General features: G+C 74.1%; 52 protein-coding genes (2 of these 52 running past the window's edge). 40 read left to right on the top strand and 12 right to left on the bottom strand.

The features are described from left to right. The 3 genes from AQJ30_RS10435 to AQJ30_RS10425 form a co-directional block, all read left to right on the top strand. On the top strand, positions 1–15 hold the final stretch of the coding sequence (locus AQJ30_RS10435; protein WP_067231652.1) for a DUF3043 domain-containing protein. It extends 585 nt beyond the left edge of the window; 15 of the gene's 600 nt are visible here — the last part of the coding sequence; its start codon lies off the left edge, out of view; its stop codon occupies positions 13–15. An 83-nt stretch (positions 16–98) separates the two neighbouring features. Next, positions 99–800 carry a class I SAM-dependent methyltransferase gene (locus AQJ30_RS10430; protein ID WP_067231649.1) on the top strand — a complete coding sequence of 234 codons (702 nt, stop codon included), beginning with the start codon at positions 99–101 and terminating at the stop codon, positions 798–800. A 110-nt stretch (positions 801–910) separates the two neighbouring features. Continuing rightward, the gene (locus AQJ30_RS10425; protein ID WP_067231648.1) at positions 911–2002 is read left to right on the top strand and encodes a S1C family serine protease; all 1092 of its coding nucleotides are present in this window, start codon (positions 911–913) and stop codon (positions 2000–2002) included. 72 nt (positions 2003–2074) lie between these two features. Here the strand turns inward: AQJ30_RS10425 and AQJ30_RS10420 are convergent, their stop codons facing one another. Next, entirely contained in the window at positions 2075–2287 is a 213-nt protein-coding gene (locus tag AQJ30_RS10420) for a hypothetical protein (RefSeq protein ID WP_067231645.1), read from the bottom strand. Between the two features lie 112 nt (positions 2288–2399). Between AQJ30_RS10420 and AQJ30_RS10415 the strand changes: the two genes are divergently transcribed. Beyond that, positions 2400–3617, top strand: coding sequence for a bifunctional adenosylcobinamide kinase/adenosylcobinamide-phosphate guanylyltransferase (locus AQJ30_RS10415; RefSeq protein WP_067231644.1), 1218 nt, complete (start codon positions 2400–2402; stop codon positions 3615–3617). A gap of 58 nt (positions 3618–3675) precedes the next feature. On the opposite strand, the gene AQJ30_RS10410 is transcribed toward AQJ30_RS10415, so the two are convergent. After that, positions 3676–4590: a class I SAM-dependent methyltransferase gene (locus AQJ30_RS10410; protein WP_067231641.1), complete on the bottom strand. Its 915-nt coding sequence runs from the start codon at positions 4588–4590 to the stop codon at positions 3676–3678. A 195-nt stretch (positions 4591–4785) separates the two neighbouring features. Between AQJ30_RS10410 and cobT the strand changes: the two genes are divergently transcribed. From cobT to AQJ30_RS38950, 3 genes are all read left to right on the top strand, one after another. Further along, positions 4786–5880 (top strand): nicotinate-nucleotide--dimethylbenzimidazole phosphoribosyltransferase, encoded by a 1095-nt coding sequence (cobT, locus tag AQJ30_RS10405; RefSeq protein WP_067231639.1) that lies wholly within the window; start codon positions 4786–4788, stop codon positions 5878–5880. A gap of 105 nt (positions 5881–5985) precedes the next feature. After that, on the top strand, positions 5986–7752 hold the full coding sequence (locus AQJ30_RS10400) for a phosphatidylglycerol lysyltransferase domain-containing protein (RefSeq protein ID WP_067231636.1): 1767 nt from the start codon (positions 5986–5988) through the stop codon (positions 7750–7752). Continuing rightward, positions 7749–8510 (top strand): hypothetical protein, encoded by a 762-nt coding sequence (locus AQJ30_RS38950; RefSeq protein WP_067231634.1) that lies wholly within the window; start codon positions 7749–7751, stop codon positions 8508–8510. The genes AQJ30_RS10400 and AQJ30_RS38950 overlap by 4 nt, the downstream gene beginning before the upstream one ends. On the opposite strand, the gene AQJ30_RS10390 is transcribed toward AQJ30_RS38950, so the two are convergent. Next, the gene (locus AQJ30_RS10390) at positions 8414–9172 is read right to left on the bottom strand and encodes a hypothetical protein (protein WP_067231630.1); all 759 of its coding nucleotides are present in this window, start codon (positions 9170–9172) and stop codon (positions 8414–8416) included. The genes AQJ30_RS38950 and AQJ30_RS10390 overlap by 97 nt on opposite strands. A gap of 60 nt (positions 9173–9232) precedes the next feature. Between AQJ30_RS10390 and AQJ30_RS10385 the strand changes: the two genes are divergently transcribed. The 8 genes from AQJ30_RS10385 (at position 9233) to AQJ30_RS10350 (ending at position 20968) form a co-directional block, all read left to right on the top strand. Next, complete coding sequence (locus AQJ30_RS10385) at positions 9233–10027, top strand: adenosylcobinamide-GDP ribazoletransferase (RefSeq protein ID WP_067231628.1); 795 nt, start codon at positions 9233–9235, stop codon at positions 10025–10027. A gap of 305 nt (positions 10028–10332) precedes the next feature. Continuing rightward, positions 10333–11856: a leucyl aminopeptidase gene (locus tag AQJ30_RS10380; RefSeq protein WP_067231626.1), complete on the top strand. Its 1524-nt coding sequence runs from the start codon at positions 10333–10335 to the stop codon at positions 11854–11856. Between the two features lie 288 nt (positions 11857–12144). Next, the gene (gene lpdA / locus AQJ30_RS10375) at positions 12145–13533 is read left to right on the top strand and encodes a dihydrolipoyl dehydrogenase (RefSeq protein WP_067231623.1); all 1389 of its coding nucleotides are present in this window, start codon (positions 12145–12147) and stop codon (positions 13531–13533) included. 67 nt (positions 13534–13600) lie between these two features. Beyond that, a complete protein-coding gene (gene sucB / locus AQJ30_RS10370) occupies positions 13601–15442 on the top strand; it encodes a 2-oxoglutarate dehydrogenase, E2 component, dihydrolipoamide succinyltransferase (protein WP_067231621.1) in 1842 nt (613 codons plus the stop codon). A 185-nt stretch (positions 15443–15627) separates the two neighbouring features. Next, positions 15628–16251, top strand: coding sequence for a GntR family transcriptional regulator (locus tag AQJ30_RS10365; RefSeq protein ID WP_067231619.1), 624 nt, complete (start codon positions 15628–15630; stop codon positions 16249–16251). Positions 16252–16590: 339 nt separating this feature from the next. Then, a complete protein-coding gene (aceE, locus tag AQJ30_RS10360) occupies positions 16591–19293 on the top strand; it encodes a pyruvate dehydrogenase (acetyl-transferring), homodimeric type (RefSeq protein WP_067231617.1) in 2703 nt (900 codons plus the stop codon). A gap of 102 nt (positions 19294–19395) precedes the next feature. After that, positions 19396–20370, top strand: a complete 975-nt coding sequence (locus AQJ30_RS10355) for a helix-turn-helix transcriptional regulator (protein WP_067231615.1) — start codon at positions 19396–19398, stop codon at positions 20368–20370. A 79-nt stretch (positions 20371–20449) separates the two neighbouring features. Further along, positions 20450–20968, top strand: a complete 519-nt coding sequence (locus tag AQJ30_RS10350; protein ID WP_067232632.1) for a DUF4240 domain-containing protein — start codon at positions 20450–20452, stop codon at positions 20966–20968. A gap of 7 nt (positions 20969–20975) precedes the next feature. Here the strand turns inward: AQJ30_RS10350 and AQJ30_RS10345 are convergent, their stop codons facing one another. Continuing rightward, positions 20976–21851: a peptidoglycan recognition protein family protein gene (locus AQJ30_RS10345; RefSeq protein ID WP_079083961.1), complete on the bottom strand. Its 876-nt coding sequence runs from the start codon at positions 21849–21851 to the stop codon at positions 20976–20978. 184 nt (positions 21852–22035) lie between these two features. On the opposite strand from AQJ30_RS10345, the gene AQJ30_RS10340 reads away from it, so the two are divergent. Beyond that, positions 22036–23220: a MarP family serine protease gene (locus tag AQJ30_RS10340; protein WP_067231609.1), complete on the top strand. Its 1185-nt coding sequence runs from the start codon at positions 22036–22038 to the stop codon at positions 23218–23220. 40 nt (positions 23221–23260) lie between these two features. Here AQJ30_RS10340 and AQJ30_RS10335 read toward each other — a convergent pair whose 3' ends face one another. After that, positions 23261–23758, bottom strand: coding sequence for a GNAT family N-acetyltransferase (locus AQJ30_RS10335; protein WP_067232629.1), 498 nt, complete (start codon positions 23756–23758; stop codon positions 23261–23263). A gap of 73 nt (positions 23759–23831) precedes the next feature. On the opposite strand from AQJ30_RS10335, the gene AQJ30_RS10330 reads away from it, so the two are divergent. Both AQJ30_RS10330 and AQJ30_RS10325 read left to right on the top strand, forming a co-directional pair. Continuing rightward, the gene (locus AQJ30_RS10330; RefSeq protein WP_425424136.1) at positions 23832–24725 is read left to right on the top strand and encodes a TIGR01777 family oxidoreductase; all 894 of its coding nucleotides are present in this window, start codon (positions 23832–23834) and stop codon (positions 24723–24725) included. Between the two features lie 180 nt (positions 24726–24905). After that, positions 24906–26354, top strand: coding sequence for an NAD(P)/FAD-dependent oxidoreductase (locus AQJ30_RS10325; protein WP_067231604.1), 1449 nt, complete (start codon positions 24906–24908; stop codon positions 26352–26354). A 32-nt stretch (positions 26355–26386) separates the two neighbouring features. Here AQJ30_RS10325 and AQJ30_RS10320 read toward each other — a convergent pair whose 3' ends face one another. Continuing rightward, on the bottom strand, positions 26387–27826 hold the full coding sequence (locus AQJ30_RS10320) for an NsdA family TPR-like regulatory protein (protein ID WP_067231601.1): 1440 nt from the start codon (positions 27824–27826) through the stop codon (positions 26387–26389). A 266-nt stretch (positions 27827–28092) separates the two neighbouring features. Here AQJ30_RS10320 and lipB point away from each other — a divergent pair, with 266 nt between their 5' ends. The 4 genes from lipB to AQJ30_RS10300 all read left to right on the top strand — a co-directional run bounded on the left by lipB (position 28093) and on the right by AQJ30_RS10300 (position 31300). Continuing rightward, positions 28093–28890 carry a lipoyl(octanoyl) transferase LipB gene (gene lipB / locus AQJ30_RS10315; RefSeq protein ID WP_067231598.1) on the top strand — a complete coding sequence of 266 codons (798 nt, stop codon included), beginning with the start codon at positions 28093–28095 and terminating at the stop codon, positions 28888–28890. Between the two features lie 135 nt (positions 28891–29025). Beyond that, positions 29026–29991: a lipoyl synthase gene (lipA, locus tag AQJ30_RS10310; protein ID WP_067231596.1), complete on the top strand. Its 966-nt coding sequence runs from the start codon at positions 29026–29028 to the stop codon at positions 29989–29991. Positions 29992–30261: 270 nt separating this feature from the next. Continuing rightward, positions 30262–30465, top strand: a complete 204-nt coding sequence (locus tag AQJ30_RS10305; protein WP_067231594.1) for an SCO2195 family GlnR-regulated protein — start codon at positions 30262–30264, stop codon at positions 30463–30465. A gap of 133 nt (positions 30466–30598) precedes the next feature. Continuing rightward, positions 30599–31300: a DUF4191 domain-containing protein gene (locus tag AQJ30_RS10300; RefSeq protein WP_067231591.1), complete on the top strand. Its 702-nt coding sequence runs from the start codon at positions 30599–30601 to the stop codon at positions 31298–31300. A gap of 256 nt (positions 31301–31556) precedes the next feature. On the opposite strand, the gene AQJ30_RS10295 is transcribed toward AQJ30_RS10300, so the two are convergent. After that, positions 31557–32024 (bottom strand): RDD family protein, encoded by a 468-nt coding sequence (locus AQJ30_RS10295; RefSeq protein ID WP_067231588.1) that lies wholly within the window; start codon positions 32022–32024, stop codon positions 31557–31559. Between the two features lie 207 nt (positions 32025–32231). On the opposite strand from AQJ30_RS10295, the gene glnA reads away from it, so the two are divergent. From glnA to pspAB, 5 genes are all read left to right on the top strand, one after another. After that, positions 32232–33641 (top strand): type I glutamate--ammonia ligase, encoded by a 1410-nt coding sequence (gene glnA, locus AQJ30_RS10290; protein ID WP_067231585.1) that lies wholly within the window; start codon positions 32232–32234, stop codon positions 33639–33641. A 132-nt stretch (positions 33642–33773) separates the two neighbouring features. Then, a complete protein-coding gene (locus AQJ30_RS10285; RefSeq protein WP_067231583.1) occupies positions 33774–34031 on the top strand; it encodes an SCO2583/SCO2584 N-terminal domain-containing protein in 258 nt (85 codons plus the stop codon). Positions 34032–34039: 8 nt separating this feature from the next. Then, complete coding sequence (locus tag AQJ30_RS10280; protein WP_107119545.1) at positions 34040–35365, top strand: hypothetical protein; 1326 nt, start codon at positions 34040–34042, stop codon at positions 35363–35365. 157 nt (positions 35366–35522) lie between these two features. Further along, on the top strand, positions 35523–36437 hold the full coding sequence (gene htpX, locus AQJ30_RS10275; RefSeq protein ID WP_067231581.1) for a zinc metalloprotease HtpX: 915 nt from the start codon (positions 35523–35525) through the stop codon (positions 36435–36437). A gap of 10 nt (positions 36438–36447) precedes the next feature. Beyond that, positions 36448–37041, top strand: a complete 594-nt coding sequence (gene pspAB, locus AQJ30_RS10270) for a PspA-associated protein PspAB (protein ID WP_067231579.1) — start codon at positions 36448–36450, stop codon at positions 37039–37041. A gap of 4 nt (positions 37042–37045) precedes the next feature. Here the strand turns inward: pspAB and AQJ30_RS10265 are convergent, their stop codons facing one another. Then, complete coding sequence (locus AQJ30_RS10265) at positions 37046–37327, bottom strand: hypothetical protein (protein WP_067231576.1); 282 nt, start codon at positions 37325–37327, stop codon at positions 37046–37048. Between the two features lie 237 nt (positions 37328–37564). Here AQJ30_RS10265 and AQJ30_RS10260 point away from each other — a divergent pair, with 237 nt between their 5' ends. Beyond that, positions 37565–38752, top strand: coding sequence for a winged helix DNA-binding domain-containing protein (locus AQJ30_RS10260; RefSeq protein ID WP_067231573.1), 1188 nt, complete (start codon positions 37565–37567; stop codon positions 38750–38752). Between the two features lie 181 nt (positions 38753–38933). Here the strand turns inward: AQJ30_RS10260 and AQJ30_RS10255 are convergent, their stop codons facing one another. Beyond that, positions 38934–39248 carry a hypothetical protein gene (locus AQJ30_RS10255; RefSeq protein WP_067231571.1) on the bottom strand — a complete coding sequence of 105 codons (315 nt, stop codon included), beginning with the start codon at positions 39246–39248 and terminating at the stop codon, positions 38934–38936. Between the two features lie 143 nt (positions 39249–39391). On the opposite strand from AQJ30_RS10255, the gene AQJ30_RS10250 reads away from it, so the two are divergent. The 9 genes from AQJ30_RS10250 (at position 39392) to AQJ30_RS10210 (ending at position 49652) form a co-directional block, all read left to right on the top strand. Further along, the gene (locus AQJ30_RS10250) at positions 39392–39751 is read left to right on the top strand and encodes an arsenate reductase family protein (RefSeq protein WP_067231568.1); all 360 of its coding nucleotides are present in this window, start codon (positions 39392–39394) and stop codon (positions 39749–39751) included. A 112-nt stretch (positions 39752–39863) separates the two neighbouring features. Beyond that, entirely contained in the window at positions 39864–40625 is a 762-nt protein-coding gene (locus tag AQJ30_RS10245; protein ID WP_067231566.1) for an RlpA-like double-psi beta-barrel domain-containing protein, read from the top strand. 299 nt (positions 40626–40924) lie between these two features. After that, positions 40925–41953, top strand: a complete 1029-nt coding sequence (glnII, locus tag AQJ30_RS10240; protein ID WP_067231564.1) for a glutamine synthetase — start codon at positions 40925–40927, stop codon at positions 41951–41953. A gap of 81 nt (positions 41954–42034) precedes the next feature. Next, positions 42035–43870: a HEAT repeat domain-containing protein gene (locus tag AQJ30_RS10235; protein WP_067231562.1), complete on the top strand. Its 1836-nt coding sequence runs from the start codon at positions 42035–42037 to the stop codon at positions 43868–43870. Positions 43871–44220: 350 nt separating this feature from the next. Next, complete coding sequence (locus AQJ30_RS10230) at positions 44221–44826, top strand: winged helix-turn-helix domain-containing protein (RefSeq protein WP_067231559.1); 606 nt, start codon at positions 44221–44223, stop codon at positions 44824–44826. Positions 44827–44886: 60 nt separating this feature from the next. After that, positions 44887–45945: an SDR family oxidoreductase gene (locus tag AQJ30_RS10225; RefSeq protein ID WP_067231557.1), complete on the top strand. Its 1059-nt coding sequence runs from the start codon at positions 44887–44889 to the stop codon at positions 45943–45945. Between the two features lie 31 nt (positions 45946–45976). Continuing rightward, positions 45977–47254, top strand: a complete 1278-nt coding sequence (locus tag AQJ30_RS10220) for a sensor histidine kinase (protein WP_067231554.1) — start codon at positions 45977–45979, stop codon at positions 47252–47254. Beyond that, positions 47239–47892: a LuxR C-terminal-related transcriptional regulator gene (locus tag AQJ30_RS10215; protein WP_067231551.1), complete on the top strand. Its 654-nt coding sequence runs from the start codon at positions 47239–47241 to the stop codon at positions 47890–47892. Before AQJ30_RS10220 ends, AQJ30_RS10215 begins: the two co-directional genes overlap by 16 nt. Before the next feature lie 170 nt (positions 47893–48062). Further along, complete coding sequence (locus AQJ30_RS10210) at positions 48063–49652, top strand: DUF1996 domain-containing protein (protein ID WP_067231550.1); 1590 nt, start codon at positions 48063–48065, stop codon at positions 49650–49652. Between the two features lie 103 nt (positions 49653–49755). On the opposite strand, the gene AQJ30_RS10205 is transcribed toward AQJ30_RS10210, so the two are convergent. Continuing rightward, positions 49756–50202, bottom strand: coding sequence for a hypothetical protein (locus AQJ30_RS10205; protein WP_211278957.1), 447 nt, complete (start codon positions 50200–50202; stop codon positions 49756–49758). 97 nt (positions 50203–50299) lie between these two features. Here AQJ30_RS10205 and AQJ30_RS10200 point away from each other — a divergent pair, with 97 nt between their 5' ends. The 3 genes from AQJ30_RS10200 (at position 50300) to AQJ30_RS10190 (ending at position 53589) form a co-directional block, all read left to right on the top strand. Then, a complete protein-coding gene (locus tag AQJ30_RS10200) occupies positions 50300–50833 on the top strand; it encodes a tetratricopeptide repeat protein (RefSeq protein ID WP_107119544.1) in 534 nt (177 codons plus the stop codon). Between the two features lie 49 nt (positions 50834–50882). Then, the gene (locus tag AQJ30_RS10195; protein ID WP_067231545.1) at positions 50883–52805 is read left to right on the top strand and encodes a hypothetical protein; all 1923 of its coding nucleotides are present in this window, start codon (positions 50883–50885) and stop codon (positions 52803–52805) included. A gap of 94 nt (positions 52806–52899) precedes the next feature. Next, positions 52900–53589 (top strand): TetR/AcrR family transcriptional regulator, encoded by a 690-nt coding sequence (locus tag AQJ30_RS10190; protein WP_107119543.1) that lies wholly within the window; start codon positions 52900–52902, stop codon positions 53587–53589. Positions 53590–53606: 17 nt separating this feature from the next. Here the strand turns inward: AQJ30_RS10190 and AQJ30_RS10185 are convergent, their stop codons facing one another. Both AQJ30_RS10185 and pulA read right to left on the bottom strand, forming a co-directional pair. Then, on the bottom strand, positions 53607–53966 hold the full coding sequence (locus AQJ30_RS10185; protein ID WP_067231540.1) for a 5-carboxymethyl-2-hydroxymuconate Delta-isomerase: 360 nt from the start codon (positions 53964–53966) through the stop codon (positions 53607–53609). A gap of 55 nt (positions 53967–54021) precedes the next feature. Then, positions 54022–56413, bottom strand: partial view of a pullulanase-type alpha-1,6-glucosidase gene (gene pulA, locus AQJ30_RS10180; protein ID WP_067231537.1) — the final stretch only. It continues 3002 nt past the right edge of the window; only the last 2392 of its 5394 coding nucleotides appear in the window; its start codon lies beyond the right edge, outside the window; the stop codon is at positions 54022–54024.

The following is a 56413-nucleotide window of genomic DNA, read 5'->3' as shown; positions in this document are numbered from 1 at the left end:
GGAGAGCGGCCCTGAGCACGACGTCGTTCACCGGGGGGGCCGCCGACGCCTGGCTGAACGGTCTCGGCGGGCTGCGCGAGGTCGTACGGCAGGAGCTGGTGGCCCGGCAGCTCGACGAGCAGATAGCCGGGCGGTTCCCCGTCGGGCAGCGGCTGCGCGTGCTGGACGTCGGCATGGGCCAGGGCACGCAGGCGCTGCGGCTGGCCCGGCTGGGGCACCAGGTGACCGGGCTGGAGCAGGACGCCACGATGATCGCGGCGGCCCGTGCGGCGCTGTCCGGGGAGCCGGAGGGCATCCGGGAGCGGATGCGGATCATCGAGGGCGACGGCCGCGAGACGGGCGCGCACTTCCTGCCGGGCAGCTTCGACGTGGTGCTCTGCCACGGGGTGCTGATGTACCTCCAGGACCCGGACGCCCTGCTCGCGGGGCTGGCCCGGGTGCTCGCGCCCGGCGGCCTGCTGTCGCTGCTGGTGCGCAACGGCGACGCGCTGGCGATGCGCGCGGGACTGTCCGGCGACTGGGCGGGCGCCCTGGGCGCCTTCGACGACGTCTCCTACCGGAACCGCCTGGGCGTGGACGCCCGGGCCGACCGGCGGGCCGCGCTGACCGACACCCTCGCGGGGATCGGCGCGCCGCTGCACACCTGGTACGGGGTGCGGGTGTTCACCGACACCGCGCCGGACGGCACCGAGCCGCCGGCCGACCTGGAGACGCTGCTGGCGGCGGAGGAACGGGCCGGCAAGACGGACCCCTACCGCGGGGTGGCGGCGCTGCTGCACTTGTGCGGGGTGCGGGGCTAGACACCCCCCTGGGGCCTGTCGTCCGGAGCATCCCCGCGTCGCGGGCCCCGGCCCCCTCGTCCGGGTGAACCCCGGGGGACGGGGCGGGTGGCCGCCAGGAGACTCGGGGCATGGACCTTCCCCGCCTCCGCCCCGCTCGCCCGCGAGGTCCGCGGCCGGTCGCCGTCGTCGCGCTGGTCTGCTCGCTGGCCCTGCTGTCCGCGTGCTCCGGGTCCGGGCCGTCGTCGGGGGCGCGGAAGGACACCACGCGGCAGGCGGCCGTACCCGTCGCGCGGTCCGGTGACGACCTCCAGGCCGACTACCAGCGCGTGATCAAGGACGTGCTGCCGTCGGTGGTGCAGATCCAGGCGGCCTCGGACCTGGGGTCCGGGGTCGTGTACGACACCGCGGGGCACATCGTCACCAACGCGCACGTCGTCGGCGACGCGAAGACCTTCACGGTGACCACCGCCAACAGCAAGGACCCGCTGAGCGCCACGCTGGTCTCCTCCTACCCCGCCCAGGACCTCGCCGTCGTCAAGCTCGACGAGGTGCCCGAGGGACTGCGGGCGGCGCGCTTCGGGGACTCGGCGAAGGTCGCCGTGGGACAGATCGTGCTGGCCATGGGTTCGCCGCTGGGGCTCGCGTCGAGCGTGACGCAGGGCATCGTGTCGGCGACCGGCCGGACGGTCAGTGAGGGCGGCTCGGACGGCGGCACGGGGGCCACCCTCCCGAACATGGTGCAGACGTCCGCGGCCATCAACCCCGGCAACAGCGGGGGCGCGCTGGTCGACCTGGACGGGCAGGTCATCGGCATCCCGACGCTCGCGGCGGTCGACCCGGGCCTGGGCAGCGGCGCGGCGCCGGGCATCGGGTTCGCGATCCCGGCGTCGATGGTGGAGCGGGTGGCCGGCCAGATCGTCAGGGACGGCAAGGTCACCGACTCGGGCCGGGCCGCGCTCGGCATCACCGGCCGCACGTTCGTCGACGGCTCGTTCCGGGCCGCCGGGGTGGCGGTGGTCGACGTGAAGGACGGTGGCGCGGCCGACGGGGCGGGCATCCGGCCCGGCGACGTCATCACCCGGCTGGGTGACACCGACATCACCGACATCACCTCGCTGTCGGAGGCGCTGGCGGCGGACCGGCCGGGGCAGCGGACGAAGGTGACGTTCGTCCGCGACGGCGCCGAGCGGACCGTCGACGTCACGCTGGGCGCGCAGTAGGCGGCGGGGCGGTGGACCGCCCCGGTCGACCGGGGGTGGCCGCGGCCGTCCCCGCCGCCGTCCGACGGGGGCTCAGGACCCTTCGGCGTGCAGGCTCATCGGGCCGTAGATCTCCGTGGCGTCCTCGAACAGCCGCACCTGGTCGGCACCGCCCGCCAGCAGGTCCTTCCAGTGCTCGCCGATCCAGGACTCGGCGTCCCCCTGCGTGGTGAACTCCTCGGGCTCCACCGCGGGCTGGACCTCCGTCCCGTCGGTCTTCTCGAACCGCCACGTCCATGCCGCCATGTACGCCTCCCTGGTGTGAACACGTGCAGAGCAGAAGCCGGATCTTGGTCCGGCTCCTGCTGGCAGCCTAGCCGGATGCGCAAGACCTGCGGCGACACGCGAAAATCGGGGCGTGGACGTGACTCTGCTCGGTACCGGTGCCCCGGCGGGACTGCCCCGCCCCGACTGTCCCTGCGCGGTGTGCGCGGCCTCGCCCGGGGAGCACGCGCGGGCGGCGGCCTCGGTGCTCGTGGACGGGGTGCTGCTGCTCGACCTCACCCCGGGCGCGGCGTTCGCGGCCGCGCGGGCCGGGCGCTCGCTGGGCGGCGTACGGCAGGTGCTGCTGTCGCACCCGCACGACGGTCCGGCGGTGGAGGTGCCGGCCGGGCTGCCGCAGCCGGGGCGGGTCCCGGACGGGCGGGAGTTGGCGGTGCTGACGGGCCACCGGGTGCGGGCGGTGGCGCTGGACGCGGGCGGCACGGGGTACGCGGTGAACGGCCCGGACGGGCAGCGGCTGCTGTACCTGCCGCCGGGCGGCTCGCCGGCCGGCCTGGAGGAGGGCTCCGGTGCGGCCGGGCGGTACGACCTGGTGCTGCTGGACGTGGTGGGGCGGCCGGACGCGCTGGCGAGGCTGCGGGCGGTGGGCGCGGTGGGCCCCGGTACCGACGTGGTCGCCGTGCACCTGGACCACGACGTGCCGCCGGGCGCGGAGCTGCGGCGCCGGCTCGCCGCCGCCGGGGCGCGGGCGGTGGCGGACGGGACGACGCTGACGGCCGGCGCGCACGGGAGCGCGACCGCCGTGCCCGACGTGCCGCGGCGGACGCTGGTGCTGGGCGGGGCCCGGTCGGGCAAGTCGGTGGAGGCCGAGCGGCGGCTGGAGTCGTTCCCCGGGGTGGTCTACGTCGCGACGGGCGGTTCGCGCGGCGGGGACACCGAGTGGACGGCGCGGGTGGCCGCGCACCGGGAGCGGCGGCCGGGGTCGTGGCGCACCCGTGAGACGTGCGACCTGGTGCCGCTGCTCGCCGAGGACGGGCCGCCGGTGCTGATCGACTGCCTGTCGCTGTGGCTGACGGACGCGATGGACGCCGTCGGGGCGTGGGACGACGCGCTGTGGGCGGACGGCGGCGAGCGGGAGCTGCGCGAGCGGGTGGCCGCGCTCGCGGCGGCCGTGCGGTCGGCCCGGCGCACGGTGGTCCTCGTCTCCAACGAGGTCGGCTCCGGGATCGTGCCGGCGACCGCGTCGGGACGGCGCTACCGCGACGAACTGGGGCGCCTGAACGCCGCGGTGGCGTCGGAGTGCGAGCAGGTGGTGCTGGTGGTGGCGGGCCAGGCGCTGGTGCTGCGGGGGTGAGCGGCCGCTCCGGTCGCCGTGCGGGGAGGGGCGGGGTGCGGTGCCGGATGACGGGTCGTCAGCGGCCGTTCTCCTTGCGGGCGATGACCCGGTAGGCGTTGGCGAAGCGGGTGCGGCGGGCCGCCGGGGACAGGGTGTGGTCGGCCGCCCTGGCCAGGGTCAGCAGCGGTGCGGCGGGCGCGAGGAAGCCCTTGCGGGTCAGGTAGAGCGCCGTGGCCGCCGTCAGGTCCCGGGGGACGTGGGCCGCGCGGCGGTCCGTCCCGAGGACGTGCCAGCCCTGGGCGGCCAGCTCCGCGCGGAGGTTGGGCAGCGGGATCAGGTGCAGGTGGCGGGGCTGGTCGTAGGACGGCCACCACTTGCCCAGCAGGTCCGCCGACGCGCTGGCCGGGTCCGGGAGTTCGAGGAGCAGCAGGCCGCCCGGCCGCAGCGCGGTGCGCGCCGCCCACAGTTCGTGCCGGGGGTCGCGGGTGTGCTCCAGGTGGTGCAGCATGCTCACCACGTCGTAGCGGCCGCGCAGCCCGGCCAGCACCCGCGGGTCGGTCAGCGACCCCACGTGGGCCTCCTCGACCCGTTCCGCGTCCCGCGCCCGCACCACCCTCGCCGTCGGGTCCAGCCCGTCGAACGACGTGTACGGGAACACCTCCCGGGCGGCCTCGGGGAAGCGCCCCTCGCCCGTGCCGACGTCCAGCCAGCTCTCCGGTTCCGTGACGTGGCGCAGCACCGTCCGCGCCACCGCGCGCAGGCGCCGGGTGTCGGCGGGCTCCTCCGCGGCCGTGCTGCCGTACAGGGCGAGGCCCTCCGGGGTCAGGCGCGGGTTCTGGAAGGTGTGGGCGCAGTCCTCGCAGGCGTCGACCGTGAACGTGCCCGGCCGGCCGAGTCGCAGGTCGGGCGTGCGCAGCCGGGTGCGCAGCCGCTTCGAACCGCACCAGGGGCAGTCGTCGCGGCGGGGCTCGTGGATGGGCCGTGCGGGCATCGGCGACTCCCGGCAGGAGGAAGGCAGGCGAGCACAACAACCGAACAATCACATCAATCGGAGCGATCAGAGCAATCACGCCAAGGGCGTCAAAAGGGAACGTATGGGATGCCGCTGACGGGTGCAAAGATGTCGCGGTCGCGGGCCGGGCCCGTGGCGCGGGGCCGTTCGACCGGTGCCGGTACTGTTCGGCGAATGAGCTCGCTGAATCTCGACGACTTCACCGATCTGATCGAGCGTCCCGACGGCGGGGTGCGCCGCGACGCGGAGGCGCGCCGGGAGCGTCTGATCGTGCCGCCCGGGTCGCTCGGGCGCCTCGACGACCTGGGTGAGTGGCTGGCCGCGGCGCAGGGTTCCGTGCCCGTGCGGCCGGTCGAGCGGCCGCGGGTGGTGCTGTTCGCCGGCGACCACGGCGTCGCCGAGCTCGGCGTCTCGGCGCGGCCGGCCGGGTCCGCCGCCGAGCTGGTGCGGGAGATCCTGGCGGGCGGCCGTCCGGTCGCGGTGCTGGCGCGGCGGCTCGACGTGCCGGTGCGCGTGGTGGACATGGCGCTGGACTGCGCCCCGGACGCGTTCCCGGCGGACGTCGTACGGCACCGGGTGCGGCGCGGCAGCGGGCGGATCGACGTCGAGGACGCGCTCACCCCGGAGGAGGCGGAGGCGGCCTTCCGGGCGGGCGTGGCGGTGGCGGACGAGGAGGCGGACTCCGGGACGGACCTCGTGGTGCTCGGGGACGTGAGCGTCGGCGGGACCACGGCGGCCGGGGTGCTGGTGGCCGCGCTGTGCGGGACCGACGCCTCGGTGGTGACCGGGCGGGGCGGGCTGGCGATCGACGACCTGGCGTGGATGCGCAAGTGCGCGGCGATCCGGGACGCGCTGCGGCGGGCCCGGCCGGTGCTCGGGGACCAGCTCCAGCTGCTGGCGGCGGTGGGCGGGGCGGACCTCGCCGCCATGACGGGCTTCCTCCTGCAGTGCGCGGTGCGCAAGGTGCCGGTCGTCCTGGACGGCGTGGTTGCGGCCGCCTGTGCGCTGGTGGGGCAGCGGATCGCGTTCCGGGCGCCGGACTGGTGGCTGGCCGGCCACAGCAGTGGCGAGCCGGGGCAGGCCAAGGCGCTGGACCGGATGGCGCTGGAGCCGCTGCTGGACCAGGGCGTGCGGGTGGGCGAGGGCGCGGGCGCCCTGCTGGCGCTCCCGCTGGTCCGGGCCGCCGCCGCGCTGGCGGCGGAGCTGCCGGAGCGCACGGACGAACCCGGCGGGGAGCCGGTGAAGGATTCCATGGAGGACTTCACGTAGGACTTCACAGGGCTCCGGCGTGACGGTCGGCGGGAGGGGCGCGGCGGAGGTGTGATTCGGGCGAATCAGATGAATAGGTCGAACCGGCCCATATGATCGCCCACCATGGGAGACCGTCACGCCCCCCGCCCCGACCGCCGTCCCCTCCCGAGGCGGTCCGCCGCGCTCGCGGTGTGGTACCTGCGGGCCGTCGCCTTCGTCAACTTCCTGAGCGCGGGCTGGGTCTCCCTCGGGCAGGACGTGCGCCGGCACAACCAGGAGAACCTGTTCACGCCGTACCTGCTGACGGCCGGCTTCGCCTCGGGTGTCTTCGCCGCGTTCCTCGCCGTCACGATGCGCCGCCGCAAGCGGGCCGCGTGGATCTTGAACCTCGTGCTCAGCGGGGCGTTCCTCGCGCTGTTCGCGGTCGCCATGGCGTTCCCGGAGGTCCGCCGGTACCCGCAGAACTGGGTGTCGCTGGCGCTGACCGCCGGCTTCGTGGCCACGCTGCTCGCCGGGCGCGGCGAGTTCTACGCCAAGGGCGACCGGGCCAACCCGCGGCTCGCGGCGCTCGTCGCCGGGTGCGGTCTGCTGGGGGCCTCGCTGCTGGCCGCGCTGCTCGTCACGGTCACCAACCGGGCGCCGGACGCGGCGCGTTCGACGTTCGCCGGGCGCTGGTGGTACGGCACGCTGCGGCTGGTCTCGGTCGTGTCCGACGAGCGGCACACCCCGGGCATCGCCCCGCCCACCTGGGTCGACGTGACCGTGAACGTGCTGAGCACCGTCCTGGTCCTGGCCGTCCTGTACGCCGCGTTCCGCTCCCGGCGCGCGGTCGACCCGCTCGGCCACGAGGACGAGAAGCGGCTGCGGGAGCTGCTGGAGCGGCACGGGGAGCGGGACTCGCTCGGGTACTTCGCGCTGCGCCGGGACAAGAGCGTGATCTGGTCGGCGACCGGCAAGGCCGCCGTCACCTACCGCGTCGTCGGCGGGGTGTCGCTGGCCTCCGGGGACCCGCTCGGGGACCCCGAGGCGTGGCCGGGGGCGATCGGGCCCTGGCTGGACGAGGCGCGGGCGCACGGCTGGATCCCGGCCGTGATGGGCGCGGGCGAGGAGGCCGGCACCGTCTTCGCCCGGCACGGGCTCGACGCCCTGGAGCTCGGGGACGAGGCGATCGTGGAGGTCGCCGAGTTCACCCTGGAGGGGCGGGCCATGCGCACCGTGCGGCAGGCGTACAACCGGGTGCGGCGGGCCGGGTACACGGTGCGGGTCCGGCGGCACGAGGACATCCCCGCCGACGAGCTCCGGGCCCTGGTGCGGCGGGCCGACGCGTGGCGGGACGGGGCCACCGAACGGGGCTTCAGCATGGCGCTCGGCCGGCTCGGGGACCCGGAGGACGGGCGGTGCGTGATGGTCGAGTGCGCCGACGCCGAGGGCCGCCCGAAGGCGCTGCTGTCGTTCGTGCCGTGGGGGCCGCGGGGCCTCTCCCTGGACCTGATGCGCCGTGACCGGGACGTCGCCCACCCCGCCAACGGGCTGATGGAGTTCATGGTCATCGAACTGCTGCGCGGGTGCCCGGCGTTCGGCGTCACCCAGGTCTCGCTCAACTTCGCGATGTTCCGCTCGGTGTTCGAGCGCGGTGCCCGCCTGGGCGCCGGGCCGGTGCTGCGGTTGTGGCGGTCCCTGCTCAGCTTCTTCTCGCGCTGGTGGCAGATCGAGTCGCTGTACCGCGCCAACGCCAAGTACCGGCCCATCTGGGAGCCGCGGTTCCTGCTGTTCGAGAAGAGCGCCGACCTGCCCCGCATCGGCCTCGCGTCGGCCCGCGCGGAAGGGTTCCTCGAACTGCCGGGGCTGCCGGAGCGGCCGGGGCGGGGCCGCCTGGAGCGGCGCGGATGACCACGGCCGCCCGCTGGGCCCGCGCCGAGTGGGGGCGGCTGTACGACACCGTGCGCGCCGGGCTCGCCGAGCGGCGCGCGGCGGCGGTCGCGATGACGCTCGGCGCGGTGTGCCTGACGGGCGTGCTGCACCTCGCCCAGCAGTGGCCGTGGGGGATGCGCGCGGTGCACGACCTGGGGGCGGTGCGGGCGGAGGACCCGCTGTGGCTCGCCCTGCTGCGCACACCCCTGTCGCTGTTCGTGCCGGCGCCCGACCTGCCGGTGTGGGGGGCGCTGGTCCAGGTGCTGCTGGTGTTCGGGATCGCCGAGGTCTGCCTGGGCCGGTGGCGCACGCTCGCGGTGGCGTACGCCGCCACGCTGGCCGGGACCCTCTACGCGCGCCTGGGCATCGCCCTCGGCCCGGGGCACCCGCTGGGGCTGCCCGCCTCGGACGCGCGCGTGGTGGACACCGGGCCGTCGGCCGCGGTGGTGGGGCTCGCGGTGGTCGTGGCGCTGCGCTACGGCGCCCGGGTGACGGCCGGCGCGGTGGCCCTCGCGATGGTGGCCGAGGTGCTGGTGAAGGAGAACCTGGCCGGCCGGGAGCACCTGGCGGCCATCGCGGCGGTGCTGGTGCTGTACGCGCTGTGCGGGGCGCGTCGGCGGTGCGCGCCGTGCGGGGCGCGTCAGCGGCCCCGGTCGAGCGGGACCGGGTCGGGTTTGCCGCCCAGCCAGTCCTCCAGCGCGCGGCGCGGGCGGGCCCAGCGCCGGTCGTGGCGGTAGGCGCGCAGCTGCGACTTGGCGCGGGCGCGCGGGCGGCGGCCGTAGAAGCGGCGGGCCCACAGGGACCCGGGGCGGGCCAGCCGGATCGCGCCGACCAGGGCGACGAAGGGGACGATCACGCCGAACAGGGCGGTGCGCAGCTTGCCCTTGAACAGGGCCACCAGGGACAGCAGGAAGTTGCCGGCGACGCTGGCGACGACCGAGCCGCGGTCCTGGAGTTCCCCTTGGGACAGGTCGTTGACCCCGAACGGGGAGAAGCCGAGCAGCAGCAGCCCGCCGAGGGCGGCCGTGACCACCACGACCTCGACGCTCTTGCGGCCCTCCTCGCTCCAGTAGACGTCGTCGAGGTGGAGGATCAGGGCGAACTCGTCCAGGACCAGCCCGGCGCCGATGCCGAAGACGACCGCGGCGGCGCACGAGCCGAAGCCGTGTTGCCCGCCGGCGACCGCGGCGAAGCCGCCGATGACGGTGAGCACGATGCCCGGGACCACGTGGTGGATGTGCACCCCGCCCGCCTGGACGTTGCCGAACGGACCCTTGCCGGCCCGGATGAGCCGGGTGATCAGCCGGGTGACCAGGAAGGTGAGGACGAAGGAGGCGAGGGCGAGGAGCAGCGGCAGCTTGCCCGGCTCGACGATGTTGCGCTGCAACCAATGTCCCATACGCGCACTTTAGTCCGGACCCCCCGCGGTCTCCGCCCGAGCGGCCGGTAGCCTGCGCCGGTGACCGAGACCCCGCCGACCTCGTCGTTCGACGGCCTCCGCTTCGCCTTCGGCACCCTCACCGTGCTCCCCGTCCGGGTGCACCGCTGGGACCGTGCGGCGGCCCGCGGGGGCATGCTGGGCGCGCCCGTGGCCGGGCTGGTCGTCGGCACCGCGTCCGCCGGGCTCGGCCTGCTGCTGCTCGCGCTGGGCGCGGGCCCGCTGCTCGCCGCCGTCGCCTCGGTGGCGGTGCCCGCCGCGCTCACCCGGGGCCTGCACCTGGACGGGCTGGCCGACACCGCCGACGGGCTGGGCAGCAGCCGGCCCGCCGAGGACGCCCTACGGATCATGAAGCAGTCCGACATCGGGCCGTTCGGGGTAGTCACCCTCGTCCTGGTGCTGCTGGCCCAGGTGGCCGCGCTGGACCGGTTGTACGGCGACTCCTGGGCGCGCGGTGCCCTCGCGGCCGTCGTCGGCGCGGTCGCCGCCCGGCTGGCGCTCACGCTCGCCGCGCGCGCCGGAGTGCCGGCCGCGCGCCCGGAGGGGCTCGGGGCGGCCGTCGCGGGGGTGGTGCCGGTGCCGGGCGCACTCGCCGTGGCCGCGGGCTGCGCGGCCGGGGCGGCCGTCGCGGGGGCCCTGCTCGGCGCCGCCGACGCCGTGCGCACGCCGCTCGCGCTGCTGGCCGCAGCGGTCGTCGCCGAGCTGCTGCTGCGCCGCTGCGTGCGCCGCTTCGGCGGGGTGACCGGGGACGTCTTCGGCGGCGTCGCGGAGACGGCCGCCACCGCCGCGCTGGTCGCCCTCACCTTGGGCGGCTGAGGGCCGACCCCACGCGGGCGGCCGGTGCACCGGCCGTCTCCCCCACGGCGTGTCACCCGCCGGACGGTGCGAGGATCACCGGGTGGCCAAGGCGCCACACAGGGGTGAACACTCCCGGGAAGGAGTGCACGGGCACGCGCGCGTACGCTCCTCCTGCGGAGTTCGTTCCCGCCGGTTCGCCGCGCCGGTGGGACGCACCCCGCGTGCGACCGCACCCCCGGCCCGGCTCTAGGGTCGGCTCCCGGGCCGGTCGACCCACACTTTTCGGCCACGCAACTTCACATCGGAAGCGAGATCCCACCACCGTGACTGCTCTCACTCTCAGCACCGCCGCGGCGCCCGGCCTGCGGGCCGACGCGATCGTGATCGGTGTCGCCAAGGCCGCGAAGGGCCCGGTCGTCGCACCGGGCGCCGAGGCCGTGGACAAGGCCTACGACGGCCGGCTCGCCGCCGTCCTGGACACCCTCGGCGCGTCCGGCGCCGAGGGCGAGGTGACGAAGGTGCCCGCCCCGGCCGGCTTCAAGGCACCGCTCGTGGTGGCGGTGGGGCTGGGCGGGGAGCCCGAGGCGGACGCCTCCTTCGACCCCGAGGCCCTGCGCAAGGCGGCCGGCGCGGCCGCGCGCGCCCTCACCGGCGCCAAGAAGGCCGCCTTCGCGCTGCCGGTCACGGACGCGGGCGACGTCGGCGCGATCGCGGAGGGCGTGCTGCTCGGCGCGTACTCCTTCGACACCTACAAGGACAACGGCGGCGGCAAGGCCAAGAACGGCAAGGCGCCGCTCGCCGACGCCGTGCTGCTCGGCGCGAAGCCGCGCGACGCCGCGCACAAGGGGGCGCTGGCCCGGGCCGTCGCCGTCTGCGAGGAGCTCAACCGCGCCCGCGACCTGATCAACATGCCGCCGAACGACCTCACCCCCGAGGCGTTCGCCGCGATCGCCTCGTCGGCGGGCAAGCAGCACGGCCTGAAGGTGCAGGTGCTCGACGAGAAGGCGCTCGTCAAGGGCGGCTACGGCGGCATCCTGGGCGTCGGCGGCGGGTCCGCCGCGACGCCGCGCCTGGTGAAGCTGTCGTACACGCACTCCAAGGCGGACAAGCACCTGGCGTTCGTCGGCAAGGGCATCACCTACGACTCGGGCGGCATCTCGCTGAAGCCCGCCGGGCACAACGAGACGATGAAGTGCGACATGAGCGGCGCGGCCGCCGTGTTCGCCGCCGTCGTCGCCGCCGCGCGGCTCGGCCTGGAGGTGAACGTCACCGGCTGGCTGGCGCTCGCGGAGAACATGCCGTCCGGCACCGCCGTCCGTCCGGGTGACGTCCTGCGGATGTACAGCGGCAAGACCGTGGAGGTGCTCAACACCGACGCCGAGGGGCGGCTGGTGCTCGCCGACGCGCTGTGGGCGGCCTCGCAGGAGGCCCCGGACGCGATCGTGGACGTGGCGACGCTGACCGGCGCCATGATGCTCGCGCTGGGCAGCCGGACCTTCGGGATCATGGCCAACGACGACGCGTTCCGCACCACCGTGCACGAGGCCGCGGAGGAGGTCGGCGAGCCGGCCTGGCCGATGCCGCTGCCCGAGCACCTGCGCAAGGGCATGGAGTCGCCCACCGCCGACATCGCGAACATGGGTGAGCGCATGGGCGGCGGGCTGGTCGCCGGCCTCTTCCTGCGGGAGTTCGTGGGCGAGGGCATCACCTGGGCGCACCTCGACATCGCGGGCCCGGCGTTCAACGAGGGCGGGCCCTTCGGCTACACGCCCAAGGGCGGCACCGGCACGGCCGTGCGCACGCTGGTGCGGCTGGCGGAGCTGACGGCGGCCGGCGACCTGGGCTGACGCCCGCCCACCGGGCCGGGCCCGTCCGTGACCGGGCGGGAGCAGGGGCGTGGGGAGCTGTTCGCGCAGTTCCCCGCGCCCCTTTCCGCCTCCGGTGCGGCACTCGTCAGGCGGGGACGTGCTGTGTCTCACACCCCGGCCCCGCGTCTCGTCGGGGTTCGACAAGTGCGAAGATGGGGCTCGGCAGGACAGGGCCCCACCCACAGGGCCGAAACCTAGAGCGGCCGGACACCAGCCGCCGACCGGTCAGCGACGACCGGCGTGGCGCACATGCATGGAGGACGTGACGTGGCGAACGACGCCAGCACCGTTTTCGACCTAGTGATCCTCGGCGGTGGTAGCGGTGGTTACGCCGCGGCCCTGCGCGGGGCGCAGCTGGGCCTGGACGTCGCCCTGATCGAGAAGGACAAGGTCGGCGGCACCTGCCTGCACCGGGGTTGCATCCCCACCAAGGCCCTGCTGCACGCGGGCGAGATCGCCGACCAGGCCCGCGAGAGCGAGCAGTTCGGCGTCAAGGCCTCCTTCGAGGGCATCGACATCGCCGGTGTGCACAAGTACAAGGACGACGTGATCTCGGGCCTCTACAAGGGTCTGCAGGGTCTGGTCGCCTCCCGCAAGGTGACGTACATCGAGGGCGAGGGCCGGCTGTCCTCCCCCACCTCCGTCGACGTGGGCGGTCAGCGGATCCAGGGCCGCCACGTCCTGCTGGCGACCGGCTCCGTGCCGAAGTCGCTGCCGGGCCTGGAGATCGACGGCAACCGCATCATCTCCTCCGACCACGCCCTCGTCCTGGACCGCGTGCCCAAGTCCGCGATCATCCTGGGCGGCGGTGTCATCGGCGTCGAGTTCGCCTCCGCGTGGAAGTCCTTCGGCACCGACGTCACGATCGTCGAGGGCCTGAAGCACCTCGTCCCCGTCGAGGACGAGAACTCCTCCAAGCTCCTGGAGCGCGCGTTCCGCAAGCGGGGCATCAAGTTCAACCTCGGCACCTTCTTCCAGAAGGCCGAGTACACGCAGGACGGCGTCAAGGTCACCCTCGCCGACGGCAAGGAGTTCGAGGCCGAGGTCCTGCTCGTCGCCATCGGCCGCGGCCCGGTCTCGCAGGGCCTCGGCTACGAGGAGGCCGGGGTCGCCATGGACCGCGGCTACGTCCTCGTCGACGAGTACATGCGCACCAACGTCCCGACCGTCTCCGCCGTCGGTGACCTGGTCCCCACGCTCCAGCTCGCGCACGTCGGCTTCGCCGAGGGCATCCTGGTGGCGGAGCGTCTGGCCGGTCTCAAGACCGTCCCGATCGACTACGACGGTGTCCCGCGGGTGACGTACTGCCACCCGGAGGTCGCCTCCGTCGGCATCACCGAGGCCAAGGCCAAGGAGATCTACGGCGCGGACAAGGTCGTCGCTCTGAAGTACAACCTGGCGGGCAACGGCAAGAGCAAGATCCTCAAGACCGCGGGCGAGATCAAGCTCGTCCAGGTCAAGGACGGTGCCGTGGTCGGCGTCCACATGGTCGGCGACCGCATGGGCGAGCAGGTCGGCGAGGCCCAGCTGATCTACAACTGGGAGGCGCTGCCGGCCGAGGTCGCCCAGCTCATCCACGCCCACCCGACGCAGAACGAGGCGCTCGGCGAGGCCCACCTGGCCCTGGCCGGCAAGCCGCTCCACGCGCACGACTGACCCTCGGTCGCGCCACGTCCCACGCGACGACACAGACTTCCGCAATTCGTTAGGAGCAACCGAAACCATGGCGGTTTCCGTAACCCTTCCGGCGCTCGGCGAGAGCGTCACCGAGGGCACTGTCACCCGCTGGCTGAAGGCCGAGGGTGAGCGCGTCGAGGCCGACGAGCCGCTGCTCGAGGTCTCCACCGACAAGGTCGACACCGAGATCCCCTCCCCCGCCGCGGGCGTCCTGGCCTCCATCAAGGTCGCCGAGGACGAGACCGTCGAGGTCGGCGCCGAGCTGGCCGTGATCGACGACGGCACCGGCGCCCCGGCCGCCGAGCAGGCCCCCGCCGCCGAGCAGGCGCCGGCCGCCCAGGAGGTCGCCCCGCCGGCCCCCGAGCCGGCCCCGGCCGCGCAGCCCTCCACCGAGCAGTCCGCCCCGGCGCCGGCGCCCAGCGCCGAGGCCGCGTCCGGCGGCGGTTCCGCCGAGGGCACGGACGTGGTCCTGCCCGCGCTCGGCGAGTCCGTCACCGAGGGCACCGTCACCCGCTGGCTGAAGTCGGTCGGCGACTCCGTCGAGGCCGACGAGCCGCTGCTCGAGGTCTCCACGGACAAGGTCGACACCGAGATCCCGGCGCCCACCTCCGGTGTGCTGCTGGAGATCGTGGTCGGCGAGGACGAGACCGCCGAGGTCGGCGCCAAGCTGGCCGTCATCGGCGCCCCGGGTGCCGCCCCGGCCGCCGCCCCGGCCGCTCCGGCTCCGGAGCCCGCCGCCGCTGCCCCGGCTCCGGCGCAGCCCGCCGCGCCCGAGGCCCCGGCCGCCCCGGCCCAGCCCGCCGCCGCTCCGGCCCCGGCGCAGCCCGCCGCTCCGGCCGCCGCCGCTCCGGCCCCGGCCCAGCCGGCGGCTCCGGCGCAGCCCGCGGCCCCGGCTCCCGCGCCCGCCCCGGTCACCCCGGCCGCCCCCGCGGCGCCCGCCGGCCAGGCGAGCGACGAGGGCGCCTACGTCACCCCGCTGGTGCGCAAGCTCGCCGCCGAGCACGGCGTCGACCTGGGCTCGGTCAAGGGCACCGGCGTCGGCGGGCGGATCCGCAAGCAGGACGTGGTCGCCGCCGCCGAGGCCGCGAAGGCCTCCGCGGCCGCCCCGGCCCAGGCCGCCGCGCCGGCCCCCGCCGCGAAGAAGGCCCCGACGCTCGAGGTCTCCCCGCTGCGCGGCCAGACCGTCAAGATGCCCCGCATCCGCAAGGTCATCGGCGACAACATGGTCAAGGCCCTGCACGAGCAGGCCCAGCTGTCCTCGGTGGTCGAGGTCGACGTGACCCGCCTGATGCGTCTGCGCGCCCGGGCCAAGGACGCGTTCGCCGCGCGCGAGGGCGTCAAGCTCTCCCCGATGCCGTTCTTCGTGAAGGCGGCGGCCCAGGCGCTGAAGGCCCACCCGGTCATCAACGCCAAGATCAACGAGGCCGACGGCACGATCACCTACTTCGACACCGAGAACGTCGGTATCGCGGTGGACTCCGAGAAGGGCCTGATGACCCCGGTCATCAAGCACGCCGGCGACCTGAACATCGCCGGTATCGCCAAGGCCACGGCGGAGCTGGCCGGCAAGGTCCGCGGCAACAAGATCACCCCGGACGAGCTGTCCGGCGCGACCTTCACCATCTCCAACACCGGTTCGCGCGGCGCGCTGTTCGACACGATCATCGTGCCGCCGGGCCAGGTCGCGATCCTCGGCATCGGTGCCACGGTCAAGCGTCCGGCCGTCATCGAGACCGAGGAGGGCACGGTCATCGGCGTCCGCGACATGACGTACCTGACGCTGTCCTACGACCACCGTCTGGTGGACGGCGCCGACGCGGCCCGTTACCTGACCGCGGTCAAGGCGATCCTGGAGGCGGGCGAGTTCGAGGTCGAGCTCGGCCTGTAGCCCCCCGACGCCCACGGCACCCCGTCCGGAACTCCTCCGGGCGGGGTGTTCGCGTTCGCCGTCACACGGCCGTCACACCCCGCGTGTAAGCCTCGTCTCACCTGCGCCCCAGCCCGCCCGGGCGTCCCACCGGCGGAGCGAACCGGCCGTATTGTCTAAACGTCAGCCTTCCCGAAGGAGCCCTCATGACCGCGCCCGTCGTCCACTCGCTGCGCGAGCAGATCCGCGAGCACATCGTGGAGGGGATCGTCAGCGGGCGCTGGCAGCCGGGCGAGCGCATCGTGGAGCGCCGGATCGCCACCGAGCTGGAGGTCAGCCAGACCCCGGTCCGCGAGGCCCTGCGCGAACTGGAGTCGCTGCGGCTGATCGAGTCGGCCCCCAACAAGGGCGTGCGGGTCCGCAACCTCACCGCGGCCGACCTGGAGGAGAGCTACCCGGTCCGGGCGGGCCTGGAGGCGATCGCGGCGGAGCTGGCGGCGGAGCGGCTGGCAGCCGACTGCTCGGCGCTGGAGCCGCACGTGTCGGCCCTGTACGAGGCCGACCGCAACGCCGACGGCACGGCACAGGTGCGGCACACCGTCGGCTTCCACCGCGAGCTCGTGCGCGCCGCGCACAACTCGGTGCTGCTGCACACCTGGGAGGGCCTCGGCATCGAGGTCTTCACGGCCCTGTCGATCCGCTGGCTGGGCACGGTCCAGCAGTCGTACGCGGAGGAGCACGAGGAACTGGTCCAGGCGTTCCAGCGCCGCGACCCCCGCATCGCGGACCTGGTCAAGTCCCACGTCCTGGGCTGCGCCCCCCGCCCCTGAAGGCGCGGGCACCGCGCCCGAAGGGGCGCGGGGAACTGCGCGACCAGCCACCCCCGGACCCGCACCCGCCACCCCACCGCACCACCCGAGCACAACCGCGCTCACCTGCACAAACACCCACCTCCCCCCGTCACCCGGTGCCACCGCCGGAGGCACCCCGTGCCGACTTTCTCGCGATCAAGAGGTTTTGTCCCTCAACCCTTTGATCGATCATCGATCAGGGAGTTACAGTCGCCGACGGGCTTCCACCGAAGCTCCAGCCCTGTCCTGCCAAAGACCAAGGGCACCCCCGAACCCTTAACGATGAGGGAACCCCCTTCGACTGAGGAAGGCGGCGACATGACCGACCCCAACGCCATCCAGCCGAGCGAGCTCGACCAGCTCCCGGACCGCGACCCCGAGGAGACCGCCGAGTGGCAGGCCTCGCTGGACGCGGTCGCCAAGGCGGCCGGCCCGCACCGTGCCGCGTACCTGATGCGCCGCACGCTGGAGCGCGCGGAGGGCACCGGCGTCGCGCTGCCCAAGCTCCTCGAGACGGACTACGTCAACACCATCCCCACCCCCGCCGAGCCGGCCGTTCCCGGTGACGAGGCCCTGGAGGCCCGCATCACCGCGTGGAACCGCTGGAACGCGGCCGCGATGGTGACCCGCGGCGCCAAGCACGGCGTCGGCGGCCACATCGCCACCTTCGCCTCGGCGGCCTGGCTGTACGAGACCGGCTTCAACCACTTCTTCCAGGGCAAGGAGGGGAACGGCTCCGGCGACCAGCTCTACATCCAGGGCCACGCCTCCCCCGGCATCTACGCCCGCGCCTTCCTCGACGGCCGCCTCACCGAGCAGCACCTGGACAACTTCCGCCAGGAGTCCGGCGGCAACGGCCTGCCGTCCTACCCGCACCCGCGCCGGCTGCCCTGGCTGTGGGAGTTCCCGACGGTGTCCATGGGCCTCGGCCCGCTGTCGGCGATCTACCAGGCCCGCTTCAACCGGTACCTGACGGCCCGCGGCATCAAGGACGTCTCCTCGTCCCACGTCTGGGCGTTCCTCGGGGACGGCGAGATGGACGAGCCGGAGTCGACCGCCGCGCTCGCCCTGGCCGCCCGCGAGGGCCTGGACAACCTGACCTTCGTCATCAACTGCAACCTGCAGCGCCTCGACGGTCCGGTCCGCGCCAACTTCAAGATCGTGCAGGAGCTGGAGGCCCAGTTCCGCGGCGCCGGCTGGAACGTCGTCAAGACGCTCTGGGGCACCGCCTGGGACGAGCTGTTCGCCCTGGACACCACCGGCGCGCTCGTCCGCCGGCTGCGCGAGGTGCCCGACGCGCAGGTGCAGACGTACCAGACGCGCGACGCGGCCTACATCCGCGAGGACTTCTTCGGCAAGGACCCGGCGCTCGCCGAGATGGCGAAGCTGCTGGGCGACGACAAGATCCTCGAGTGCTTCCACCTCTCCCGCGGCGGCCACGAGTCCCGCAAGGTCTACGCCGCCTACCGCGCCGCGCTCGCCCACAAGGGCGCGCCGACCGTGGTCCTGGCCCAGACCGTCAAGGGCCACACCCTCGGTGAGGGCTTCGCGTCGAAGAACGCCAACCACCAGATGAAGAAGCTGTCGGTGGACGAGTTCAAGGCGATGCGCGACCGCCTGGAGCTGCCGATCAAGGACAGCGACTTCGTCGACGGCGTGGTCCCCTACGGCCACCCCGGCGCCGACTCCCCCGAGGTCCGCTACCTCCAGGAGCGCCGCGCGGCCCTCGGCGGCCCGGCCCCGGCCCGCCGCGTGCACCCGGTCCCGGCGCTGCCCGCCCCCGCGGAGAAGGCGTTCGCCTCCTTCGACAAGGGCTCCGGCTCCCAGAACGTGGCCACCACCATGGCCTTCGTCCGCCTGGTCAAGGACCTGGTCCGGGACAAGGAGACCGGCAGGCGCTGGGTGCCGATCGTCCCCGACGAGGCGCGCACCTTCGGCATGGAGTCGCTGTTCCCGTCGCTCGGCATCTACTCGCCCAAGGGCCAGACGTACGAGCCGGTCGACCGCGACCAGCTGATGTACTACAAGGAGGCCGAGAACGGCCAGATCCTCAACGAGGGGATCACCGAGGCCGGTTCGATGGCCGACTTCATCGCCGCGTCGACGTCGTACGCGACGCACGGCGAGCCGATGGTCCCGTTCTACATCTTCTACTCGATGTTCGGCTGGCAGCGCACGGCCGACCAGATGTGGCAGCTCGGCGACCAGCTCGGCCGCGGCTTCCTGGTCGGCGCCACGGCCGGCCGCACCACGCTGACCGGCGAGGGCCTGCAGCACGCCGACGGCCACTCCCCCGTCATCGCCGCGACCAACCCGGCGGCCCTGACCTACGACCCGGCGTTCGCCTACGAGGTCGCGGCCATCGTCAAGGAGGGTCTGCGCCGGATGTACGGCGAGGCCGCCCCGGGCGAGGACCAGGACGTCTTCTACTACCTGACGGTCTACAACGAGCCGCTGCCGCAGCCGGCGAAGCCGGCCGTCGCCGGCATCGACGAGGGCATCGTCAAGGGCCTGTACCGCTTCAACACGGCGGAGTCCGCGGGCGTCACCGTCCCGGCCAACGCCCCGCGCATCCAGCTGCTGGGCTCCGGCACGGCGATCCACTGGGCGCTGAAGGCGCAGCGGCTGCTGGCCGACGAGTGGGGCGTGGCGGCCGACGTGTGGTCCGCGACCTCCTGGACGGAGCTGCGGCGCGACGCGCTGGAGGCGGACGCCGCCCTGCTGCGCGGCGAGGAGCGGGTGCCGTACGTCCGGCAGGCCCTGCACGGGGCCGAGGGCCCGGTGCTGGCGGTGTCCGACTACATGCGCCAGGTCCCGGACCAGATCGCGCAGTGGGTCGACCAGGACTGGTCCTCCCTGGGCGCGGACGGCTTCGGCCTCTCCGACACCCGCGAGGCGGCCCGCCGCCACTTCGGTGTCGACGCCGAATCCATCGTCGTGGCGGCCCTGGCGCAGCTGGCCCGCCGCGGCGAGGTCAAGGCCGCGGCGGTGAAGGAAGCCCGGGAGAAGTACGGCCTGTAGAACCTGGGGTCCCTGGGGTCCCTGGGGTCCCGGCAGAGACGAAGGGGTACGGCGTCACCGCCGTGCCCCTTCGCTGTCAGTGGGGCTGGGCATCATGGGCCCATGCGCGCTGCCCGGCTGATCAAGATGGTGCTGCTCCTGCAGTCACGGCCCTCCATGACCGCGGCCGAGCTGGCGCGGGAGCTGGAGGTGTCGGAGCGGACCGTGACCCGGGACGCGCAGGCGCTGTCCGAGGCGGGCGTGCCCGTGTACGCCGACCGGGGGCGGGTCGGCGGGTACCGGCTGGTCGGCGGGTACCGGACGCGGCTCACGGGGCTGGCGCGCGGCGAGGCCGAGGCGCTGTTCCTGAGCGGGGTGCCGGGGGCGCTGCGCGAGATGGGGCTGGAGGACGTGGCGTCGGCGGCCCGGCTGAAGGTGTCCGCGGCCCTGCTGCCCTCGCTGCGGGACGCGCCGCGCAGCGCGGCCCAGCGGTTCCACCTGGACGCGCCGGCCTGGTTCCGGGACCCGGAGACGCCCGCGCCGCTGCCCGTGGTCGCGCAGGCGGTCTGGGACGACCGGCGCCTGGGGGCCCGGTACCGGCGGGGTGCGGAGGAGGTCGAGCGGGAGCTGGAGCCGTACGGCCTCGTGCTGAAGGCGGGCGTCTGGTACCTGTGCGCCCGGGTCGTGGGCGCCGGTTCCTTCCGTACGTACCGCCTGGACCGGTTCGCCGCCGTGGCCGCCCGGGAGGAGCGGTTCGAGCGGGACGCCGCGTTCGACCTGCCGGCGTTCTGGGCCGGGCAGGCCGAGCGGTTCGGGCGGTCGATCCTGCGCGCCGAGGTCGTCGTCCGGCTGTCCCCGGCGGGCGTGCGCGCGCTGCCGTACGCCGTCGACCCGGCGGTCGCGCGCGAGGTGCTGGAGCGGGCGGAGCCGGCCGGCGCGGACGGCTGGACCGTCCTGACGCTGCCGGTGGAGTCCGAGGAGGTCGCCCATTCCCAGCTCGCCTCGCTGGGCCCGGAGGCGGAGGTCCTGGAGCCGGTGGCGCTGCGCGAGCGGTTCCGGGAGGACGCCCGGCGTCTCGCACAGGTGTACGGCCTCTGAAAGTCTTCACGCCCCGCCCACGGAATCCCCCGCACTCCGCGTGCGTCGGCCCCGCCCAGGCACGATGCTGGACCACGTGATGGACGAGACGCAGTTCTGGGAGCTGGTGGACACGGCCCGGGAGGCCGCCGAGGGCGATCCCGAGGAGCAGGCCGACCTGTTGGTGTCCCGGCTGCTCGACCTGGACCCGGACGCGGTGCTGGACTTCGCCCGTCACTTCGAGTCCCGCTACCACCGCGCCTACCGCTGGGACCTGTGGGGCGCCGCCTGGGTGCTGCTGGACGGGGCGAGCGACGACGCCTTCGACTTCTTCCGCTGCTGGCTGATCGGGCAGGGCCGGGAGGTCTTCGAGGGAGCGCTTCACGACCCCGACGCGCTCGCCGACCTGCTGGACGACTTCGACGAGGAGATCGACGGCGACGGCGAGGAGCTGGGCTACGCGGCGGACGAGGCGTACGAGCAGCTCACCGGGGCCGTGGCGCCCGACCTCGGCCTCCCGGCCCCGGCCGCCGAGCCGGAGGGCACCCCGATCGACTTCGAGGACGAACAGGCCCTCGCCGAGCGGTACCCGAAGCTGTGGTACCGCTTCCGCGAGTAGCCCGCCCCTACGGAGCGGCTGTCGGCGCGCGGCCCTGGAGGCGGGCGGCCTCGGCGCGGATCTCGGGCAGGAGGGCGGACAGGGCTGCGCCCGGGCAGGTGGTCTGGTAGCCCTCACGGTGGCCGGCGATGACGTGCAGCGTGGCGGTGGTGCCGGCGGGGTACCGGCTGAGGCTGTTGGTGGAGGTGAGGCGGACCGTGCCGCGCGGGTCGGCGCCGGACGGGCCGAGCTTCCACGCGGCCAGGGCCGCGATGGCCTCGGTCATGGCCCGCGGGACGGGCACCCCGGCGGTGAAGGTGCCGATCGCGGCGATGCCGGTGGTGCGGTGGTTGAAGCCCTGGGTGTGGGCACCGGTGACGGCGCGGTCGACCCCGCCGGCGCGGCCCTCGTAGACGGTGCCGCAGCGGTCGACGAGGAACTGGTAGCCGATGTCGTCCCAGTCGCGGGCGCCGGTCTGGCCGGTGTACAGGCCGCGGATCACGGCGGGCGTGTCGGCGCAGTCGTAGTCGTTGGGCGTGTCGGTGTGGTGGACGAACACGGCGACGACCCGGTCGTCGTAGCGCGGGGGCGGCTGGGCGCGGCGGGTGCGCGCGTCGAGCCAGGCGCTGCGGGGCAGGATGCGGGGCCGCGGCGCGGTGTGCGGGACCGCCTTCGCGGCGGCCGGGTGGGCGCGGCGGGCGGCGGACGCGGAGCCGGCGGCGTCGTCGATCCCGCCCGCGCACAGCGGCAGCGCGAGCGCGGCGGCGAGTCCGGGCAGACAGCCCAGCAGGACCAGCGCCGGGCGCGGTGCCCGGGGGCCCGGCGGCCCGGGCCTGCGTATCCGCGCGGGGCGCCGTTCCCGGGGGCCCCGCCCGGTGCGGGAGGCCGGTCGGAAGGCACGCATGGTCCCACTCTGGGGGGATTCCGCGCCGTCCGCGATGTGTGGTGTGCCACCCGGTGGAACCATCGTCCCGGTCCGCGGCGTTTTCGGGTACACACACGCGTGACGGGCTCCGGACGGCACGCGGGCGTGCTGATCACCGGGCCCGTCCCCCGCGTATGAAGGGGTCCTAGAGAAAGGCGGCTCCGTGGACCTGCTCGACATCCTGCTGGTGCTGGTCGTCCTCGCCTACGCCGCGTCCGGTTACCGGCGCGGGCTGGTGGCCGGGTGCGTGTCGCTCGCCGGCTTCGTGGGCGGTGCGGTGGTCGGCGTGTGGGTGCTGCCGTGGGTGATGGACCTGGTGACGGCGGGCTCCACGGCGGCGACGGTGACCGCGGTGTTCACCGTGCTGGTGCCGGCGGTGGTGGGGCACGAGCTGGCGGGGCGCCTGGCGCTGCGGCTGCGCCGGGAGCTGGACCGCGGGCCGCTGCGGGTGGCCGACGGCGTCGGCGGCGCGGCGGCGAACGCGGTGGCGGTGCTGATCGTGGCGTGGGTGGCGGCGAGCGTGCTGGGCGCGTCCTCCTCGCCGGTGGTGACGTCGGCGATCCGGGACTCCCGGCTGCTGGGGACGGTGCAGGAGGCGATGCCGGACACCACCCCGGCGTGGTTCTCGCGGGCCACCTCCGCGCTCACCCAGGCGGGCTTCCCGCAGGTGTTCAACCCGTTCGAGAACGAGTCGACGGCCGAGGTCGCCCGGCCCACCGGGGACAGCGTCACGGCGAGCGCCACGAACGCCGCCCGGCTGAGCACCGTGAAGATCGAGGGCGCCTCGGGCGACCAGGGCCGCGAGGGCAGCGGGTTCGTGTACGCGCGCGAGCACGTGATGACCAACGCCCACGTGGTGGCGGGCATCGACCGGCCGACGGTGCAGATCGGCGGGGTCGGCCGGGCGTACCCGGCGCGGGTGGTGCTGTTCGACCCGCGCAAGGACGTCGCCGTGCTGTACGTGCCGGGCCTGCGCGCGCCCGTGCTGGGCTTCGACGACGAGGCCGGGCGCGGCGACCGGGCGGTGGTGGCCGGCTACCCGCAGGACGGCGGCCTGGACCTCCAGGCGGCGACGGTCGCCAACCGGGTGCGGGCGACCGGGCGGAACATCTACAACGACGCGGTCGTCACCCGCGAGATCTACTCGATCCGCTCCACGGTGCGCCCCGGCAACTCCGGCGGTCCGCTGCTGACCACCGACGGCCGGGTCTTCGGCGTGGTGTTCGCCCGCTCCACCTCGGACGCCGAGACGGGGTACGTGCTGACCGCCGACGAGGTGGCCGGCGACGCCCGGCGCGCGGCCTCGGCGACGGCCCCGGTGGACACCGGCCGCCTGATCGCCTCGTAGGCGCCCCGCGCCCCGCCCCGCCGGGTGGGCGGCCCGGCCGCTACAGGAACCGCCCCATGCACACGTCGTCGACGTACGCCCCGTCGAGCAGGAACTCCTCGGGCAGCACGCCCTCGACGACGAAGCCCTCGGCCTCGTACAGCGCGCGGGCGGGGGCGTTGTGGCCGAGGACGCGCAGGGTGAGGCGGCGGGCGCCGCGCCGGCGGGCCTCGTCGACGGCCGCCCGGATCAGCGCCCGGCCGACGCCCCGGCCGCGCGCCTCCTCGGCGACGGCGAGGCCCTGGATCTGGCGCACGTGCGCGTTGGCGGCGAGCGGGGTGGGGAAGCCGAGGCGGACGTAGCCCACCAGGCGGCCGTCGAGCTCGGCCACGAGGTGGTCCTCCGGCGCGTGCCGCTCGTCGAAGAAGGGCGGGTACGGCGGCTGCGGCCGGGGAGTCACGGCGTGCCGCGTCGACCAGACGCGGCGGTCCAGCTCCGCCAGGTACGCATCGTCGCCGGGGGCGGCGGTGCGGACGCGGAGGGCGTGCGATACGGGCATGGGGGCCACTGTAGGACGTGCGTCCGAACGTCGGGCAGGGGTTTTCGTGCGGCCCCGGGGCAGGATGGGACGCATGCGACGCATTGCGGTGGCCGGCGCTTCCGGCCTCATCGGCAACGCCCTGGTGCGGTCCCTGACGGCCGACGGGTTCGAGGTGCGCCGGCTGGTCCGGCGGGCCGCCCGGGACCCGCAGGAGGTCTGCTGGGACCCCGAACAGGAGTACGTGGACGCGGCCGGCCTCGCCGGGTGCGACGCGGTGGTCAACCTCGCGGGGGCCGGGGTCGGCGACCGGCGCTGGAGCGAGGCGTACAAGAAGCGCATCCACGACAGCCGGGTGCTGGGCACCCGGGCGCTGGCCCGTGCCGTCGCCGCCCTCGACGAGCGGCCGGGCGTGCTGGTGAACGGCAGCGCGATGGGCATCTACGGCGAGACCGGCGACCGGATCACCGACGAGGACGCGCCGCCGGGACGGGGGTTCCTGCCGGAGCTGTGCGTGGAGTGGGAGGCCGCGGCGGCGCCCGCCGAGGAGGCGGGGGTGCGGACGGTGTTCGCGCGCACCGGACTGGTCGTGGCCCGTCAGGGGGGCGCTTGGGGACGGCTGTTCCCGCTGTTCAAGGCCGGGCTCGGCGGGCGGATCGGCGACGGCCGGCAGTACTGGTCGTACATCGCGCTGCACGACGAGGTGGCCGCGATCCGGCACCTGCTCGACCGGGACGACCTGTCGGGGCCGTTCAACCTGACCGCGCCCGAGCCGCTGACGAACCGTGAGATCACCGCGGCGATGGGGCGGGTGCTGGGCCGGCCGACGGTGTTCGCGGTGCCGGCGCCGGTGTTGCGCACGGTGCTGGGCGAGATGGCCGGTGACGTGCTGGGCAGTGCGCGGGTGGTGCCCAGGAGGCTGCTGGAGTCGGGGTTCCGGTTCGCGTTCCCGGGGATCGACGACGCGATCCGGGCCGCGCTGGCCTGATCCCGCCGCCGCGGGGCCGACCGGCTCTGTCCGTATGCGACCGTCGTGCGACCGTGCTCTGCTCATGCGCGACTGTCCACGACCGGTTGCGGTCCTACTCTTCGACGCGAACTCGGGTATCCCGAACGGCCGTTGGGGGCATGACGTCCCCACCGGCCGCGCAACCTCGAGGAGGGGCACGTGCTTCAGCCCGCGTACCAGGCAGACGTCGTCGTGGTGGGAGCCGGGGTCGCCGGACTCTCCGCCGCCCATCGGCTGATCAGCGCAGGTGTAACGACCGCAGTCCTGGAGGCCGCCCCGTGCTTGGGCGGCCGCATGTCGACCGAGAAGGTCGACGGGTTCCGGCTCGACCGCATCGGACAGCTGCTGTCCACGGCGTATCCCGAACTGGCCCTGTCACCGGCGCTGTCCGCGCTGGCGCTGCGGTCCTTCCCCCCCGGTGTGCTGGTGCACAGCGACGGGCGCCACCACCGCGCCGGCGCGCAACCGGGCGCGGGGGGCGCACGGGGCGCACTCCACGCGGTGCGCGCCCTGGCGAGCGCACCCCGGCCGTCGGGACTCCCCCGGTCCGCCGGGCTGCCCCGGCCGCGCACCGGCCCACCGAGGTCGGCGGCCCCCTACGGCGGGTCCGGCGTCCCCGGGCCGGTGCCCGCGCCCAAGGCCCGGCCGGGCGCCCCGCTGGGCACCGCCGTGGACCAGGCCCGGCTCGCGGGCGCGCTGACCCGGCTCGCGACCACACCGGTGGAACGACTGCTGCGCCGCCCGGAGCTGCCGGCCGGCCAGGCCCTCGCGGCCCGCGGGCTGCCCGCCGGCACGATCGACGGGTTCCTGCGTCCGCTGCTCGCCGCGCTGCTGTGCGACCCGGAGCTGTCGACGTCCAGCCGGTGCGCGGACCTGGCGCTGCGGGCCTTCGCGGCGGGGCGGCTGTGCGTGCCGGAGGGCGGCGCCGACGTGCTGCCCGAGCTGCTCGCGCGGACGCTGCCGCCGGGCACCGTGCACACCGGGGTGCGCGTCACCTCGGTCGCCACGGACACCGTGACCACCGCCGAGCACGGGGAGTTCCGCTGCCGGGCGGTGCTGGTCGCCACCGACGCGGTGGCCGCGGCGGAGCTGCTGCCGGGGCTGCGGGTGCCGGACTTCCACCCGGTGACCGTCGTGCACCACACCACGGACGAGCCGCCGGCGACCGGCGGGTCGCTGCTCCTGGACGCCGACCGGGGCGGGCCGGTCGCGCACACGGCGGTGGTCAGCGAGGTCGACCCGAGCCGGGCCCCGGCGGGCCGCGCCCTGGTCTCGTCCACGGTGCTGGGCGCGCCCCCGGCCGACGTCGACACGGCGGTGCGCATCCACCTGGCCCGGCTGTACGGCGTCCCGACCGGCCGCTGGGAGACGCTCGCCGTGCACCACACCCCGCGGGCCGTCCCGGCGATGCGTCCCCCGCACGACCTGCGGCGTCCGGTACGGCTGCTGGCGGGCCTGTACGTGTGCGGCGACCACCGGGACACCAGCACCGTGCAGGGGGCGCTGCACTCGGCCCACCGGGCGGCGCGGGCGATCCTCGCCGACCTCGGCGCCGCGGGCTCCCTGCACCGCGCGGACCCGGTCCGCACGACGGCCAGGGCCGCCTGACACAGCCGCCTGACACACCTGCCCGGCCCGGGCTACCCGAGGGCCGCGGCGACCTTGTCGCGGTAGGTGCGGACGGCGGCCGCGTCCTTGTACGGCTCCAGCCGGCGTTCGAAGTCCCGGACGTACTCCACCGCCCGCACCGACCTCATCTCGGCCGCCTGGCCCGCCGCCTCGGCGGCGAGCCGGCAGGCCTGGTCCAGCTCGCCGAGGCCGAGGCGGGCGGAGGCGAGGACGATCCGGCAGAACAGCCGGGACCGGGCGTGCGCGGCGGGCCGCAGCTGCAGGGCGCGCTCGGCGTGCTGCGCGGCCGCGCGGTACTGCTGGAGGTCGCGGTGGCAGTGGCCGAACTCGTCGGCCAGCTGCGCCTCGTCGAAGAAGCGCGCCCAGTAGGGCACCTCGTCGCCCTGCTTGGCCGTCTCCAGGGCACGCTCGGCGCGCACCAGCGACGCGGTGCAGGCCCGGACCTCCCCGAGCACCCCGTGCCCGCGCGCCTCGACGGCGTGCAGCAGGGCCTGCACGGTGGGCGGCGCGTTGCTGCCCGCGCCCTGCTGCGCCACGCGCGCGAGCTGCACCGCCTCCCGGCCGTGCCCGAGGTACACCGCCTGGCGGCTCATGGTGATGAGCACGTACGCCCCGTAGGCCCGGTCCCCGGCCGCCTGGGAGAGCCGCAGGGCCTGCACGAAGTAGCGCTGGGCGAGCCCGTGCGCGGCGATGTCGTACGAGGTCCAGCCGGCGAGGCGGGTCAGGTCGGCGGCGGCGGCGAACAGGCGGCGGCCGGTCTGCTCGCCGTAGGTGCCGCGCAGCATCGGCTCGCACTCGTGCTCCAGGTAGCGCACGAGGGCCTGGCGGGCGTGCCCGCCGCCGTACCTGTCGTCGAGGCTGCGGAACAGCTCGCCCACCGAGCGCAGCGCGGCGATGTCGCCGCCGGTGACGCGCTGACCGGGGGCGCGTTCGGTCTGGGAGCGCTGGCGGGGCACCGTGGCCCGGCCCTGGGCGGGCACCCGCGGGGGCTGCTCGCCGCGGGCGACCCGCTCGTCGGGCTTGCCGATCAGCCAGTCCCGGCTGGGCACCACGAGCCCCGCCGGGGTGAAGGCGATCTTGCGCAGTTCGGCGTGGCTGCCGGAGTCCTTGCGCCACAGCCCGCTGACGATGTCGACCGCCTCCTCCGGGCTGCCGGCGAACTCCAGCCCGGCGTACACGGGCGCGCAGGCGTCCAGGCCGAGGTCCTGCGCGGTGAGCCGGCGGCCCAGGCGGCGGGTGAAGACCTCGGCGATGAGCGCCGGGGTGGTCCCGCGCGGCTGCTGCCCGCGCAGCCAGCGGGTGACGGAGGTCTTGTCGTATCTGAGATCCAGTCCGTGCTCCAGACCGAGCTGGTCGACGCGCCGGGCCAGACCCGCGTTGGAGAACCCCGCTTCTGCGATGAGCGCGGCGAGCTGGCGGTTGGGGGTGCGCTGCGCGGGTCGTTCCGTCATCTGCGGTGCGGTCTCCTGCCTTCCGCGCACCCGAAGTGCGTGGATTGCCTCTGAGCAGCCCTTTTTGGCCTGGTGAACGGCGCGAATGTAGCGGAGGGTGAGCAGCCGCTCGCACGTTCCGGCGGGCATTCATCCGATCGTGTGAGGATTGACCGCGGGGCTGACGCGCGACCGGCAGTCGTACAGTGGCGTTGGCGCGTTTCATGCCTTACGGCGTCGGCGCACACCGACGCCGCGTGCCGACGACTTCGAGGGAGGCGCTTGCCGTGAGTGAGTTGCGGTTCGTCCGCATGGGGTTCGGCGCGGACGCCGTCGAGTACCAGGCGGCCTGGGACGAGCAGCGCCGGGTGCACGCGGCCCGGTTCGCCGACGAGGTCCCGGACACCGTGCTGCTCCTGGAGCACCCGCCCGTCTACACGGCGGGCCGGCGCACCGCCGACAGCGAGCGGCCCCTGGACGGGACGCCGGTGATCGACGTGGACCGCGGCGGCAAGATCACCTGGCACGGACCGGGCCAGCTCGTCGGCTACCCCATCCAGAAGCTGCCCCGCCCGGTGGACGTCGTCGCACACGTGCGGCGCCTGGAGGAGGCGCTGATCCGCGTCTGCGCGGAGTTCGGCCTGGAGACCACCCGGGTCGAGGGCCGCAGCGGGGTGTGGGTGCTCGGCGACCCGGTCGAGCAGCGCCCCGCGCTCGGCGGCCTCTCCCTGGACTTCGACCCGCGGCTGCACGACGAGGAGTTCGACCCCCGGCTGAACGGCCCGGAGTACGCCCCGTCCAACGCCGGCCAGCGCCGCGAGGACCGCAAGATCGCCGCCATCGGCATCCGGGTCGCCAAGGGCGTGACCATGCACGGCTTCGCCCTCAACGTGAACCCCGACAACGCCTGGTTCGACCGCATCATCCCGTGCGGCATCCGGGACGCGGGCGTCACCTCCCTGGCCAACGAGCTGGGCCGGGACGTCACCCTCGACGAGGTGCTGCCGGTCGCCGAGCGGCACCTGCGGGACGTGCTGGAGAACGCGGAGCTCAGGCCCCGGGTGGTCGAGCGCGCGTCGGCCTGAGTCCCGGCCCGGGACCGCGCGGAATGCCCCCCGGTTCGACGAGGTTGGTCCCACCGGGGGGTCACAACACACGGGCGTACCCTGGTGTACGCCGAAGAATCGAAGTCTTCGTTCATCGATGAGCAGGGAGCCGACGTGTCCGCAGTCACACCCGACGGACGCAAGATGCTGCGCCTGGAGGTCCGCAACAGCCAGACCCCCATCGAGCGCAAGCCCGAGTGGATCAAGACCCGGGCGAAAATGGGTCCCGAGTACACGAAGATGCAGAACCTCGTGAAGAGCGAGGGCCTGCACACCGTCTGCCAGGAAGCCGGCTGCCCCAACATCTACGAGTGCTGGGAGGACCGGGAGGCGACCTTCCTCATCGGCGGCGACCAGTGCACCCGGCGCTGCGACTTCTGCCAGATCGACACGGGCAAGCCCGAGGCGCTGGACCGCGACGAGCCGCGCCGCGTCGGCGAGTCCGTGGTCACCATGGACCTGAACTACGCCACCATCACCGGCGTCGCCCGCGACGACCTGGAGGACGGCGGCGCCTGGCTGTACGCCGAGACGGTCCGCCAGATCCACGCGCAGACGGCGCAGCGCGAGGGCGGCCGCACCAAGGTCGAGCTCCTCGCGCCCGACTTCAACGCCGTCCCCGAGCAGCTCGAAGAGGTCTTCTCGGCCCGCCCCGAGGTCTTCGCGCACAACGTCGAGACGGTCCCGCGGATCTTCAAGCGGATCCGTCCGGGCTTCCGCTACGAGCGCTCCCTGAAGGTGATCACCGCAGCGCGCGACTTCGGCCTGGTGACCAAGTCGAACCTGATCCTCGGCATGGGCGAGACCCGCGAGGAGGTCGTGGAGGCGCTCCAGCAGCTGCACGACGCCGGCTGCGAGCTGGTCACCATCACCCAGTACCTGCGTCCCTCCGTGCGCCACCACCCGGTGGAGCGCTGGGTCAAGCCGCAGGAGTTCGTGGAGCTGAAGGAGGAGGCCGAGCGGATCGGCTTCTCCGGCGTGATGTCCGGGCCGCTGGTGCGTTCCTCGTACCGCGCGGGCCGGCTCTACCAGATGGCCATCGAGAAGCGCGGCGCCTTCGTGGCCGCCCAGGCCGTCTGACCACGGGCGACCCGACCCGGTCGGCCACGGGGCCGTCCGTGTGAACTCGCGCACAAGAAACTACTGTCCGGTAACGGCCGATTCGACGCGGTCCCGTCCGTCCTCGCAGATGAGGGCGTACGACGGGGCCGCGTCCGTCGTTCCGTGACGCATCTCAAGGTTTCATCGCCGTTTGACCGGTCGGTCACGCACTGGTAACACCAAACAGTGACCCTGGCATCACACCACGTAGGCCGTACCGCCCACGCCGCATACGAGGGGGATCCCCACATGCAGGCCGCGCCGCCCGTTCGCGCCACCGCCATCCCGTCCTTCACCGACGCCCTGCGCGCGGTCGAGTCGCTGCTCATGAGCGGCGGCCAGCGCACCGCCCGCCGCAACGCCTGGACCTCCGTGCTGGAGGACCGCCGCCGCGCCAAGGACCGCGTCGAGGCCCAGCGGGTCCTCGACCAGGCCGCTTCCCTCACCTCCTGAGCCACCCCCGGCCCCCGGCACTGCCGGGTTCCTGAGGCGCCCCGGCCGCGGAGGGCGCCGTTCCGCCGTCCTGCCGGGCACCGGCCGGGCACTGCCGTCGAAGGCACTCCCGGGGCCACGTAGACTTCGTGCCATGGCGAGGAAGGAAACCGCAGCGGACGCTGCGAACCCCGGGCGACTGAAGCAGATCGCCCTGACCTACAAGATGACCAGCAAGGTCGACAAGAAGATCGGTCTTGTACTCGCGGCTGTCGGGATCGTCACCTTCGGTGTCTTCCTCGCGATCGGCTTCCTGATCGGTCACCCCATCTATCTCGGCATCCTGGGCCTCCTGCTCGCCTTCCTCGCGACGGCGATCGTGTTCGGGCGCCGGGCCGAGCGGGCGGCCTTCGGGCAGATGGAGGGCCAGCCGGGCGCTGCAGCGGCCGTGCTGGACAACGTCGGCCGGGGCTGGACGACGACCCCCGCGGTGGCGATGAACCGCAGCCAGGACGTGGTGCACCGGGCCGTCGGCAAGGCCGGCATCGTCCTGGTCGCCGAGGGCAACCCGAACCGGGTGAAGGGCCTGCTGGCCGCCGAGAAGAAGAAGATGAACCGCATCGTCGCGGACGTCCCGGTGCACGACGTGATCGTCGGCACGGGCGAGGGCCAGGTCGAGCTGAAGAAGCTGCGCACCACCCTGCTGAAGTTCCCGCGCGTGCTCACCGGCCCGCAGGTCACCGCGACCAACGACCGGCTGCGGGCGCTCGGCGACCTGATGAGCAACATGCCGCTGCCCAAGGGCCCGATGCCCAAGGGCATGAAGCTGCCGCGGGGCGGCCCCAAGGGCCGCTGACACCGGCGACACGTACGAGGCGAGGGGCGCCCGGATCACTCCGGACGCCCCTCGCCGTACGTCTGTCCGCCCTCTGGAGGCTCTGGTGGATGCTCTAGGGGGTGTCTTGCCGATCAGGCCGGGCTCGCGGCGCCTGGCACCGCACCTCGCCGCGTTGTCGTCACTCGCCGATGCTCCGCATCGACTCCCTCCTCCGCCTTGCGATGCACGGCACCAGACGCCGCTCCCTGATCCGGCCTGATCGGCGAGACACCCCCTAGATGCGCACCTCGACCGTGCGGGCCAGGCGGTCGTGCAGGCCGCGGCCGTCGCGGTCCCAGATCAGCGCGGGGACGGCCAGGCACAGCAGGACGGTGCGCAGCAGGGCGCGCAGCGGGTTGACCGTGCCGGTGTCCAGGGCGAGGACCCGGATGCCAAACAGGCGCTTTCCAGGTGTGAAGCCCACCGTGCCGACCGTCAGGGCGCTCATCACGAAGAAGACGAGCAGCGCCCAGTTGCTGGTGGCGGGGGTGTAGCCGTCGGTGATGAGGCCGTATGCGATCAGGACGCACATCGCCCAGTCCACGGCCAGCGCGCCGAGGCGGCGCCCGGGGCGGGCGATCGAGCCCGGTCCCTCCTCCGGCAGACCCAGTTGCCGTCCCCGGTATCCGAAGTCGGCACCGGCGTCCTCCATGGCCGCGCGCGGCCCGGAGAGCCACGATCCCATTGCTCGCCTGTTGTCCACCCGACCACGGTACTGCGCCCGCGGGCTGCGGCTGCTACCCGGGGTGTCCGGGTACTAGGCTCGAACAAGGCCGGTTAACTTCAGCGAAACAAATGGGTCACGCACGAGAAATCACCCGTCCCTAGGGTCGGGGAAGCGTGTGCCACCCGCACTGGCCGCACGAACGATCTACCACCCCGGCAGGCGGTCGGGAGTAGGAGGAGCTGGATGTTCCAGAACGCCGACGAGGCCAAGAAGTTCATCGCGGACGAGGACGTCAAGTTCGTCGACGTCCGGTTCTGCGACCTGCCGGGCGTCATGCAGCACTTCACGGTGCCCGTCGAGGCGTTCGACCCGGACGAGGAGCTCGCCTTCGACGGATCGTCGATCCGTGGTTTCCAGGCGATCCACGAGTCCGACATGGCGCTGCGCGCGGACCTGTCGACCGCCCGGGTCGACTCGTTCCGCCGGGACAAGACGCTCAACATCAACTTCTTCATCCACGACCCGATCACGGGTGAGCAGTACTCCCGCGACCCGCGCAACGTGGCGAAGAAGGCGGAGGCGTACCTGGCGTCGACGGGCATCGCCGACACCGCGTACTTCGGCCCCGAGGCCGAGTTCTACGTGTTCGACAGCGTGCGCTTCGCCACCTCGGCGAACGAGTCGTTCTACCACATCGACTCCGAGGCCGGCGCCTGGAACACCGGTGCGGTGGAGAACAACCGCGGCTACAAGGTCCGCTACAAGGGCGGCTACTTCCCGGTGGCCCCGGTCGACCACTTCGCCGACCTGCGCGCCGAGATCTCCCTGGAGCTGGAGAAGTCCGGCCTGAAGGTCGAGCGCCAGCACCACGAGGTGGGCACCGCCGGCCAGGCGGAGATCAACTACAAGTTCAACACGCTGCTCGCCGCGGCCGACGACCTGCAGCTCTTCAAGTACATCGTGAAGAACGTGGCGTGGCGCAACGGCAAGACCGCGACCTTCATGCCGAAGCCGATCTTCGGTGACAACGGCTCGGGCATGCACGTGCACCAGTCGCTGTGGAGCAACGGCGACCCGCTGTTCTACGACGAGGCCGGCTACGCGGGCCTGTCGGACACCGCCCGCTACTACATCGGCGGCATCCTCAAGCACGCCCCGGCGCTGCTGGCCTTCACCAACCCGACGGTGAACTCCTACCACCGCCTGGTGCCGGGCTTCGAGGCGCCGATCAACCTGGTGTACTCGCAGCGCAACCGCTCCGCCGCGATGCGCATCCCGATCACCGGCTCCAACCCGAAGGCCAAGCGCGTCGAGTTCCGCGCGCCCGACTCCTCCGGCAACCCGTACCTGGCCTTCTCGGCGCTGCTGCTGGCCGGCCTGGACGGCGTCAAGAACAAGATCGAGCCGGCCGAGCCGATCGACAAGGACCTGTACGAGCTGGCTCCCGAGGAGCACGCGAACGTCGCCCAGGTCCCGACCTCCCTCGGCGCCGTCCTCGAGGCCCTCGAGGCCGACCACGAGTTCCTCCTCCAGGGCGACGTGTTCACGTCCGACCTGATCGAGACGTGGATCGACTTCAAGCGCACGAACGAGATCGCGCCGCTGCAGCTGCGTCCGCACCCGCACGAGTTCGAGCTCTACTTCGACGTGTGACCTGGCCCCGGGCCGGAGCGGGTTCCCGCTCCCCTGGGCCGTCCGACGCCCCCGTTCCTGTTCCGCAGGGCGGGGGCGCCGTCGTATCGTTCCTGCGCAGCTGTTCGACGAGGTGACGGGGGAGACACGGGGATGTCCGAACAGGACGACACCCAGCGGGAGTACGACCTGCGGTGGGCCGACGACGCCGAGCACAAGGAGCCCTCCGCGCGGGCTCGGATGCTCGCCGCCCGCTGGAAGAACGACCCGCCGCGGCCCCAGCCGTTCCGCGCCGACCCGGAGCCGAGGACGGCCCGGCGCTCGTCGTGGGCGTCGACCGCGATCGTGCTGGGCTGCGTGGTGGCGGTGATCCTGGTGCTGGGGTACGCGCGGTTCCAGGCGCCGTACTAGAGGTGCGCGTGGACGACGACCCGCGTGCGGGAGAGGCCGCCGCGGTGCGGCTCGCGCGGGGCGAGGCCGTGGAGAGCGTCCTGGACGCGGACGACCCCGCGGCGTGGCTCGCACTGGACGCGGGGGCGCGGCGCGGGACCTGGTGGCATGCCGGGGCGGTGCGGGCCGAGTGGGAGCACGTCGCCCCGCTGCCCGGTGATCCGGCCGGGCTCGACGCCTCGCGGTACGCGCTCGCCCTGTGCCACCGCGACGGGCGGCTGCGGGAGGCCGCCGTACGCGGGGTGGCCGACCGTCCCTCCCTCCTGCCGTTGCTCGTCGTGCGCGCCGCCGACTGGGTCGCGCCGGTGCGGCAGGCCGCGCGGCAGGTGCTGCGGGAACGCGTGGACGGGGACGCCGTCGGCGGGGACGGCCTGGAGACCGCCGTCGCGCTCGCGCCCGTGATCCTCCTCGTGGGCCGGCGGGAGCGCGGGGGCTTCGCCGTCGCGCTGCTGGACGAGGTGCTGAGCGACCCCTCCCGGGCGTGGCCGGCCGCGCTGCCGGCCCACGACGACCGGGCCGTGCGGCGTCACGTCCACCGGTTGGCGGTCGAGACGGGCCGCCTCTCCCCCGCCGAGCTGGCCCGTACCGCCGCCGGCGACGGGGACACGGTCGTCCAGTCGCTGTGCGCGGACGCCGCCCTGGCCGCCGTGCCCGAGGGCCGGCCCTGCGAGGAGGTCGTGGGTCCGCTGCTCCGGGCCCGCTCGCCGCGGGCCCGGTCCGCCGGAGTGACCGCGCTGCGGCGCACCGGGGAACCCGAGCGGGCGGTGCCGTTCCTGGCCGACCGGTCGGCGGTGGTGCGGGCCTGCGCCCGGTACGTCGTACGGCAGGCCGGGGACGATCCGGTGGCCTGGTACCGGGAGCGGTGCGCGCGGACCGGGGATCCGCTGCTGCCGCCGGGCGCGGTGATCGGGCTCGCGGAGTGCGGGGAGCGGACGGACGCCGGCACCCTGTGGGCGCTGCTCGGCCATCCTTCGGCCGCCGTCCGGGCCCGCGCCGTGGCCGGGCTGCGGTTGCTCGACGTCGTCGACGTACGACGGCTGCAGCCGCTGCTCGACGACCCGGCGCCCGGTGTCGTGCGCGAGACCGTGCTCGCCGTGGAGCCCTCGGCACAGCTGCTGTCCGAGGAGTGGCTGGGCGAACGGCTCGACGCCGGGCGGCCCCGGCACGTGCGCGTGGGCGCGCTGCGGCTGTCGTTCCGCCGGGGCGGGAGCGCGCGGGCCCGGGCGCAGCGGGTCGCGCGGGAGGATCCCGATCCGGTGGTGCGGGCCCGGGCGGCACGGGAGGCGGCACGCTGACGGGCCCGCCCTCCCGGGCCCGCGGCCCCTTCTCCCGTTCCTCGCGACGCGCACCGGGACCTTTTGCTGCTCCTAGGCCCGATCGGGAGAGGTTCATGGGGAGGGGTGGAGGCACACTGGCTTGAGGGACGAGTGCCCGAGTGCTGGGTGGTGGAAGATGCGGAGTCGTTTTCGCAGTGATCCGCGGCTGACCGTGCGCATGACGGTCACCCTGTTCCTGCTGGGACTGTTGTACGTGGCGTTCGTGGTGGCGCTGGTGCTGCTGCTGAAGTCGTGGGTGCTGGTGGTGGTCGTGGCGGCGGGGCTGCTCGGCGCCCAGTACTGGTTCTCCGACCGGATCGCGCTGTTCGCGATGCGCGGGCGGGTCGTGGAGCGGGAGGAGTACCCCGAGCTGCACGCCGTGGTGGACCGGCTGTGCGCGCTGGCCGACATGCCCAAGCCGGTGGTCGCCGTGTCCGTCATGGAGATGCCCAACGCCTTCGCCACCGGGCGCAACCCCGACAACGCCGTGGTGTGCGTGACGACCGGGCTGCTGCGGCGGCTGGAGCCCGCCGAGCTGGAGGGCGTGCTCGCGCACGAGCTGTCGCACGTGGCGCACAAGGACGTCGCCGTGATCACCGTGGCGTCGTTCCTCGGCGTGATCGCCGGGCTGATCGTGCGGTTCGCCCTCTACTCCGGGCTGTTCGGCGGGCGCCGGGACCAGAACACCGCCGCCGTGCTCGCCGCGATCATGGGCGTGTCGATCACCGTCTACGCGCTCAGCTTCCTGCTGATCAGGGCCCTGTCCCGGTACCGGGAGCTGGCCGCGGACCGGGCGGCGGCGCTGCTGACCGGCCGGCCCTCCGCGCTGGCGTCGGCGCTGACCAAGGTGTCCGGCGACATCGCCCGGATCCCGACCCGTGACCTGCGCACCGCCCAGGCCTTCAACGCCTTCTACTTCACCCCGGCCGCCGGCCGCGAGCCGGGCATCGAGCGGATCTTCTCCACCCACCCGCCGCTCCGGCAGCGCGTCGAGCAGCTGGCCCGCATCTCCGCCGAACTGGGCGAGGCCGCCACGCCCGGCCGGGACTGAGGGACTGATCATGGGGCTGCTCGACATCCTGCTCGGCCGCACCAAACCGGTCGCGCCCGACCTGGACCGGCTGTTCGCGCTGCCCTCGGCGGCGGTCACGCTGGAGGCCGCGACCGGGTTCACGCCGACCGGGCACGGCGCGGTGTGCTTCGCCACGGTGGAGGGCGCCGCCTTCGAGCAGACCCACCGCGAGGTGCGGGCGCTGCTGGACGCCGACACCGACCGCACGGGCCCGCCGGTGGACCTCGTCCGCGACGACCACGGCTACTCCTGGCTGGTCTCGCGCCGCTCCCCCGGCGAGCTGTCCCTCCTGGTCAACGACCTGCACGCGGTGAACAGTTCCATGGAGGTCAACGGCTTCGGCCCGCAACTGCTGTGCTCGCTCGCGGGGTTCCGCGCCGCCGACCCGGACGACGGCCGGCGCCTGGCCCTGGTCTACCTGTACAAGCGGGGCACGTTCTACCCGTTCGCGCCGCTGCCCGGTGCGGGGCAGCGGCGCGACAACGCGCTCGAACTCCAGGTGCGGGGGGCGCTCGCGGGCGACCTCGGCATCGAGCAGGACCTCGGCCGGTGGTTCCCCGTGTGGGGCGCCCCCGGCCTCTGAGGCGCTACTTGGTCTTCTCGCGCGCCTGGCGGCGGGCCTCGAAGGGGCGCTCGCGACGGTAGCGGCGCTCCCACTTGGCCTGCGTGTCCCGGCGGTCGCGGTACGCCTTGTACGACGTCGGCGCCGCGCCACCGGCCGGTCCCGCGGCGGGCGGCACGGAGGACGACGTGCCGTGCCCGTGGCGCACGTACAGGAGGAGCACCGCGACCGCGGCGAGCCAGTAGAGGTGGTTTCCGAATCCCAGGACGACCAGGACGAGGGTCCCGGACAGGACGATGGTCCCCATGACGGGCCTCCGTAGGTGTGGGTGGGTGACGGGCGGTGACGGTCCCCTCCGTCCCGCGGGCTCCAGCGTAGGGATCCGGTCACGCACCGTGCACCTGCTTTTCCCGGCACGCCCCGACCGGGCCCGGCCCCCGCCGTGGTGACGGGCCGTTGTCAGTGGTGGCGGGCACGATGGAGGGGCGGGCCGGCGACCGGGGCCGGCGGCGCGGCGGAGGACGGGGCGACCTGGGAGGTCGGCATGGCGGACGGACGGCGGTACGTGGGCGCGGCGGAACGGCGGGCCCGGCTCGCCCTGCGGCACCGGCTCACGGCGCGGGCGCGGGCCGGGGGCCCGGAGGACGTCGCCGACTCGCTCGTGGCGCTGCACGGGAGCGATCCGGCGACGGTGTACCTGGCGATCGGGGCGCGGCTGACCGACCCGGCGTCGACGGTGGCCCGCACGGACCGGGCGCTGTACGAGGACGGGTCCCTGGTGCGGATGCACGGCATGCGGCACACCGTGTTCGTCTTCCCGACCGACCTGACCGCGGTCGTGCACGCCTCGACGGGGCTCACGGTGGCGGCGCGGGAGCGGGCGATGCTGCTGAAGAGCATGGCGCAGGCGGGGGCGCCGGACGCGGTGTGGCTGAAGGAGGTCGAGGAGTCGGCGCTGGCCGCGCTGGGCCGGCTCGGGCAGGCGACGGCGGCGGAACTGGCGCGCGAGGAGCCGCGGTTGCGGGAGCAGTTCGTGTACGCGGCCGGGAAGAGCTACGAGGGCGTGCACACCGTCGGCACGCGGCTGCTGAAGGTGCTGGGCGTCGAGGGCAAGGTGGTGCGGGGCCGGCCGCTGGGTTCCTGGACGTCGAGCCAGTTCCGGTGGGCGCTCGCGCCCGCGCACCCGGAGCTGGACGCGTCCGTGGCGCAGGCGGAGTTGCTGCGGCGCTGGCTCCGTGTGTGCGGGCCGGCCACCGAGGCGGACCTGAAGTGGTGGACGGGGTGGCGGGTCACGGAGGTGCGGCGCGCCCTCGCGGCGATCGGGGCGCGGGAGGTCGTGGTCGACGAAGGGCCGGCGTACGTCACGGAGGACGACGAGGAGGCCGTGCCGGAAGCCGCCGCGGAGCCCTGGGCGGCGCTGCTGCCCGCGCTGGATCCGACGGCGATGGGCTGGCAGCAGCGGGACTGGTACCTGGCACCGGAGCTGCGGGACGCGCTGTTCGACCGGAGCGGCAACGTGGGGCCGACGGTGTGGTGGGACGGGCGGGTGGTGGGGAGTTGGGCCCAGCGTCCTTCCGGGGAGGTGGTGTGGCGGCTGCTGGAGCCGGTCGGCCGGGAGGCGGAGGCCGCCGTGGAGGAGGCCGCGGCGACCCTGCGGGCATGGCTGGACGACACGAGGGTGACCCCCCGTTTCCGGACACCGCTGGAGAGGGAGCTGAGCGGCCGGCCGTGAGGGAAGCCCTGGAGCATCGGGGGCGCGCGGGCGCGGGGAACGGAACATCCCAACGCGGCTGCGCGCACCCACCCAGGGGCGCGGGGAACTGCGCGAGCGACCCCCGACGGCCCGCGGCAGCACACGGACAGGACCCGGCCCCACTCCGGCGCCGGGCCCCGTCACAGCAACAGCAACAGCCTCAACGGCTGTACTTCATCAGCGCCCGCACCATGTGGCACGTGGTGTCGGACGGCGGGTGCACACCGATCGTCTCGGCGGTGGTGCGGATCGTGTCGTTGCGGGCCTGCTGGGGCAGGTAGACGCCCGAGTCGAGCAGGGCGATGGCCAGACGCATCGCCTTCAGGCGGCGGTTGTGGCCGACGTACCACTCGCGGGGCCGGCCGGGCGGCAGCGGGCGCTTCTCCACCGGCTCGTAGGGCAGGTCGAGCAGGACGGGACGCTTCGCGGTGGACTGGGTCGGCAGCGGCGTGGACTTCATGGCGGCAGCGGGCACAGGCATCCTCCTGTCGCGGTCAGGACCGGACCCGGACGCCCCGGGTCCCATCCTCGAACACTGCTTCTATTTTACCGCCCCCCACTGACAAAAGCCCCTGGCCACAGGCGCATTCAGGCCGCACGCCCGCTACCGTGAGCCCCATGGAGATCTGGATCAACCCGGCCTGTTCCAAGTGCCGCAGCGCGCTCACCCTGCTCGACGCGGAGGGTGCCGACTACACCGTCCGCCGCTACCTGGAGGACGTCCCGACCGAGGACGAGATCCGGGAGGTCCTCGGCCGGCTGGGCCTCGAACCGTGGGACGTCACCCGCACCCCGGAGCCCGCCGCCAAGGAACTCGGACTCAAGGACTGGCCGCGCGACGAGGGCGCCCGCGACCGCTGGATCACCGCGCTCGCCGAGCACCCCGAGCTCATCCAGCGCCCGATCATCACGGCCGACGACGGCACGGCGGTGGTGGGCCGCACGGAGGAGGCGGTGCGGGACGCCCTGTCCCGGTAACCCCAATGGCGTGACGCAGGTCACCCTGACGACTCCCGCTCCCGGCTGAGTCACCGCGTTCGGTATCTCGTACATAGCGGCGTACGCTCCCCTACCTCTTCAGGAGGCGCGCATGTCGCGCAGGAGAACTCTCAGTACGAAGAAGAAGGTCGCGCTGCTGGTGAGCGCCGCGACGGTGGCGGGAGGCGGCGCCTTCGTCATGGCGTCCACCTCCAACGCCGCCCCGCCCCCGCAGACGGCCGCCCAGTCGTCGGTCTGCCAGGGGCTGGCCACGGCCCTCGGCAACAACGAGCGGTTCATCGAGGGCCAACGGTCCGCCCCCGACGCCCAGTCGCAGGCCCGGATCGCCAACCGCCAGGCGGTCATCGAGCAGATCAAGGTCCAGCAGAAGGCGTCGGGCTGTGTCGTGGGGGAGTCGGCTCAGGGCTCCCAAGCGGCGCAGAACGGCCAGCAGGGCAACGGGAACGCGAACGGCAACGCCAACGCCAACGCCAACGGGAACGCGAACGGCAACAACGGCAACGGCAAGGGCAACCAGCAGGCCACCACCCCGCCCGCGCAGACCGCGCCGGGCGGCAACGGCGGCAACGCCGCGGGAAACGCCGGCAACAACGGTGCCGCCGCGGGCCAGCAGGTCTGCAACGGCTCGACCGTCACGCTCTCCGGCGAGGCCGGTGCCCCCGCGGCCTCGAGCAACCAGTTCCCGGCCGGGACCAAGCTGAAGGTGACCAACCTGGACAACAACAAGTCCACGACGGTCGAGGTGACCTCGGTCTCCGGCAGCTGCGTCCTGCTGAACAACGCGGCCTTCGAACAGGTCCGTGAGCCCGGCAAGTTCCTGATCCGCCGGGCCCTGATCCAGAAGGTGGGGTGACGCCCAGCCGCTGACGGCCGGGGGAGGCACCTCTGCCCCGGCCCCCAACCCCATCGCATACGAGCCGTACCGGCCGCGCACCCCGGCCCCCGTCACCGGAGTGCGGACGGCCGGTTCCCGCGCCGCCGGTCCCCTCACCGGGTGAGGCGTGCCACAGCACCTCCCGGTAACACGGGGTTCACACTTGGGCAATGGGCGGGAAATCGCCTGTTGACAGGCTCACGGGCAACACCGGGCGGTGCCGCAGCGCCGCAGCACCCGCACGACGCGCCCAGACCCACCCCCGAAGGATGTGTCCCGTGAGCTTCAAGGCTGAGTACATCTGGATCGACGGCACCGCACCGACGGCCAAGCTGCGTTCGAAGACCAAGGTCCTGGCCGACGACGCCAAGGGTGCCGAGCTGCCGATCTGGGGCTTCGACGGGTCCTCCACGAACCAGGCCGAGGGCCACGCCTCGGACTGTGTGCTCAAGCCGGTGTTCACCTGCCCGGACCCGATCCGCGGCGGCGACGACATCCTGGTGCTGTGCGAGGTCCTGAACATCGACCTCACCCCGCACCCCACCAACACCCGCGCCGCGCTGGCCGGGGTCGCCGAGACGTTCGCCGCGCAGGAGCCGATCTTCGGCATCGAGCAGGAGTACACGTTCTTCAAGGACGGCCACCCCCTCGGCTTCCCCAAGGGCGGCTTCCCCGCCCCGCAGGGCGGCTACTACTGCGGTGTGGGCGCCGACGAGATCTTCGGCCGGGACATCGTCGAGGCGCACCTGGACCACTGCCTCACGGCGGGCCTGGGCATCTCCGGCATCAACGCCGAGGTCATGCCCGGCCAGTGGGAGTTCCAGGTCGGCCCGCTGGCCCCGCTGGAGGTCTCCGACCAGCTGTGGGTGGCCCGTTGGCTGCTCTACCGCACCGCCGAGGACTTCGGCGTCGCCGCGACGCTGGACCCGAAGCCGGTGAAGGGCGACTGGAACGGCGCGGGCGCGCACACCAACTTCTCGACCAAGGCGATGCGCGAGGGCTACGACGCGATCATCACCGCGTGCGAGTCGCTGGGCGAGGGCTCCAAGCCGCTCGACCACGTCAAGAACTACGGCGCCGGCATCGACGACCGGCTGACCGGCCTGCACGAGACGGCCCCGTGGGACCAGTACTCCTACGGCGTCTCGAACCGCGGCGCCTCGGTGCGCATCCCGTGGCAGGTCGAGAAGGACGGCAAGGGCTACATCGAGGACCGCCGCCCCAACGCCAACGTCGACCCGTACGTGGTGACCCGCCTCCTCGTCGACACGTGCTGCTCCGCCCTGGAGAAGGCCGGCCAGGTCTGACCCACGACCACCGAGGAAGGGGCGCCCGCCGCACGGCGGGCGCCCCTTCGCCGTCCCGAACGGCCCGGTATCGTCCGGACCATGGAGACCGACGGCGGGGCGGAGGGGGCACCGGAGGTCGCGGCGCTGCTGGCGACGCTGGGCATCGGAGGCAGGCAAGACACCGGGGGCACCGGCACCCCGGGCGACCCCGACGCACGCGAGGCCGCCCTCCACACGCTGCTCTCCGCCACCTGGCGCGACGACGACTTCGCCGTGGCGACGGCGCACGCCGTGCCCCAACTGGCCCGGCTGGCCCGGGAGGTGCCCGCGCACCGCGCGGACCTCCTGCGGCTGCTGGGCGACCTCGCGGACCGGCCCGACTGGCCCGACGCCCGGCGGCCGGCCCGGGACGCCGTGGCGGCCGAGCTGCCCGGCCTGCTCCCCTCCGCGCACGACCCCGACGCCGCCGTACGGGACGCGGTGCTCCCGCTGGTCGTCGCCTGCGGCCGGACGGACGTCGTACCCCTGCTGCGTGCGCGCCTCGCGGCCGAGCCCGAACCGGCCGTACGGGGCCACCTCGTGACCGCGCTGGCGCTGCTCGACCCGGGCGACGGCGCCTGGCGGCACCCCCTGCTCACCGACCCCGCGCCCGAGGTCCGGCTCGCCGCGGCCGAGGACCTGCTGCGCACCACCGGTCCGCCCTTCCCCGACGACCTGGTGGACGTCTGCGCGCGGGCGTACGGGGAGATCCCGTACGAGCTCGACGAGGCCCCGCAGTGGCCGGGGCGCCACGAGCGCCTCGGCGACCGGCTGTTGGCGGACCCCGGGGCGGCCCTGCGGGCGGCGGCCGCGGGCGTGCCCCTCGCCTTCGAGGTCACCGAGCACTGGCGCGACCGTGAAGCCGGCGCGCTGCCCTGGGCGTTGCGCGAGCTGGACGCCGAGGACCCGCCCTGGCAGCTGCTGCGCCTCGCGCGCCTGTGCCGCGCGCTGCCGCCCGGGCTGCACGCACCCGTGCGGGACCGGGTACGGCCGCTGCTGGCGCGGGACGTGCCGGTGCGGACCGAGGCGGTCACGGTGCTCGCCGTGGCGGGCGCGCCCGAGTCCGTCGAGGAGGCCGTACGCCTGGTGGAGGGCGCGCCCGGTCCGCCGCCCGGCGCGTACCGCGTGGCGCGGGCCGCCGCAGCGGTGACGGAGGCGTTCGGGGCGGCCGCGCTGCCCGTGGCCCGGGCGGTCGCCCGGCGGATCGGGCACGGTCACCCGGACCTCCTCCGGGTGCTGGAGCGGTACCCGGCCGTGGCGGTGGCGGCGGTGGACGACGTCGTGCCGCTGGTCTCCCGCTACGAGGGCGGTCACGCGTGGACGGCGGTCGCGCTGCTCGGCGCCCTGGGTCCGGCCGCCGGTGACCGGGCCGCGCGGGCGCTGCTGGCCGAGGCGACCGGCGGGGGGCACTCCACGGTCGCGCTGTACGCCGCGATGGCCCACCACCGGGTGACGGGGGACCCCGGGCCGGCCCTAGACCGGCTGCGGGCCGAGGGGCCCGGGACCTGGCTCGACTTCGTCGGCGACCTCGGCCCCGCGGGAACTCCCCTGCTGCCCTGGGCGGAGGAACGCCTCACGCCCGGCACCCCGACCGAGGTCCGGGCCGCGGCCGCCCGCGCGGTGTGGCGCGTCACCGGCCGCACGGAGGACACCGTGGAGCCGCTCGCACGGCGGGCGGCCGCCGGCGAGGGCTACCACCGGAGTCGGCTCGACGCCGTGCGGGAGCTGACCCGGATGGGCCTGCTCCCCCGCTGGGCCACGGCCCCGCTGCGGGAGGTGGCGGACGCGGACCGCCGGGTCGTCAGCGGCCTGGGCCCGGACGACGGGCCCCATCCCGACGACGTGCTGCGGGACGCCGTCCGCACGCTGCTGGCCACGGCGGAACCCGTCGGCTGACGGCCGGGCGGCCGGGTGCCGACCGGTACCCCCACCGCCCGCCACCGGGTGTCCGAATGGCGATGCCCGGCGTCCAGGGTGTGGAAGGAGACTCCTCTCCGGCACCGGTGTCTGCTTCAATGGGGCCATGACCGGATACCAGGGGTGCAGCGCGACGGGTCGTCGTCCTGACCTCGAGCCCTTCTGGCCGTCCCGTCAGCACCACGACTTCGACCGGGTGTGTTGCCGCGCGACGAACGCGCCGGCCCTCTAACGCCGCCCACGGCCTCCCACGCCGTACGCCCGGCCTTCGGCCCGCGCGCAGTGAACGTCCGTCCCTGACGACCTTCTCGCGCGAAAGCTGACCTCTCATGGCGACCACCCGTACCCTGTCCTCCGCCGCCACGCTCCCCTCCGTCCCGTCCGCCGCCCGGCACCGGCTGCGCGCCGTCGACCGGGACGAGGTGGTGGACGTGACGGACTTCCTGCCGCCGGGCGCCACCTGGCTGCCCGCTCCCCCGCACACCCTGCCCACCCTGCCGGGGCAGCCGCCGATGATCGGCTACCTGGTGCTGGTCCCGGCCGACCAGCAGCCGCCGTTCCTACCGGTGGCGGTCCCCGACGCCCCGGAGGCGCCCGAGGCGTCCGAGACATCGGAGGCGCCCGAGGCGCGGACGGGGGCCGAGCCGTTCGTGCGGATCGACCCCGTGCAGCGCACCGCGTGGGTCGACGGACGCGAACTCGACCTGACGTACCTGGAGTTCGAGCTGCTCGCCCACCTCGTCGCGCACCCGCACCGGGTGCACACCCGCGACCAGCTGGTCACCACGGTGTGGGGCTACGGGCACGTCGGGGACGGCCGGACCGTCGACGTGCACGTGGCGCGGCTGCGCCGCAAGCTCGGCGCATCGCACCGCGCGTCGATCCAGACGGTGCGCCGGGTCGGCTACAAGTACGTGCCGCCGGCCGGGCGTTGAGCGTCTGCTGACGGCAGAGCGCCGTTCCGTCCCGCGTCCGCACCCGGCACAGTCGGCGGTATGAGACTTCTGGTGCTGGGTGGGACCGAGTTCGTGGGACGGGCCGTCGTCGAGGCGGCCCTCGGGCGGGGATGGGAGGTGACCGTCCTCAACCGGGGACGGCACCAGCCACCGTCCGGGGTCCGGCTGTTGCGGGGTGACCGCACGGCGCCCGACGGGCTCGCCGCCCTCGCCGGGACGACGGACACCTGGGACGTCGTGGTCGACACCTGGTCGGCGGCGCCGCGCGCGGTGCGGGCGTCGGCGCGGCTGCTGCGGGGCCGCGCCGGACGGTACGCGTACGTGTCGAGCTCCTCGGTGTACGCCTGGCCCGCCCCGGCCGGTCACACCGAGGACGCGCCGCTGGTGTCGGGCGCCGACCCGGACGCGGACCTCACGGACTACGCGCGCGACAAGCGGGGCGCCGAGATCGCCGCCGTCCAGGAGTTCGGCGAGGACCGCTCCCTGCTGGTGCGGTGCGGGCTGATCCTCGGCCCGTACGAGAACGTCGGCCGGCTGCCCTGGTGGCTGACCCGGATCGCCCGCGGCGGCCGCGTCCTCGCGCCGGGCCCGCGGGACCTGCCCCTGCAGTACGTCGACGTGCGCGACCTCGCCGCGTGGACGCTGGGGGCGGCCGAGCGGGAGCTGGGCGGTCCGTACACGCTGGTCGGGCCGTCGGGGCACGCCACCATGGGCACCCTGCTCCAGGCGTGCGCCGCGGTCACCGGCGGACCGGCCGAGCTGTGCTGGACCGACCCGCGGGTGATCCTGGACGCGGGCGTCGAGCCGTGGACCCAGCTGCCGGTGTGGGTGCCGCCGGACAGCGAGATGCACGACCACCTGCACGCCGCGGACGTGTCGCGGGCGCTCGCGGCGGGCCTGCGCTGCCGCCCCGTCGAGGAGACCGTCGCCGACACCTGGGCGTGGCTGCGGGAGATCGGCGGCACGGCGCCGATGCGGCCGGACCGCACGGCGAAGGGGCTGGACCCGGACCGCGAGGCCGAGGTCCTCGCGGCGGCCGGGCACGGGCCCGGCGGTGTACCTGGCACCACCCCCCGACCGGGGCCCTCGGCCCCGTGACCGGCGTCCGGCGGGTCGGCAGACTGGCGTCATGAACACCCACTCGAGGAGCGACGAGGTCCGGGCGCGCACCCGGGCCATGGTGCTGGCCGCCGTCCGGGGGCTGGCGCTGGCCGTGGCCATGCTGCCGGTGAGCATCCTGTGCCTGGTGCTGACCCTGCTGTCCATCGGCCTGATCCCGATCGGCGTCGGCCTCGTCACCACGCCCGCGGTGCTGGCGGCGGTACGGGCCTTCGCCGACGCCCGGCGCAGGCTCGCCGCCGACTGGTGCGGGGTGCGCATCGAGACGGCGTACCGTCCGCTCCCCGAGGGCGCCAACCCGTGGACGCGCACCTTCGCGCTGCTGCGCGACCGGCAGACCTGGCGGGACGTGCTGCTGCTGCCGGTGGACATGACGGCCGGCTTCTTCACCGCGCTGCTCCCGGCGGTGCTGGTGCTCTACGCCGTCGAGGGGTTCGCGCTCGCGCTCGGCCTGTGGCGGGCGTACGCCGAGTCGCCGGGCGGCACGTACTGGTACGCCTTCCTGCCGGTGTCCGGCCCGTTCTCGGCGCTCGGGGCGGTCCCGCTGGCCTGCGGGTTCCTGTTCCTCGGCTACCGCTACGGCCCGCACCTGCTGACCGCGCACTTCCGGCTGACCCGGGCGGTGCTCAGCCCCAGTCAGGAGGAACTGGCCGAGCGGGTACGGGTGCTGACCGAGACGCGGCGCGACGCGGTGGACGCCTCGGCCGCCGAGCTGCGCCGGATCGAGCGCGACCTGCACGACGGGGCGCAGGCCCGGCTGGTGGCGATGGGCATGGACCTGGGCACCGTCGAGGTGCTGATCGACAAGGACCCGGAGCGGGCCAGGGCGCTGCTGGCGCAGGCCCGGCAGTCCTCCGCCGAGGCCCTGTCGGAGCTGCGCGACCTGGTGCGGGGCATCCACCCGCCGGTGCTGGCCGAGCGCGGACTGGGCGACGCCGTGCGGGCGTTGGCGCTGCGGCTGCCGGTGGCCACCGAGGTGTCCGTGGACCTCGCGGGCCGGCCGGAGGCGCCGGTGGAGTCGGCGGCGTACTTCGCGGTGAGCGAGGTGCTGACCAACGCGGTCAAGCACTCCGGCGCCGACCGGATCTGGGTCGACCTGCACCACGCCGACGGCATGCTGCGCGCCACCGTGACGGACAACGGGCGGGGCGGGGCGACGGTCGGGACGGGATCCGGGCTCGCCGGGGTGGAGCGCCGGCTTGGTACGTTCGACGGCGTCCTGGCCGTCAGCTCCCCGGCGGGCGGTCCCACGCTGGTGACCCTGGAGATTCCGTGCGCGTTGTCCTAGCCGAAGACCTGTTCCTGCTGCGGGACGGGCTCGTGCGGCTGCTGGAGGCCTACGACTTCGAGATCGCCGCCGCCGTCGAGACCGGGCCGGAGCTGCAGCGGGCCCTCGCGGAACTGGAGCCGGACGTCGCGGTGGTCGACGTCCGGCTCCCGCCGACCCACACCGACGAGGGGCTGCAGTGCGCGCTGCGGGCGCGCCGGGAGCGGCCGGGCATGCCGGTGCTGGTGCTCTCGCAGCACGTCGAGCAGTTGTACGCGCGGGAGTTGCTGGCCGACGGGCGGGGCGGGGTGGGGTACCTGCTGAAGGACCGGGTGTTCGACGCGGAGCAGTTCGTGGACGCGGTGCGCCGGGTAGCGGCGGGCGGTACGGCGATGGACCCGCAGGTGATCCAGCAGCTGCTGGCGCGGGGCGGCGGCGCGGACCGGCCGCTGGACCGGCTCACGCCGCGCGAGCGGGAGGTGCTGGAGCTGATGGCGCAGGGCCGGTCCAACGCGGCGATCGCCGGGAAGCTGGTGGTGACGGAGCGGGCCGTGGCCAAGCACACCGCCAACATCTTCATCAAGCTGGGCCTGGAGGTGTCGGACGACGACAACCGCCGGGTCCTGGCCGTGCTCGCCCACCTCGACCGGGACCGGTGACCCGCCAACCGGTGTGCTGAGTGGGTGAGTTGGGTCGCACCTGGCCCGTGGGTCCCTGAGGAATTCCTGAGACGGCTGAACACACGTGGGGCGGCGTCCGTATGGAAAGGCGCCGCTTCACTCCTGTCGGGCGCCTCGATGCTGCCCCGCAAGGAAGTCAGAGGAGTTCCATGGGACGCAACACACGTAAACGCCGTTCGTCGATGGCCACCAAGGCCATAGCCGCATCGGCGGCCCTAGCGCTCGGTGGGGGCGGGCTGATCTGGGCGAACTTCTACGCCTCTGCGCACGAGTCGAACAACCCGTGGCAGCAGAACCGGACGAAGGCCGCCGCCGCGCAGGTGGCGACCATCTCCTGCCCGGACGTGGGCCAGAAGCTGACCAACGTGCCGCGGGCGGCGCGCTACGGCGTGGACAGGGAGCTGGCGAACCTCGACAAGCAGATCACCGAGGCCTACAACCGGCTCGCCTCCACGCGCCAGGCGCAGACCAACGACGCGAGCTTCGTGCAGAACGCGATCGTCGGCCCCCTGAAGGAGAAGCGGTCCGCGACGATCGACCGGATCCGCATCGACATCCAGCGCGTCGGCGGGAACTTCGACAACGCGCTCAAGCAGCTCGCCGCCTGCACCACGCAGGCCGCCCAGCCGCAGACCAACGCCGGCGGCAACAACGACGGCGGCCAGCAGCAGAACAACACCGGCGGGCAGCAGAACACCGGCGGCCAGCAGAACACCGGCGGGCAGCAGAACAACACCGGCGGCCAGAACAACGGCGGTCAGAACAACGGCGGCCAGCAGCAGGGCAACGGCGGACAGGGCGGCAACGGCCCGGTGGCGTCGGACTTCGTGGACATCACCAAGGTCCAGGGCGGCAGCGCCCAGCTCGGCGTGGGCACCAACGGCCTGCGCGCCAACGGCCGGTCGGGCTCCACGGGCAGCTTCACCACCCGGTGCGGCACCAACGGCAACGACAACCACAACACGGACAACGTGATCGTCGCGCCCGGTGTCACCAACGGCGCCCACCACCTGCACGACTACGTCGGCAACCAGAACAACGACGCCTTCGCCAGCGACCAGGAGCTGGCCGGTGCCGAGAGCAGCTGCCAGAACCAGGGCGACAAGTCGTCGTACTTCTGGCCGGTGCTGCGCGTCCAGGACGGGTCGAAGGACTTCGACCAGAACAACGACGGCGGCGGCAAGGAGGGCAACGTCGGCAAGATCCTCCAGCCGGCCCAGGCCCAGCTGAAGTTCGTCGGCAACAAGCGGGGCAAGGTCGTCGCGATGCCGCAGGCCCTGCGGATCATCACCGGTGACGCCAAGTCCTTCGTCAACGGCCTCGGCAACGCCAACGTCAACTGGAGCTGCACCGGCTTCGAGAACAAGGTCCAGCTGCACGACAAGTACCCCATCTGCCCCCAGGGCAGCCAGGTGGTGCGCACGACCAACTTCCAGAGCTGCTGGGACGGCCAGAACATCGACAGCGCCAACCACCGCACCCACGTGGCGTTCGTCCAGGCCGACGGCACCTGCGCCAACGGCTTCAAGGCGATCCCGCAGCTCCAGGTCCGGCTGGTCTACAACGTCCCGGCGCCCAAGCTCCAGAACGGCCAGGTGGTCAACCCCTACGCGGTGGACACCTTCCCGGAGCAGCTGCACAAGCCGGTGACCGACCACAACGACTTCATCAACTTCTTCTCCGCGAACCTGATGAACAAGATGGTCAACTGCATCAACGGCGGCAGGAAGTGCCAGTGATCCACTGAGCGGGCCCGCTCGGGAGGCCCGCGCGGAAGAAGCCGGCGGCGAGAACATCTCGCCGCCGGCTTCTTCGGTCCGTACCGCCGCGTGCCGGGGAACCTCAGTGACCGGAGTGCGCGGAGTGGTCGGTGCCCTCCTCGATGTCCCCGCCGAGGGTCCGGCGCAGCGCCGTGACCGTGCCGGTCTCCCCCACGGCCACCCACTTGCGGCCGACCAGGTAGTGACCGCCGTAGTCCTTGGCCCCGTTGATCCACTCGCGCTGGCCGCGGTCCGTGGCGAACGTGGCGAGGATGAACTTCCCCGCGGCCCCGCCCTTGGCGCCCTGGGCGCCCTTCGCGCCCCCGGCGTCCTTGCAGACGGCCTGGCGGATCTCGTCGGCGTCGATCTGGATGTTCGGCGTGCACTTCACCTCGGCGGCCAGGTGCTCCAGGCTGCCGGTCGCCGTCACGGGCACCGTCGCCCGCTGCTCGGTCCCGGACGTGCATCCCGCCAGCGTCAGTACCGCGGCGGCGCCGGCCACCGCGAGCATCGGTCGGGTCACCTTCATCTGTTCCTCCCTCAGGGCCTCGCCCTCGATACGGCTCCCGGGTCCGGAGCGCTCAAAATACCGGCGCCGATCGGGACGGGTGTGCGAAGGTGCCCAGATGGACGATGACTGGGAGAAGCGGGTGACGGCCGCCTGGGACACCTTCGACGCCTACGCGGAGGAGGACGCCCCCGCCTTCCGGGCGGTGATCGACCGGCTCGTCGCCGAGCTGCCCGGGGACAGCCCGCTCGGGCCGTTCGAGCAGGCGTGCGCCTGGGACTCCACCGGGCACTCCGACCGGGCGGTCCCGCTGTACCGGGAGGCCCTGGAGCGCGGCCTGTCCGAGGTGAGCGGCTACAAGGGCCGGCGCGCCAAGATCCAGCTGTCCAGTTCGCTGCGCAACATCGGCAGGCCGGAGGAGGGCGTCGCTCTCCTGACGCCGGAACTGACCGCTCGGTCGGACGAGTTGGACGACGCCGTGCGCGCCACGCTGGCGCTGTGCCTGTCGAGCCTGGACCGTGACCGCGAGGGCCTGGCCCTGGTGCTCGAGGCGCTGGCCGCCCATCTCCCGCGCTACCAGCGGTCGATGGCCCGCTACGCCCGCGCCCTGGTGGACGCGCCCCCGGCCGGAGCGGGGCACACGGACGGGTGACTGGTCCGTCCGGCGGTGACCGGGCCCGGCGTCGCTCGTTCTCCCGGACGTGCAGTCACAGGATGTCGCCCAGCGCCCCGCCCCCGGCTCCCCCGCGGACCGGGTCGTCGACGTCGAGCAGGCCGAGGCCGCGCTCGTCGAGCACTACCCGCGTCTCGTCCGGCTCGCCCATCTGCTGCTGCCCCCGGGACTCGGCCGCAGCCGGCGGGTCCTGACCGCGCACGCCCTCGCGCAGCGGGCCCTGCCCCGCAGTCGCGCGGCCGCCCCGGTGATCCCGGCGCAGTCGACGGGCCGGGACGGCGACCCCGGGTACGCCTACGTCCGCCAGCGCGTGGTGCGCACGGCGCTGGAGGCGGGCCTGCCGCTGCGCCGCCGGGCCTGGCCGAAGCGGGCCCAGCTGCCGCCGCTGCTGCCGCAGGTGCGGGGGCTGAAGCTGTTCCCGCGCTCCGGCGGCGCCGACGAACTCGCCCTGGACCAGGAGCTGTCCGCGCTGTCCGGGCCGGCCCGCGCGGCGTACGTGCTGCGCGGCATGGAGCGGCTGACCGACGGCGAGGTGCGCCGGATCCTCACCGAGTGCGGCGTCGAGGAGCCGGACGCGGCGCTGCGCGAGGCGGACACGGTGCCCGCCCGGTACGCGCTGCTGGAGTCGCCCGCGTTCGACCCGTGCTCGCTGCAGGCGCGGCCCACCGACCTGATGCGCCGCCGCCAGCACGCCCGGGCGGCGCTGGTCGCGGCGGCCGCGCTGGCCGTGTGCGGGACGCTGCTCGCGCTGCCCGGCGACGGCTGGGGACCCGACGGCGCGGCCGCCCCGTCGTACGCGCGCAACCCCGCGGCCGAGGCCGCGCTCGACCCGGGCCGGCTGGTGAAGGTCTCCCCCGCCGACTGGCGGACCTCCCCGCGCACCGACTTCTCGGTGTGGCCCGCGCGCGGCGAACTGACGCGCGACAAGGCCCTGTTGCGGCGGGCGCTCGCGGTGTGGGCGCGGCCCGGCGGGTCGGTGCGGGTCTCGGCGACCCCGGGCACCCCGTCGGGCGGCCCGGCCGGACCGCCCCAGCTGCTGTACGCGGGCGCCGTCGACAGCGCCCGTGTGGTGATCCTGTACGACGGTCTGCGCATCGCCCGGTACGCCGAGCCGAAGGACGGCACGGCCGGGGCCGCGCTGGACTTCGCCCGGGTCGACGGCGCGAGCGGTGCCGGGGCGAGCGCGGTGGTGCTGGGCCGGTCCGACGGCAACGTCCGCTACCTGACCGCCCCGTGGGTGACGAAGGCGACCGAGCGGGACCTGTCCAAGCCGGGCGCCGGGGAGATGGCCCTGACGCTCACCGACGGGATCACCTCCCCGCTGGCGAGCCCGGCGACCCGCAGCGGGGCGTGCACGACGTGGAACGTCCTGGAGGTGACCGACGCCTCCGGGGCGCACCTGCTGAGCGACCTCGGCGAGCTGGTGCCGGCGCTGCTCACGTCCGGGCGGCCGACCGCCGAGCACGACCCGACGGGCGCGCTGGGGCTGCGCACCTGGGCGCCGTTCGCCTGCTCGCTGGGCGAGGTGCGCGGACAGGGCGTGCGCACGGTGAACGCCTGGCAGTACGCGCGCCAGCCGCTGCCCGACGGGAGCGGCACGGCGACCTGGGTGTGCACCCGGGCGGACACCTGGCGCGGTGACGGCAGCCGGGTGCTGGCCCAGTTCCGCACGCCGGGCGGGCTGTTCGGGGCGGCGGTGGCGACGGCCGGGGACGTGCCGGCCTGCGGGCAGCGCGACCCGCACGTGCTGGCCGGGGTGCTGTGGAAGTCGCAGGGCGGCACCTGGTACCTGCTCGCGGCGGGCGCCAAGGGCACCGAGTCGATCCGCGCCACGGGCGGGGTGACCGGCTCCGGCGAGGGCAACCTGCTGACGCTCCGGGCCTCGCAGGGCAGCCAGGCGGAGCTGGCGGGTCGGCTGGCCGACGGCAGGACGGTCCACGGGCTGCGGTGAGCGCGGGCGAGCCCCCCGTGGTCCCTGAACCCTTCTGAACGCTCCTGGTCCTTCCGGCCCGTTCGCGGCCGGATCCGATCGGTAAGGTGTTCGTATGACTACCGGGGTTCGCCGCAGATTGACAGTGGAGGAGCGGCGGCAGCAGTTGATCGGCGTCGCCCTCGAACTGTTCGCCCGCCGTTCCCCGGACGAGGTCTCCATCGACGAGATAGCGTCCGCGGCCGGCATCTCCCGCCCGCTCGTTTACCACTACTTCCCCGGCAAACTCAGCCTGTACGAAGCCGCGTTGAAGCGCGCGGCGGAGGATCTCGCGGACCGTTTCCGGGAGCCGCACGAGGGTCCGCTGGGGGCGCGGCTGCTGCGGGTGATGCGCCGCTACTTCGACTTCGTCGACGACCACGGACCCGGTTTCTCGGCGCTGATGCGCGGCGGCCCGGCGGTCGGCTCGTCCACGACGAACGCGCTCGTCGACTCCGTGCGGCAGGCCGCGTATGTCCAGATCCTTTCGCACCTGCGGATCGAGGAGCCGCCCGCGCGCCTGGAACTGGTGGTCCGCTCGTGGATCTCCCTCGCGGAGTCCACGGCGCTGCTGTGGCTGGACGGCCGGCGCGTGCCGCGCGAGGAGCTGGAGGTGCAGCTCGTGCAGGACTTCGCCGCGCTGGTCGCGGTGGGCGCGGCCCACGACGGGCCCACGGCGGCCCTGTTGAAGCCGCTGCTGAAGGACGAGCCGGGTGACGGGCCCTTCGCGGACCTGGTCACCCGGCTCGTCTCCCTCGCCGCCTGATCGATCGGGCGGCTCCCTCAGGCGGTCTCGAACTTGCGGTAGGACGCGTCGAGTTCGCGCACCTCGGCCGAGGCGTGCAGGGTGAGGCCCCCGACCGTCCCGATGTGCTCGCGCAGCAGCTCCAGCGTCCGCTCGGTCAGCCGCGCCTTGGTGTCGTCGCTGCGCCCCGGGAGCAGGGCGAGGCCGACGTGCACGTGGGCGTGTCCCCCGGTGTCGGGTCCGACGGTCACGTCCTCGGTGCGGCGGAACCGCGTCTTGCACGCCTGCGGCCTGGCCGCCGCGATCTCCACGGTGGCGTCGTGCAGCGCCTTGGCGAACCCGGGCCGGTCGAAGACGTCCACGAGCCGGTCCGAGTAGTCGACGGTGATCTGCGGCATGAGCACTTCCTGTTCTACGAGAACGGCGACGGCGACGGCGTCACCCTAGCCGCGGTCAGCCGGTCGTCCGGAAGACGGCCACGGTGCGGGACGGGACCGTGAAGGTGCCGGTGGACCTGTCGTACGCCGACGTCCTGACCACCGGGTCCGCGCCCGACGCCTGCACGGGGTGCAGGGCGTAGCCGGTGCCGGCGAGCGAGCTCACCCGCTGCCGCTGGGACTCGGGCGTCGCGTTGAACACCACGACCAGGTCGCCCAGCTTCATGGTGATCACGCCCGGCGTCTCGTCCGTTCCCGACAGCGGGAAGGACAGCTTCTCCTGCACCGCCGCGGCGGTGCCGAGGGAGAACGCCTTCTCCGTGGAGCGGACCTTCAGCAGGTCCTGGTAGGCGGCCGACGCCCCGGTGATCTGCGGGCAGCCCACCGTCACCGTGCTGAGCAGCGGCTTGGCGTAGGGCCACTTGGACTGGTTGTCGGCGGCCGGCGGCAGTCCGCGGCCGAAGCCGTTGCCGTCGGCGCAGTTCCAGTGGATGGCGTTGAACCAGTCGCCGCTGTCGAAGGAGTTGCGGTCCAGCGACTTCGAGCGCAGCAGGTCCGTGCCGGCCTGGGACAGCGCCGGGCCCTGCGAGAGGGTCGCCGTGGCCATCGCCAGGACCTGCATCCGGGCGCGGTCGGCGGCACTGGTCGACGCGGGCAGCTTGTAGGTCAGCGCGTCGAACAGCGACTCGTTGTCGTGGGCGTCGGCGTAGGCGAGGGCGTCGCCGGGCGCGGCCGCGTAGCCGGCCGGGGCGCCGTTGTAGTCGACCTGGGCGCCGGTGACGTCCTTGCCGCCGGTGTCCTGGAAGCGGTAGGCCGCCAGGTTGCCGGAGAGGCCGACCTTGATCAGGTCCTGGTAGTGCAGCAGGCGGGCCTTCTGCTCGGCCGGGGTGCCGTTCGCGGTGGAGCCGTTGGGGTCGGTGTACAGGCCGGAGGCGAAGCCCTGGACGCCGGGGTCGTTGTCGAAGGGGCCGCCGCCGCGGACCGCGTCCCGCGCCCGGTCGGAGAAGGTCGCGATGCCGGTGCCGGCCATGTTCTTCTGGGTGGCCTGCACGAAGCGGGCGTCGTCGGCGACCTCGCCGAAGTTCCAGCCCTCGCCGTACAGGATGATCTTCTTGCCGTCGACGCCGTCCTTGTTCACCGTCAGCGCGTCGAGGGCCTTGCGGACGGCCAGGATGTTGGCCTTGGGGTGGTGGCCCATCAGGTCGAAGCGGAAGCCGTCGACCTTGTACTCCTTGGCCCAGGTGACGATCGAGTCGACGACCAGCTTGCCCATCATGGCGTTCTCGGTCGCGGTGTTGGCGCAGCAGGTGCTGTTGGCCACCGAGCCGTCGGCGAGGAGGCGCTGGTAGTAGCCGGGGACGATCCGGTCCAGGACGGAGGTGTCCGCCTGGCCCGCGGCCGCCGTGTGGTTGTAGACGACGTCCATCACGACCCGCAGGCCGTCCTGGTTGAGCGCCTTGACCATCCTGCGGAACTCGACGGTGCGGGCGGTGCCGTCCGGGTCGCTGGCGTAGGAGCCCTCGGGGACCGTGTAGTGGTACGGGTCGTAGCCCCAGTTGTAGGCGTCCTTCGCGGCGATCGCCGTAACGCACTTCTGCTGCTGGTCGGAGTCGGCCGGCAGCGCGGCCAGGTCGCAGTCGGTGCTCGCCTGGTCGGCCTTCTTCTCGGGGATCGTCGCGATGTCGAACGCGGGCAGCAGGTGCACGTAGGAGGTGCCGGACGCGGCGAGCTGCCGCAGGTGCTTCGAGCCGTCGCTGTCCTTGTCGGTGAAGGCGAGGTAGGTGCCCGGGTGCCGGGAGGTGCGGTCGGCGACGGAGAAGTCACGGACGTGCAGTTCCTGGATCTGGGCGTCCCTCAGGGGCACGGCGGCGGGCTTGGCGTAGCTCGTCCAGCCGTGCGGGGCGAGGGCCTTGTCGTCGAGGTCGACGACCAGGCTGTGCTCGGAGTCCGCGGTCAGCGCGACCGAGTAGGGGTCGGTGACCTGGTTGGTGACGACCTTGCGGACGCTGGGCGCCCAGACCTTCACCACGTAGCGGTACGGCTTGCCCTTCCAGGAGGCGGGACCGGTGACGGACCAGACGCCGGTGGTGTCGTCGCGCCGCATGGCGACGGTGTCGCCGCCCACCTCCAGCTTCACGGACTGGGCCGTGGGCGCCCACACCGACAGGGTGGGCCGGCCCTTGCTGAACACCGGGCCGAGCTTCGCCGTGGTGGCGTCGTACAGGTCGTCGAGGACGCCCGCGAGCTGGACGCCGGTCGCGGCCAGGACGGCGCCGTTGGCGGCGCGCTGGGTGGCGACGACCTGGCCGCGCAGGGCCTCGCGGACCCGGTCGCGGTCGCGGGGGTCGACGGACCAGGCGGTGTAGCCCTTCAGGTGCGGGAACTTCGCCTTCTGGGCGTCGGTGAGC

This window comes from Streptomyces longwoodensis (genome assembly GCF_001514125.1).
GTDB lineage: Bacteria > Actinomycetota > Actinomycetes > Streptomycetales > Streptomycetaceae > Streptomyces > Streptomyces longwoodensis.
This window is presented reverse-complemented; position numbering and strand designations above follow the sequence as displayed.

Coding starts and splice junctions, on each gene's coding strand:
- AQJ30_RS10400 (WP_067231636.1), top strand. CDS start 5,986: ATGGGAGACCGTCACGCCCCCCGCCCCGACCGCCGTCCCCTCCCGAGG.
- AQJ30_RS10225 (WP_067231557.1), top strand. CDS start 44,887: ATGAGACTTCTGGTGCTGGGTGGGACCGAGTTCGTGGGACGGGCCGTC.
- AQJ30_RS10350 (WP_067232632.1), top strand. CDS start 20,450: ATGGACGAGACGCAGTTCTGGGAGCTGGTGGACACGGCCCGGGAGGCC.
- htpX (WP_067231581.1), top strand. CDS start 35,523: ATGCGGAGTCGTTTTCGCAGTGATCCGCGGCTGACCGTGCGCATGACG.
- sucB (WP_067231621.1), top strand. CDS start 13,601: ATGGCGGTTTCCGTAACCCTTCCGGCGCTCGGCGAGAGCGTCACCGAG.
- AQJ30_RS10390 (WP_067231630.1), bottom strand. CDS start 9,172: ATGGGACATTGGTTGCAGCGCAACATCGTCGAGCCGGGCAAGCTGCCG.
- AQJ30_RS10190 (WP_107119543.1), top strand. CDS start 52,900: ATGACTACCGGGGTTCGCCGCAGATTGACAGTGGAGGAGCGGCGGCAG.
- AQJ30_RS10235 (WP_067231562.1), top strand. CDS start 42,035: ATGGAGACCGACGGCGGGGCGGAGGGGGCACCGGAGGTCGCGGCGCTG.
- AQJ30_RS10260 (WP_067231573.1), top strand. CDS start 37,565: ATGGCGGACGGACGGCGGTACGTGGGCGCGGCGGAACGGCGGGCCCGG.
- AQJ30_RS10420 (WP_067231645.1), bottom strand. CDS start 2,287: ATGGCGGCATGGACGTGGCGGTTCGAGAAGACCGACGGGACGGAGGTC.
- glnA (WP_067231585.1), top strand. CDS start 32,232: ATGTTCCAGAACGCCGACGAGGCCAAGAAGTTCATCGCGGACGAGGAC.
- AQJ30_RS10365 (WP_067231619.1), top strand. CDS start 15,628: ATGACCGCGCCCGTCGTCCACTCGCTGCGCGAGCAGATCCGCGAGCAC.
- AQJ30_RS10345 (WP_079083961.1), bottom strand. CDS start 21,851: ATGCGTGCCTTCCGACCGGCCTCCCGCACCGGGCGGGGCCCCCGGGAA.
- AQJ30_RS10200 (WP_107119544.1), top strand. CDS start 50,300: ATGGACGATGACTGGGAGAAGCGGGTGACGGCCGCCTGGGACACCTTC.
- AQJ30_RS10220 (WP_067231554.1), top strand. CDS start 45,977: ATGAACACCCACTCGAGGAGCGACGAGGTCCGGGCGCGCACCCGGGCC.
- AQJ30_RS10250 (WP_067231568.1), top strand. CDS start 39,392: ATGGAGATCTGGATCAACCCGGCCTGTTCCAAGTGCCGCAGCGCGCTC.
- AQJ30_RS10355 (WP_067231615.1), top strand. CDS start 19,396: ATGCGCGCTGCCCGGCTGATCAAGATGGTGCTGCTCCTGCAGTCACGG.
- AQJ30_RS10245 (WP_067231566.1), top strand. CDS start 39,864: ATGTCGCGCAGGAGAACTCTCAGTACGAAGAAGAAGGTCGCGCTGCTG.
- AQJ30_RS10335 (WP_067232629.1), bottom strand. CDS start 23,758: ATGCCCGTATCGCACGCCCTCCGCGTCCGCACCGCCGCCCCCGGCGAC.
- AQJ30_RS10305 (WP_067231594.1), top strand. CDS start 30,262: ATGCAGGCCGCGCCGCCCGTTCGCGCCACCGCCATCCCGTCCTTCACC.
- AQJ30_RS10185 (WP_067231540.1), bottom strand. CDS start 53,966: ATGCCGCAGATCACCGTCGACTACTCGGACCGGCTCGTGGACGTCTTC.
- AQJ30_RS10230 (WP_067231559.1), top strand. CDS start 44,221: ATGGCGACCACCCGTACCCTGTCCTCCGCCGCCACGCTCCCCTCCGTC.
- AQJ30_RS10410 (WP_067231641.1), bottom strand. CDS start 4,590: ATGCCCGCACGGCCCATCCACGAGCCCCGCCGCGACGACTGCCCCTGG.
- AQJ30_RS10285 (WP_067231583.1), top strand. CDS start 33,774: ATGTCCGAACAGGACGACACCCAGCGGGAGTACGACCTGCGGTGGGCC.
- AQJ30_RS10205 (WP_211278957.1), bottom strand. CDS start 50,202: ATGAAGGTGACCCGACCGATGCTCGCGGTGGCCGGCGCCGCCGCGGTA.
- AQJ30_RS38950 (WP_067231634.1), top strand. CDS start 7,749: ATGACCACGGCCGCCCGCTGGGCCCGCGCCGAGTGGGGGCGGCTGTAC.
- AQJ30_RS10210 (WP_067231550.1), top strand. CDS start 48,063: ATGGGACGCAACACACGTAAACGCCGTTCGTCGATGGCCACCAAGGCC.
- cobT (WP_067231639.1), top strand. CDS start 4,786: ATGAGCTCGCTGAATCTCGACGACTTCACCGATCTGATCGAGCGTCCC.
- AQJ30_RS10330 (WP_425424136.1), top strand. CDS start 23,832: ATGCGACGCATTGCGGTGGCCGGCGCTTCCGGCCTCATCGGCAACGCC.
- pspAB (WP_067231579.1), top strand. CDS start 36,448: ATGGGGCTGCTCGACATCCTGCTCGGCCGCACCAAACCGGTCGCGCCC.
- AQJ30_RS10320 (WP_067231601.1), bottom strand. CDS start 27,826: ATGACGGAACGACCCGCGCAGCGCACCCCCAACCGCCAGCTCGCCGCG.
- AQJ30_RS10425 (WP_067231648.1), top strand. CDS start 911: ATGGACCTTCCCCGCCTCCGCCCCGCTCGCCCGCGAGGTCCGCGGCCG.
- aceE (WP_067231617.1), top strand. CDS start 16,591: ATGACCGACCCCAACGCCATCCAGCCGAGCGAGCTCGACCAGCTCCCG.
- AQJ30_RS10300 (WP_067231591.1), top strand. CDS start 30,599: ATGGCGAGGAAGGAAACCGCAGCGGACGCTGCGAACCCCGGGCGACTG.
- AQJ30_RS10265 (WP_067231576.1), bottom strand. CDS start 37,327: ATGGGGACCATCGTCCTGTCCGGGACCCTCGTCCTGGTCGTCCTGGGA.